Source organism: Sphingomonas sp. UYAg733 (assembly GCF_054057355.1).
The window spans coordinates 1-55,198 of the sequence record NZ_JBSRZE010000002.1; the positions used below are offsets into that span (position 1 = coordinate 1).

The following is a 55,198-nucleotide window of genomic DNA, read 5'->3' on the forward strand; positions in this document are numbered from 1 at the left end:
CAAGAACCACGACCGTTCGTCTGGAAGGCCGATCCCGATCACATTATCGCAGCTGTCAGGCGCGGGCACCAAACGTTGGAATCAATCCACTAGGGTGTCGCCTTCCAAGAATGGCTAAGCGATATTTCAACTGCGACCGCCTGCCCTTGTGCATTGACGGCGGGCTGAAAATAGGCACGGGCGCTTATTTGCTCGCAAGCTGTATCATCGAGGTACTTCACCCCGCTCGATTGTGTCGTCGTGCATCGATCGATCCGGCCGTGCGATCCCACCCGAATTTTCATCACGACAAGGCCTTTATACCCCTTGGATGCAGCGTAAGAATAATCGGTCTGGGTGATAAGGGGGGCTGAGGAGTTTTCGTTGAGCTTCGGCGGTATCGCGGGCGCAGGGTCCACCTTCTCCGGCTCGTCGGTGAGCGCGAGCAAAGGTTCGCTACATTTAAGACTGGACCGGCCGAGCCGAACGGAAGCGATGCCGTCATTCTGCGAGGGATGAACTGGCTCTGAGGACACTATCTGATCCGACCAATAGGCCATATGTTCGCCGGCGCGTTTATGGAACGTAACCGAGCAAGCGACGGTAGAGCGATGTTCATGGCCGAGAGTGAAGGTGCAGTCCTGGACTATTCCAGGGCGTGGCCCTGCGTCCTGGCATTTTACCGATCCTATCGGGATGGTCGGCGCTATGCCGCGCTGACTTTTCGACGCGAATTGCTGACAACGCAACTCACCATCGCCACCACAGGCAAGATAAACCGAGAGACGAAGGGAGCCCTCCGTTTCATCGCGTTTTCGCTCAGCGGCCCATTTTATCCATTCCTCACGGTCGGAGAGCGGCGCAGCGGGCTGTTGCATCGCTGCACTGCCGAGCAGCTCAGCGTCAGTCCGGTCGCGATAAGCTTCGGCTTGCTCAACATAACTGCCTGCCAATGAGATTGGAGCGTAATCCATCCTGTCACATTAAGCCGTCTTCCGGTCCAAGTCCTACGAACAGGTCGCATCCATGGTGAATGGTGCAAAGGCTCGGTCAGGGATAATCCGCCCGGAGAAAGAACAGCCCGTCCGGCGGCGCATTCAGCCCCAGCGCGACCCGATCTCTGGCCTCCAGCGCCGCGCCCATATCATCCGCCGACCATTTCCCCTGGCCGACCAGCGCCAGGCACCCGACCATCGATCGCACCTGATGATGCAGGAATGATCGTGCCGATGCGCGCACCAGGATCCGCTCGCCATCCCGCACGACATCGAGACGCTCGAGCGTGCGCACCGGGCTGTCCGCCTGGCAATGCGCGGAACGGAAGGTGGTGAAGTCATGGCGTCCCACCAGCCGTGCCGCCCCCTCGGCCATGGCCTCGGCATCGAGGTCGGTCGGCATGCGCCATGCCAGGCCGCGCTCGACGGTCAGCGGCGCGCGCCGCATGACGATGCGGTATTCGTAATGCCGCGCCAGGCAGGAAAAGCGTGCATGCCAGTCGTCCGGCACGATCTCGCACGCCAGGATCGCCACCGGATCGGGCCGCAGCTTGGCGTTGATCGCTTCCATCAGCCGGAATGGCGTGATCGCGCGCGTGACGTCGATATGCGCGCGCATGCCAAGCCCATGGACTCCGGCATCGGTGCGCCCCGCCGCGTGCACCGCCACCGCTGCACCGGTGATCGCCAATACCGCCGTCTCGATCGCGGCCTGCACGCTGGGGCCATGGTTCTGCCGCTGCCAGCCCATGAACGGGCGGCCGTCGAATTCCACCGTCAGTGCGAAGCGTGTCACGTCATCACCGTCCCGGCGGGGATGGCAAACCCGCGCAGCAGTTCGGCGGATGTCATGACGCCACGACCGGCGCGTTGCAGCAGGATGGGGCGGATGACGTCATCCCCGCATTGAACGGTCAGCAAATCGTCCAGAATTGTTCCCGGGGCCTGGGGCTTCTGCTCGCTGGGCGGTATTTCGGCGGCGAGGACGCGGACCCGTTCTCCACCGATCTCGAACCAGGCGCCGGGCGGGTTGAAGCCTCGCACTTGCCGTTCGACCGATGCGGCGGGTTGCGAAAAATCCAGCCGGCTCTCGGCCTTGTCGATCTTCGCCGCATAAGTGACGCCATCGTCCGGCTGAGCGGCCGGCGGATAGATTTCCAGATCGGCGAGCGTGGCCACCATCAACCGCGCGCCCATCGCACTCAACTCATCGGTCAGTTCGCCCGCCGTCTTGACGTCAATTGCCGTCGCCTCGCGCAGCAATACCGGGCCGGTATCGAGCCCGGCCTCCATCTGCATGATGCACACCCCGGTCTCGGCATCGCCGGCCAGGATCGCGCGTTGGATCGGCGCCGCTCCACGCCATCGCGGCAACAGCGAGGCATGCACGTTCAGGCATCCATGCCGGGGCGCATCGAGCACCGCACGCGGCAGGATCAGGCCATAGGCGGCGACCACGGCGATATCGGCCCCTAACGCAGCGAATTCGGCCTGCACCTCGGCATCGCGCAACGATATCGGCGTCCGCACGGCAACGCCCAGTGCCTCGGCAAGCGCCTGGACGGGGGAGGGGGTCAGCGCCTTGCCGCGCCCCGCCCGACGCGGCGGCTGGCTATAGGCTGCCGCCACATCGTGACCCGCATCGACCAGCGCCTGGAGTATCGGCACCGAGAATTCCGGAGTGCCCATGAAGATGATCCGCATGGATCATGCTCTGACCGCTTGCCGGAGGGCAGCGCAACCCCCTATCTGTTCCAAATGGCGTCTCCCGAGATCGAAGCCCTGACACAGGCATTGGCGCGGCTCCCCGGTCTGGGGCCGCGTTCGGCGCGCCGTGCTGTACTGCATCTGCTCAAGAAGCGCGAAACCGCACTCGGGCCGCTGCTCAATGCGCTTAATGCGGTTGAGGAAAACCTTTCAACCTGCTCGACTTGCGGCAATATCGATACGATCGATCCGTGCGGCATCTGCGCCGATCCGCGCCGCGATTCGCGCGCGCTGTGCGTGGTGGAGGAAGTCGCCGATCTGTGGGCGCTGGATCGCTCGCGGTTGTTCCCGGGTCGTTTCCATGTCCTTGGCGGGCGGTTGTCAGCGCTCGAAGGCGTCCGGCCAGAGGATTTGACGATCGATTCGCTGGTGCGCCGGATCGAGGCGGGCGGGATGGACGAGGTCGTGCTGGCGATGAATGCCACGCTCGAAGGACAGACCACGGCGCACTATATCGCCGAGCGGATCGAGCGTTTCCCGGTGCGTGTCACACAGCTTGCACATGGCCTGCCGGTGGGCGGTGAACTGGACTATCTCGACGAGGGCACGCTGGCCCAGGCACTGCGGGCAAGACGTCCCGTCGCTTGACGTCGCGCCCGACCTTTCCTAGCTCGCCGGAATGGCTGTTTTAGAAATCCTTGAAGTCCCGCATCCCGGCTTGCGCGCCGTCGCCAAGCCAGTCGATAAGGTTGACGATGCTGTCCGCGCGATCGTCGCCAATATGTTCGACACGATGTACGATGCGCGCGGCATCGGCCTGGCCGCGACTCAGGTTGCGATCGAGCAGCGCATCGTCGTCATCGATCTGCAGGAACCGGAGAGCGACGCGCCCGACGCCAAGGGGGTGCGCGCGCCACATGTCTTCATCAATCCCGAAATCGTCTCGGTCAGCGACGAATGGTCTTCCTATAATGAGGGCTGCCTTTCAATCCCCGAGCAATATGCCGAAGTCGAGCGTCCGACGCGCTGCCGCATCAAATGGCTCGATGGCGACGGCAAGGCGCATGAAGAGGATTTCGATGGGCTGATGTCCACCGCCATCCAGCATGAGATCGATCATCTCAACGGTGTGCTGTTCATCGACCATATCTCGCGGTTGAAGCGCGACATGGTGCTCAAGAAGCTGGCCAAGGCACGCAAGGCGGCCTGACCGGCCCGCGTTACGCCGGCACATCCTTGCGGCGTCGTACTAGCCACAGAATGCCGCATTCGAATATGATAAGCACGCAGACTGCGACCAGGGTGGCGATCCATGGGTTCCAGCCCAGCACGTGCAGGCCGTAACCAAGGCTGGTGAAGGCGCCGACCCACAAGGCGCTGCCCGACAGCACGGCGAGCGCGAAGGTGAGCAGCGGCAAAGCGAGGATACCGGCGGGGAGCGAGAGATAGACGCGCACCACGGGAATTGTCTGGCCGATAAAGGTCGCGATGAACGCGTTGCGGCTATAACGGTCGGATAGCGACAGATAGACGGGCTCGCGCAGCCAGACATAACGGCCGAAGCGCTTGACCAGTTGGTGCGTACGCTCTTCACCCAACCAATGGCCGAGGCCGTACCAGCACACCGCGCCCAAGGTCGAAGCGGCGGTCGTGGCCATGATCAATGGAACCAGGTCGACCGGATGGGCGACCATCGAACTGCCGAGGAAGATGAACAGGCCGTATGACGGCACGACCGGGATCAGCCGCTCCGCCAGTGCGAGCAAGGCCGCGCCGAGCAAGCCATAAGCGGCAATGCTGGCAATAGGGATGACGCCGCCTATCGCCCCGGTCATGTCGCGTACCCTGGCGTTTTTCTCGATCGGCCCGGCATTCTCTGTCCTCGCGTCCATTGCTATGCGTTGCGCAAAGCACGGGTTGTGCCACGCCCCTGTAAGCGGCGGAATTGCGTTGGCCAATCGCAGATTGTCGCAGGCATCGCGCCAAATACTGGGAAGGGTCGTGAATGACTCGGTGCGCCGATCTGCCTATGCCGTAATCCGACGACCTTGTGATGGAGCGGCGACCATGATGACTTCGACCTTCGCATTGGCCGCGATCGTGCTGATCGCGCCGGCCGTCACTTCGCCCGAACTGGAAGCCCAGGCGGCGGTGATGGCGGCAATGGCAGAAAGCAGCGAGGGCTGGAACCAGGGCGATCTGGTGCGCTTCACGTCGATCTATGACGATCAGGCGAGCTTCGTGGCGAGCGACGGTCTGGTGCGCGGGCGCAAGGCGATCATGGCGCGTTACGCGCCGCGCTTCGTGCCCGGCGCTAAACGGGGAAAACTGACTTTCGAGCAACTCGACTTTCGCTTGCTCGACCCGGACCATGCGCTGTTGATTGCGCGGTATCGGCTATCGTTCGACGGCGCGAAGGAACAAGCCGGGCCAACCTCGCTGGTGTTCGAGCGGACGGCGGGGAAGGGATGGCTGATCGTGGCGGATCATAGTTCCTAGGGTTTATGTAGGGCATCCGCGCGCTTGCGAAGCGCGGGCGCTGGCCCATGACTTTAACGCGCTCGCGGAATCGCTCGAATTCCCGGTCCAGGCCAATGACGTCGCGGATCTGCTGCCAACATCATGGTCGGCACCCAGCTCGATAAATTACAGGCCGAGCGAACCCTTTTCCATCCGAGGCTGAGGGTGTTCACATCGCTGGATGAGGCGGAGGCATGGCTCGCCGAGAAGAGCCGAGTCTGATTGCTTCCCCTTGCCCTTCCGGGAGAGGGAATCAGCCTGCCGCTTTGGCCAGGCCCTTAGACAATTGCAGCGCGCCGTTCAGTCGCGCCTTGGGATCGCTCCATACGCGGTTGACCACCAGCTTGCTGTCCGGGCGCAGCTTCGCCACGCCGTCCAGCCGTGCGACCCAGGCCAGCAATCCATCCACATTGGGCGGCTTGTTGTCGTGGAAGGTGACCAGCGCGCCACGCGGGCCGATGTCGATCTTGGCGACACAGGCTTTTTTGGCATTGAGCTTGATCTCGATGACACGAATCAAATTCTCGGTCGGATCGGGCAGCGGGCCGAAGCGATCGATCAATTCGGCCGCGAATGCCTCGATGCCGTCCAGTTCCTCGATATCGTTAAGGCGGCGATACAGCCCCATACGCAGGTCGAGGTCGGGCACGTAATCCTCGGGGATAAGGATCGGCGCGTCGACAGTGATCTGCGGCGAGAAATCGCGCGGGCGGGCGAGGGCGCCGCCCGCCTTGGCTTCCATGATCGCCTCTTCGAGCATCGATTGGTAGAGTTCGTAGCCAACCTCCTTGATATGTCCCGATTGTTCGTCGCCAAGCAGATTGCCCGCGCCACGAATGTCGAGATCATGGCTGGCAAGCTGGAACCCTGCGCCAAGACTGTCGAGATCGCTCAACACTTTGAGCCGTTTCTCCGCCGCTTCGGTCAGGATGCGACCATCCGGCGTGGTGAGATAGGCGTAGGCGCGCGTCTTCGCCCGGCCGACGCGGCCGCGCAGCTGATAGAGCTGAGCGAGGCCGAAACGGTCGGCGCGGTGGATGATCATCGTGTTGGCGCTGGGGATGTCGAGGCCGCTTTCGACGATGGTGGTCGACACCAGCACCTCGAACTTCTTGTCGTAGAATGCCGATATGCGCTCCTCGACCTCGGTCGGCGACATCTGGCCGTGCGCGGTGACATAGCGGACCTCTGGCACATGCTCGCGCAGGAATTGCTCGATATCGGGCACATCGGCGACGCGCGGCGTCACGAAGAAGCTCTGCCCGCCGCGATAATGTTCGCGCAACAGTGCTTCGCGCAGCACCACCGGATCCCACGGCATGATATAGGTACGCACAGCGAGGCGATCGACCGGCGGGGTCTGGATCACCGACAGTTCGCGTAGGCCCGACATCGCCATTTGCAGCGTGCGCGGGATCGGTGTGGCGGTCAGCGTCAGGACATGTACATCGGTCTTGAGCGCCTTCAGGCGTTCCTTGTGCGTCACGCCGAAACGCTGTTCCTCATCGACCACGACCAGGCCGAGCCGTTTGAATTCGACCGACTTGGCGAGGATCGCATGGGTGCCAACCACGACATCGATCGTGCCGTCGGCAATTCCCTCGCGCGTCGTCCTGGCTTCGCCCGCCGTGACGAGGCGCGACAGGCGGCCGATCTTCAGCGGGAAGCCTTCGAAACGCGCGGTGAAATTGTTGAAATGCTGGCGTGCGAGCAAGGTGGTCGGGCAGACGATCGCGACCTGTAGCCCCGACATTGCAGAGGCAAAGGCGGCGCGGAGTGCGATCTCGGTCTTGCCGAAGCCGACATCGCCGACCACCAGCCGGTCCATCGGCGTGCCCTTGGCCAGATCGCCGAGTACGTCGTTGATCGCGCGGTCCTGATCGTCGGTTTCCTCATAAGGGAAACGATCGACGAAGCTGGCATAACCGCCGCCATCGGGCTCGATTACATCGGCGGGACGCAGCGCACGTTCGGCCGCGGTCGCGATCAGATCGCCCGCGATCTCGCGGATGCGCTCCTTCATTCGCGACTTGCGGCGCTGCCATGCCTCGCCACCGAGCCGGTCGAGGCTCGCGCCTTCGCTGTCCGAGCCGTAGCGCGACAGCACATCGATATTCTCGACCGGTACGAATAGTTTGTCGCCGCCGGCATAGCTCAGCGCGACGCAGTCATGCGGGCTCTGGCCGACCGGGATCGAGGTCAAGCCCTCGTAACGGCCGATGCCGTGATCGACATGGACGACCAGGTCGCCCGGCGTGAGCATCGCCAGCTCGGCAAGGAACGCATCGGCGGATTTCTTGCGCTTGGCGCGGCGCACCAGCCGGTCGCCGAGCATATCCTGTTCGGTCAGGAGTGCGACATTTGGTGCGGTGAAACCATGGTCGAGCGGCAGGATGATCAGCGCGACGCCGCTTGCACCCAATGCCTCCTGCCAGGTATCGACCAGCTTGAGCTGAGTCGCGCCATGGTCCTTGAGCAAGCCGGCAAAGCGTTCGCGGGACCCGTGCGAATAGCTGGCGAGGATGGTCTTGCGGCCATCCTTGTGCAGCGTTTTCAGATGGTGAACCACCGCTTCGTAGATATTGACGCCGCTGTTGCGATCGGGTCCGAAATCGCGCGGCCCGTCGACCGCGAAGTCGAGCACGGTGGCGCTTTCCGGTTCGTGGAACGGTGTGGTGAGGTGAGTGGGCGCCTCCGCCAGCCGATCCGCGAAATCCTTGGCGGTCAGGTAGAGCGCATCGGGCGGCAGCGGGCGATAGCTGCCCGCGTCGCTTGACTGCGCGCGGACGCGATTGGCGTGATAATCGGTGATCGCTTCGAAGCGCTGCTCGGCAGCGCCGATCACACCGGCATCACGGACCATGACGGCTTCGTCACCGAGATGGTCGAACAGCGTCGCCATCCTCTCTTCGAACAAGGGCAGCCAATGTTCCATGCCGGCCAGGCGGCGGCCGTCGGAAATTGCCTGATAAAGCGGATCTCCGGTCGCTGTGGCGCCGAAGCGCTCGCGGTAACGGCTACGGAAGCGCTTGATGCTGTCTTCGTCGAGCAGTGTTTCTGATGCTGGGAGGAGTGTGAAGCCCTCGACCCGCCCGGTTGTGCGCTGATCGGCCGGGTCGAAGGTGCGGACGCTTTCGATCTCGTCGCCGAAGAAATCGAGCCGTAGCGCCTGTTCCTCGCCGCTCGGAAATAGGTCGACCAGGCCACCACGTACGGCGAATTCGCCCGAATCGGCGACCGTCTCGACCCGGACATAACCGTTGGCCTGGAGCATCGTCGCGAGCTTGTCGCGATCGATCCGCGCCTTGGGGGCGAGCGTAGTGACAAGCTGACGGATGCGGAATGGGGTCAAAACGCGCTGCGCGGCGGCGTTGGCAGTGGTGATGAGGAGCTGCGGCGCCTTGGTCGGCTGTTGCAGGCGATAGAGCGTCGCCATGCGTTCGGCCATGGTGCGTAAGGTCGGCGAGGCGCGATCATAGGGCAGGCAATCCCAGGCGGGGAATGTCAGCACCTCAAGTTCGGGGGCGAACATCGTCGCGGTTGCCGCGATCGCGCGCATCGCGGCCTCGTCGGGGGCGATGAACACCGCACGGCTTTTCGCGGCGCGGGCGAGGTCGGCGAGCAGCCATGGCTCGAACCCAGTCTGTACGCCGGCGAGGGTGAGGGGCTTTTGGGCCGAGAGGATCGTTTTCAGGTCGGGCATATTCTACTTCTGAAAGCCCTCTCTAGGGGAGAGGGAGATTAGGTCACTCCGCGATCGGCACGTAGTTCAATACCTTCATCGCCTCGATCAGCGGCCCCGCATATTTGGCTGGCACAAGATCCGTACCGATCGCCCAGGCCATGATATCGACATCCTGTTCCTCGAGCAGTTCCTCGAACAGATCGATCTCGGCATCGTCCCAGCCGGCCGACTTCGCATCGAAGAACCCGCCGATCAGCAAGTCCGCCTCACGCGTACCGCGATGCGTGGCGCGGAAGCCGAGACGTTTGAGGCGAATATCGCGGTCCATCACTTTCCCATGCACAATTGCCCGGCGGGCGCTGGCGGCGACCGTCGGGTGAGGTTATCAGTCGCAGATAGTCATGCGGCCCGATATCCTCAATCCACTGTTTGCCGAAGTCACGGTGCTGAAAGGCATCGGCCCCGGCCTGGCAAAGCCGCTCGAGCGGCTCGGGCTGCGCCGGGTCGTGGATGTGTTGTTCCATTTGCCGACCGGCTGGATCGATCGCGTGGCGCGCGACGAACTCGACATGGCGGATGCCGGTCGCACTATCGTCATCACGCTGACCGCGCAGCATTACCGGTCGAGCGCCGGGCGTGGGCCGACTCGGGTCCATGCTGCTGATGCGCGCGGCAATATCGTCAGCCTGGTCTATTTTGGAGGTCATTCCGGCTGGGCGAAGAAGCTTGCGCCAATCGGTGAACCGCGACGCGTGTCGGGCCGGCTCGAGACATACGGGCAGGAACTGCAGATCGTGCATCCGGACTATGTCCTGCCGCTCGACGAGGCGGGCGACCAGCCCGAGCGCGAGGCGATCTATCCGTTGTCGGAGGGGCTGACCTCGCGACGGCTGGGCCAGATGGCGGCGCATGCGCTGGAACGCGTGCCCGACCTGCCGGAATGGATCGAACCCGGGCTGCTGGCGAAACGCGGCTGGCCGGGATGGCGCGAGGCGCTGGCGCGGATCCATGCCGATCCTTCGGACATGATCGCCCGGGAACGCCTCGCTTATGACGAGGTTTTCGCTAACCAGCTTGCTCTGACGCTGGTGCGGCAATCGTCGCGGGCGCGGCGGGGCAGGGCGCTGACCGGTGACCGTCGGCTGCGCGATGCGTTGCAGCTGCCCTATAGCCTGACCGGGGCACAAACCCGCACGGTAGGCGAGATCGAAGGCGATCTGGCGCAGGCGCAGCCGATGTTGCGGTTGCTGCAAGGCGATGTCGGGTCGGGCAAGACCCTGGTCGCGACGATGGCGCTGCTGCTCGCGGTCGAGGCGGGCGCGCAGGGGGCGTTGCTCGCGCCGACAGAAATACTGGCGCGGCAGCATTACGAGACGCTGCGGCGGATGCTGGCGGGCTTGCCGGTCGAGATCGCGATCCTCACTGGGCGCGACAAGGGCAAGGTGCGCGAGGCGACCTTGATCGGGCTGGCGTCGGGCGCGATCGACATATTGATCGGCACGCATGCGATCTTCCAGGAAGCGGTGACGTACAAGGATCTTGCCTTTGTCGTCGTCGACGAGCAGCATCGCTTCGGCGTCGCGCAGCGCATGATGCTGCAGGCCAAGGCGAAGGCCGCGCCGCATCTGCTGGCAATGACCGCGACACCGATCCCACGTACGCTGACGCTGGCCAATTATGGCGAGATGGATGTCAGCCAGATCGACGAGATGCCGCCGGGCCGCCAGCCGATCGAGACGCGGGTGATTTCCGAAGACCGACTGAGCGAAATGGTCGATGCGCTGGCGCGGCACTTGTCCGACGGCGGTCAGGCCTATTGGGTTTGCCCGCTGGTCGAGGAAAGCGAGAAAAGCGACCTCGCCGCTGCTGAAGACCGGGCCGAGACTCTGCGCGCACGCTTTGGCGACCGGGTCGGGCTGGTCCATGGACGGATGAAGGGGCCGGAAAAGGACGCGGTGATGGAGGCGTTCGCCAGCGGCCGGACTGGCGTGCTGGTCGCGACCACGGTGATCGAAGTCGGGGTCGATGTGCCCAACGCAACCCTGATCGTGATCGAGGCGGCGGATCGCTTCGGGCTGGCGCAATTGCACCAGTTACGCGGGCGCGTCGGGCGGGGGAGTGGGCGGTCAACCTGCGTGCTGATTCGCGGCAATGCACTGAGCGAGACGTCGCGTGCGCGCCTCGCGCTGATGCGCGAGACCAATGACGGTTTCAGGATCGCCGAGGAGGATTTGCGGCTGCGTGGATCAGGCGAATTGCTCGGCACGAAGCAGTCGGGCGAGGCCGCGTTCCGGATCGCCACGCCCGAGATGCTCAACGACCTGCTGCCGGTGGCGACGGACGATGCGCGGCTGCTGATCGATCGCGACGGGGGATTGAGCGCGGACCGGGGGCAAGCGGCGCGCACTGCGCTATACTTGTTCGAGCGCGATGCCGGGGTAGCGCTGCTGCGGTCGGGTTAGGTCCTCCGCCGTATGGGGAAGATCGAAAAGTTCACCGCCCCTTGATCAGTGCCGCGAGCAATTCATAATAATCGGCCAGATCGATCGGATGGTCGAGCTCACAACCCATTCGTCCACCGAGGCACCAACGGACCTCGGCCGCGATCACGCCGACGACCGGCAAGGTGACGCGTAACCGCGACCCCTCGGCGATATCCATATCGCACCGCGCCATCAGGCCGAGCGCGGACATGTTGACGATCAGCAGCGAAAGAGGCCGAGCATCGGGGCCATAGGCGCGGGCACGGTAGTGCACCTCGTCGCGCGATATCTCGCGATTGTCGGCGATAGCCGCATTGCCGAAACTCATGACCCATCCCCTGTGGTCCCGCGCCGATGCTAAGGCAAGCGGTGTAAACCGGGTCGCAACGAAGCTGTTTAACAAATCATTGCAGGTCGATTTTCAGGGAATTTTATCCAGCGATCAGAAGGCCATGATGCTTTTTTCCGGCAGCGATCTGCACCGGATCGGCACTGACCGCGATTACCATTGCCTCGTCACTGACCTTTTCTGTGCCCACGCGCGCGCCGCCGCCCTTGATCAGGCGACGAGCCTCGCCCTTGGAGGCGCAAAAACCGAGCCCGACCAGCGCATCGACGATCGAAATCTCGCCCGACACGGTGAGGGTCGGCAACGAGCCACCGGCCGTTCCTTCCTCGAAGGTACGACGTGCGGTCTCTGCGGCTTCCACCGCGGCCGCTTCGCCACGGCACATTGCGGTCGCGGCATTGGCGAGGATCTTCTTCGCTTCGTTGATCTCCGCGCCCGGCAGCGCCTCGAGCCGGGCGATCTCGTCGAGTGGCAGATCGGTGAACAGGCGCAGGAAGCGGCCGACATCGCGGTCGTCGGTGTTGCGCCAGAATTGCCAATAATCGAAATGCGGCAGTTGATCCTCGTGCAGCCACACGGCGCCCGACATGGTCTTGCCCATCTTGCCGCCGTCCGCCGTCGTGATCAGCGGGGTGGTGATGCCGTAGACCTCGGTCCCGTCCATGCGGCGCGAGAGTTCGATGCCGTTGACGATATTGCCCCATTGATCCGACCCGCCCATCTGCAAGCGGCAACCGGCGCGGCGCGACAATTCCAGGAAATCATAGGCCTGGAGGATCATGTAGTTGAACTCGAGGAAGCTCAGCGATTGTTCGCGGTCGAGGCGCAGCTTGACCGAATCGAAGCTGAGCATGCGGTTGACCGAGAAATGCTGGCCGACATCGCGCAGGAACGGGATATATTCGAGCTTGTCGAGCCAGTCGGCATTGTCGACCATCATCGCATCGGTCGGACCATCCCCGAAAGTCAGGAAACGTTCGAAGATGCGCCGGATCGACTCCACGTTTGCGTTGATGCCGTCATGGTCGAGCAGCTTGCGCGATTCTTCCTTGAAACTCGGGTCGCCGATCTTGCCGGTTCCGCCACCCATCAGCACGATCGGCTTGTGACCCGCCTGTTGCAGGCGGCGCAGCAGCATGATCTGCACCAGGCTGCCGACGTGCAGCGATGGCGCGGTCGGGTCGAAGCCGATATAACCGGGCACGATCTGCTTGTTGGCGAGCGCATCGAGCGCCGCAGCGTCGGTGGTCTGGTGAATATAGCCGCGCGATGAAAGCAGGCGGAGAAGATCGGAGCTGTGGTCGGTCATGGTGAAACCCGCTTAACAAGCTCAGTTCATCCTGAGTAGCCCCACTGACGGGCTATTGCATCGGGCCCTGGTAACGCGCCAGGCTTTGCGCTCGCTGTCCTGCGACAATGTGTTCAGACAATAAGAAAGAGCGGGTCGGTGCAAGTCAGGCGAGAGATGACAACCATGCCCTGCGCTATGGTTGAATCGTCGTTCGGCGAAACGACTGTGGGGAGCAGCGGGGTGAGATATGTCACACCGGTATGTGTCATATTCAGTTCGGCGCCACACTAGCGCCGATCCATATAATATCATTATATATTAGATGTTTGATATGGGTTTTTGGCGTTTGGAGCGATCTTCCGGAGATATGGCGCGTCGATCAAAGCCCGGGCAATTGCCCCATGGGATCGACTGGCGTTCGCCCTTTGCGCATTTCGAAATGCACTTCGGGCCGGTCGGCAAAGCCCGAATTGCCCGACATGGCGACGGTCTGGCCCTTCTTGACCGATTGGCCGCGCTGGACGAGCAACTGGCTGGCATGGCCGTAAACCGTGGTCCAGCCATCGCCATGCTTGAGGATCACCAGGCCGCCGAGCGCGGCGATCTCGTCGCCGGCATAAGCGACGACGCCGTCCGCCGCGGCGAGGATTGGCGTATCGACCGGCACCGCGATCTTGATGCCGTTATTCCTCTCGCCGCTCGCGCCGGGGCCGAAGCGGCCGATCACCCGTCCATGAACCGGCCAGGAAAAAGCACCGCGTAGCCGGCCGGGCTGTGCGAGCGCCGCGGTCGAGGGCAGAACTCTGGTCGAGGACGCGGTCGGACGCGCAGGGCGCTGGTTGGTTGCGAGCGCAGGTTCGCCGCCAGTGAGAATGTCGTCGACATCAAGGCGAAACGCGGCCGCGCGTTCCTCTATCGTCGTCTTGCCCCGGGCGATGCCCGGGATCAGCACGCGCATACCGACGCGCAGCACATAAGGTTCGATCAGGTTGTTCGCGGTGACGATTCGCGACCAGTCGATGCCATAAGCACGCGCGATGGCGATGCCGGTCTCGCCGGCGCGAACGAGATGGTAGCGGCCGGCGGGGATGATCATCTGCTGACCCGGGCGAATCACGAACGGCGGTTGCAGATTGTTGGCGCGGGCAATCGCTTCCGACCCTGCGCCGGTGAGGTCGGCGATCGCGCGCAGCGTGTCCCCCGGCCGAACGAGATAGGTGTCGCCGACGACCGATCGTGCATCGGCGGTTACGGGTCGCGCCCGCCAGGCGGGTGGCGCGCTGGGCAATTGCTGCACGCCATCGTCGAGACGCTGGCGTTCATAGGTATCGCGAGGCTGACGATATTCCTCGCCGGGATAGCGTTGCGGCTCGGGACGTTCATTCCCTGGAATGCACGCGCCGAGCAGTGTCAGCGCCGCCAGCGGCGCGATGCCGTATATGATACTTGCCCCCATGACCTTACCCCTAAGCCAGCCCCCCGGCTGGTTATCCCTAGGTAAACGCCGCGTTCAGCATGTCGAGTGATTCATGATGGGTAAGGTCAAGATGGAGAGGGGTGACGGCGATAAAACCTTCGGCCACGGCCTCAAGATCGGTCGAATGCGCCGGTGTCTCGATCGTCGGGCCGAGCCCGAACCAGTGATATTCGTAACCGCGCGGATCGCGATTGGTGACGATCTGCAGCCGTCCATAATCGCGCAGCCCCTGATTGACGACGCGGATGCCCTTGACCTCGGCCGCTGCGCCGACCGGGAAGTTGATATTGACCAGCGTGCGCGGGGCAAGCGGCGCATCGATCAGCGGGCGCAGTACGCGCTCGCCCCAGGCGGCGGCGGCCTCGAACGGCACGGTGTCGCCCATGCCGTCACGACTATAGACTTGGCTGAGTGCGATCGAGCGCACGCCGGCCAATGCCCCTTCCATCGCGGCGGAAACGGTGCCTGAATAGGTCACATCCTCGGCGAGGTTGGCACCGCGATTGACCCCGGACAGGATCAGGTCAGGTGGGCTGTCCTTCATGATTCGGGCGATCGCCATCATCACCGCATCGGTGGGCGTGCCGGCGACAGCGAAACGCTTGTCGCCATGGCGGTGAATGCGAATCGGGCGGCTCAGGGTCAGCGAATGGCCGGCGCCCGATTGCTCCTCGGACGGCGCGACAATCCAGATATCATCGGAAAATTTCGCCGCGATCTCTTCCAGCACCTTGAGGCCGGGCGCGTGGTAGCCATCATCATTGGTCAGCAGGATGCGCATCAGGCGGCTACCTCTACCGTTCGCCCTGAGCCTGTCGAAGGGCACGTGCCCCAAGACCACCGCTCATTCGTGGCCAGGAGGGATTCGACAGGCTCAGCCCGAACGGGGAACAGGGCACCGAGCATCAGGCTGGTTCCAGCCGGTTGATACCCTTGAGATAGGGCTGCAACACGTCGGGAATCGCGACCGATCCGTCCTCCTGCTGATAATTCTCCAGCACCGCGACGAGTGTGCGGCCCACCGCCAGTCCCGAACCATTAAGCGTGTGGACGAAGCGGGTGCCTTTCTCGCCTTCGGGCCGATACCGCGCGTTCATGCGCCGCGCCTGGAAATCGGTGCAGGTCGAACAGCTCGAAATCTCGCGATACTGGTTCTGCCCTGGCAGCCAGACCTCCAGATCATAGGTCCGTGCAGCGGTGAATCCCATGTCACCCGTGCACAGCTTCATACGACGAAAGGGCAAGCCGAGCGCGTCGAGCAGTCCCTCTGCGCAAGCGGTCATGCGCTCATGCTCCGCCTCGGAGGCATCGGGCGCGACGATCGAGACCATCTCGACCTTTTCGAACTGGTGCTGGCGGATGAACCCGCGCGTATCTCGCCCAGCGGAGCCCGCCTCGGAGCGGAAGCAGGGGGTAAGAGCGGTGAAGCGTAGCGGCAGTTCCTCCTCGCTGAGGATTTTGCCAGCAACGATATTGGTCAGGCTGACCTCTGCTGTCGGAATCAACCAGCGACCGTCGGTCGTGCGGAACAGGTCTTCGGCGAATTTCGGGAGCTGCCCCGTGCCGAAAACCGCCTCATCGCGCACCAACAAAGGGGGGATGACCTGTTCATAACCATGCTGGCCGGCGAGCGTGTCGAGCATGAATTGCCCGAGCGCGCGATGCAGCTTTGCCGCCGAGCCACGGACCAGGGTGAAACGTGCGCCGGACATCGCCGCGCCGGTTTCGAAATCCAGGCCGAGCGCAGGGCCGATCGTGTCATGTTCCTTCGCAGCGAAAGCGAAACTCGGCGGCGTGCCGCGCAGATGGACGATCGCATTGTCGGCTTCGTCCGATCCTTGCGGGACGTCGGCGAGCGGCAGATTGGGGATCGCCGCGAGTTGACCGCTCAGCGCTTCGCCAAGTTCCTTTTCCTCATTCTCGATTGCCGGCAACCGTTCCTTCAGCACCGCGACTTCCGCCATCAGTACAGCGGCCGTTGCCTCGTCCTTCGACGCTTTTGCCGCGCCGATCGCCTTGGAAGCTTCGTTGCGGCGCGCCTGGCCCGCCTGTGCTTCGGTGATCAGGGCGCGGCGGCGTTCGTCCAGGGCGACGAGTTCGGCAGCATGCGGTGGCAGGCCGCGGCGGGCCAATGCGGCGTCGAAGCTTGCGGGATTTTCGCGGATCAGGCGGATGTCGTGCATGGCGCAGGCTATGGCGGCGAGGCGCGCGGCGCGCAACCCGCAGGGCCGCCGGGGCGTTACCCATAACGATATCAACAACCGGAAAGGCCATTCCATGCAGATTTCGCACAACGCCGTCGTGCTCGTCGCCGACGGGCGGAAGATGCTGTTCCTGCGCAATCAGGGCGATGCAGCCTATCCGAATCTGGTGGTCGAAAACGCGGTCGAACATGTTAATCCGTCCGATGGCGACCAAAAGACCGATCTTGCCGGGCGTTCCTCGTCGAGCGTCGGTGGCGGGCAGAATTCGATGCAGGAAGTCGATTTCCACCAGCAGGAAGAGGACCGCTTCGCGGCCGAGACCGCTGGCCTGCTCCAACGCCGCGCACTCGCCAATGATTTCGAATCACTCATCATCGTCGCGCCGCCGCGCACCCTGGGTGAGCTTCGCAAACATTATCATAAGGAAGTCAGCTCAAGGCTCATCGCAGAGGTCGACAAGGACCTCACCGGCCACCCGATCGATCAGATCGAAAAGGTCCTTGCCACGATCTGAGGTGGTCGCCCGACCCAAAAAGGGCTCCCGCACAAGGCGCGGGAGCCCTTTTTCATATCGGCTGCTTGACGCGACTCAGGCCGCGACGGCGGCCTTTTTCGCGAAGCGCTTGCGCGCCACGAGTGCGGCTGCCGCTGCACCAAACAACAGGATCATCGGCGGGGCGGGCACGGGCGACGGCGTACCACTGGATCCGCTGCTGCCGCTCGACCCGGTGCTGCCATGGCCGCCATTGCTGCTCCAGCCGCCATTGCTGCTCCAGCCATGGCTCGACGATCCATAGGACGAACTCGAGGTCGACGTGCTCGATCCGTTGGATGAGCTGGACGTGGAGGTCGATACGTTGCCGCTCGAACTGCTTGAGGTCGATGAGGATACATCGCCGCTGGAACTGCTCGACGTTGAGGAGGATGTAGAGGACGAGACATCGCCGCTCGACGATGATGACACGTCCCCGCTGGACGAAGACGACACATCGCCGCTCGAACCGCCCGATGCGGACGAGGTGCTGCTGCCGCCGGTCGACGAGGTGCTGGTGCTCGAAAGGCCACCCGTGCTGGTCGACGACCCACCGCTGCCGCCCGACGATGTGCTGGTGGAACCGCCGCTGGTGCTGGTAGAGCCGCCACTGCTGCTGGTCGAACCGCCGCTGGAGGTCGACGAGACGACGATCCCGCCGCTGCCACCGCTAGAACCGCCACCGAAAAAGCCGCCGGCAAAGAAGCCGCCGCCGCCACCGAATCCGCCGCCACCCACGACAGCCGCGCCGCCGCCACCGCCGCCGCCCGACACCGGCATTTCGCCACCCGAAGCGGCAAAGATCGGGGGAAGGGGAATGGGGGCGCCCTGACTGGTAACGGTGACGATCGCAGGCCGGCAGGTCGCACGCGTCTGCGTCACGACTCGACGGACCTTGGTCAATTTGCGCGGGGCCGCAGCACGCTTCACAACGCGCTTGACCATCTTGGTCTGATATACCTGTCGCGTTTTCGCGCCTTCGGCGACGTGCACAGCACCACCACCGATCAGCGCCCCACCGCATGTGCAGGCACACAATTTTGCCAAAGCCATCCGCACCGACATGTTGTCACTCTTTCGTTGCTGGTACCAACCGCACCAGATCCGGACCCGTAGCAGCTGGATCGCCGCTATTGCCCAAAGTGACCAACAAACTATTAAGTTCAAGCTCATTAACCAATGTTCCGGCGCCTGGATGACGAATTCGCCATAATGGTGCGTCATTAGCCTGGTTAACGTGCCAAGACGGTACAGTTCAGCTATTAATACTAACCAGCCATTATTTTTTATAGTTAACAGAGCGGGACACTGCTTTCGTTCGTTACCCGATATGAGTCTCGAAAGTGAAATGCGGTGATGCTTATGCGCACGAAAGAACCGATTTGAACGTTCATGTGAGTCGGTTGCTTGTGGTGCGAAGACGGCGTGTCTATAGGCGCGGTCATCACGGGGGCAGGACAGGGGCGGTACAGAGGTGCGCAAAGCATCGCGAGACCGACTGGAGAGTGGGATGGCGACGGTCTTGAATCGATTGGACGAATCCGAACCTGGTGCGATTGCGGCGAACGACGCGGCTGGAGGCTATCGCCCCAGCCCGGACGAGCCGTTTATGAATCAGCGCCAGCAGGAATATTTTCGCGACAAGCTGCATCAGTGGAAAGATGCGATCCTGCGCGAAGCGGCGGGTACGCTGAGTCAATTGCAGGTCGATTCGCTGCGTGAGGCCGATCTTACCGATCGCGCATCCAGTGAGACCGACTGGTCGATCGAGCTGCGCACCAGGGATCGCCAACGCAAACTGATCGCCAAGATCGATGCGGCGTTGCGGCGCATCGAAGAGGGCGAATATGGCTATTGCGAAGTGACCGGCGAGCCGATTTCGCTCGCGCGGCTCGAAGCGCGCCCGATCGCGACCATGACTGTCGAGGCGCAGGAACGTCACGAACGCCATGAAAAGGTCTCCCGCGAAGATTGATCGCGGATTCTTTAAGCGATTCGATACGAATTTCTGGTCTATCGGTGGCGAACGGAGGTTTGCTCGAGCACCCTGATGGACCAGTTGCCCCAAGATCCTTTTGGCGATCTCGCCGCTGACGACCTTGCGCGTAATCGCAACCAGTCGCGCGACAGCCTGTTCCTGATGGCGGATTTCCGCTTCACGGGCAGCAACGACATTCATCATGTCCGTGTTCGCAACCTATCCGCCGGTGGGCTGATGGCGGAGCTTCCCAATGGCTTGCCGCAGGGCCTAGATGTCGAATTCGACGTTCGCGGCATCGGCTGGGTGTCGGGTAAGGTCGCCTGGTCCGCAGCGGGGCGGGTTGGAATCGCGTTTTCGCACGCGATCGATCCGATGCTGGCGCGCAAGCCAGTCGGTATGGGAACCAAAACGCCTGTTTTCGTCAAACCGATTCTTCCGCGGCGCTAAGGCTCGCGGTGCTTTAACCCCGCGCGGGCGCACCCGGGCGGGGTGAGCGCGCGGGGTGAGCAAGCCTATTGCGTGGTCATTTCCTCTTTGAGGCGAAGTTTCCGCTTTTTGAGCGCTGCCAGCGCCGCAGTGTCAGGGAGTGGGCGTTGCGACTCGGCAGCGATCTTTTGATCGAGCACAGCGTGCTTGGCCTCAAGTGCCGAGAAATGCGCAGTTTGCATGGAAGAAAGCCTCCTTCTTTGCTTGGCGGGAAATGATTGAAACACGCCAATGATAAATTGTCTTCCTACATTTTACCGGCAATCGACATGCCGAGGCGATTTACGCGCCAGGCCGATTCCACTGCGAACCCGACAGGATTTTTTGCTGCTCGCGATGCGCGCGCAGTTTGCTAAAGGTGGCGGACGGGAAATGGGGAGCCGATGGAAGAAACGCAGATCGCCAAGCGCCTGGAAATCCTGCGCATCGAACATCGTGACCTCGATTCGGCGATCGGCGCGCTGTTCGAGACCGGATCGACCGACCAGCTCCAGCTGGCGCGCCTGAAAAAGCGCAAGTTACGGCTTCGCGACGAGATTGGCATGCTCGAGGATCAGCTCATCCCCGACATCATCGCTTGACCTTGCTCCGCTTTGGGACGCCCGCGCGATAAAAGCCTCGCACGATCCCTATGTTGTTGATCCTCCGTTTATGTCACCCCCGTTGAGATGAGGGGCTTTGCAGATGACTCGCGGATCCACCGCCGGCTGATCGACACACTGTATGTCGACGCGATGGTGCTTGCCGACGAAGCGCGGAGCTATTTCGATGAAGGAGGGCGCGAGGAGCGCGAGATGCTCGACCCGCTGGCACGCGTTTCCTTTTCCTGCGAATCGCTGAAGGTTACGACACGGCTGATGCACATCATCGCGTGGCTGCTGACGCAGCGCGCGATCGATGCCGGCGAATTGCAGCCGCGCGACGCGCTCGATCCGTCACGACGCCTCGGCCCCGCGCCGGTCAGCGACGCCCCCGCGATCCTCGCCATGCCGCCCCAGGCGCAGGCGCTGATCGCGTCGAGCACCGAACTCTATCGCCGCGTTGCATTGCTTGATGGCGCCCAGGCCGATGACGCTGTGATGATAAGCCCGGCACGGTCGATGTACGACCGGCTGGCAAGGGCGTTTTAGAAACCCACGCTTCCTCTTCAGCGGTGGTGCCTAGGGTATCAATCGCGCCCTGGCCGCGAGGTATTCACGCTCCAGCCGATCGACGCGCGTTGCGACCGGCTCGATTGCCGAGACCGCTCCGACACCCTGGCCGGAGCCCCAGATGTCCTTCCACGCCTTGGCCTTGCTGCCATTGCCGCCGCCAAAGTTCATCGTCGACAAATCGCCCTCCAGCAGATTGTCCGGGTCCATGCCCGCCGCGACGATCGAACTGCGCAGATAATTGCCGTGCACACCAGTGAACAGGTTTGAATAGACGATATCGGCGGCCTTCGACGCGACGATCGAGTCCTTGTAGGACTGGTCGGCATTGGCCTCGTCAGTGGCGATGAAGGGTGAGCCGATATAGGCGAGGTCAGCCCCCATCGCGAGTGCGGCAAGCACCGCATCGCCGGTCGCGATCGACCCCGACAGAGCGAGCGGACCTTCAAACCATTGGCGGATTTCCTGGATCAGCGCGAAAGGCGAGAGCCGGCCGGCATGGCCGCCGGCGCCGGCGGCGACCGCGATCAGGCCGTCAGCGCCCTTTTCCACCGCCTTGCGCGCGAAACGATCGTCGATGATGTCGTGCAGCGTGATGCCGCCCCAGCCGTGCACCGCAGTATTGAGGTCTTCACGCGCGCCGAGCGAGGTGATGACGATCGGCACCTGCCATTTGGCGCAGGTCGCGAGATCTGCCTCAAGCCGTTCGTTGGAGCGATGGACGATCTGGTTGACCGCATAAGGCGCGGCGGGTCGGTCGGGATTGTCGCGATTCCAGGTCGCGAGCTCCTCCGTGATCCGATGCAGCCATTCGTCGAGCTGCGCCTGGGGCCGCGCGTTGAGCGCAGGGAAAGCGCCGACGATGCCTGCCTTGCACTGGGCGATGACCAGATCCGGGCCAGAGATGATGAACAATGGCGACCCGATGACGGGCAGGCGCAGGCGTTGCAGGATTGGCGGTAAGCTCATGCCAAGTTTCATAGCGCAACTTAAATGCCTGTCCAGCCATTGGCCGGCCCTAAGTTGGCGTTGCGCTTGCCAAGCTATCTGAACGTATTACTGGGGCAATACACGAGATAATATATCCAGAGGTTGCCATGAAGCTCGCTCCTGTTGCTCACGCTACGGCGTTGTTGTTGCTGTCCGTTTCCACCTCCGCGCTTGCTGCGGGACGATTGCCGACCAACGTCGTGCCGACCGCCTATGACATCACCGTCAGGCCCGATGCCAAGGCCATGACCTTCACCGGCATGGAGACGATCAAGGTCGAGGTGAACGAACCGACGACGACAGTCATCCTCAACGCCGTCGATCTGGTTGTCGATTCAGCGACCTTCGACGGTGTCGCCGTGACGGTGAGGCAGGACGAGGAAGCACAATTGCTGACCGTGACGCTGCCCAAGATCGCGAGTAAAGGCGCGCATACGCTGAAATTCACCTGGAGCGGCAAGATCAACGAATCGCCGCTCGGCATGTTCGCGATCGACTATAAGAACCCCGATGGCAGCGCCGCCCGGATGCTTGCCACGCAGTTCGAGGCACCCGATGCGCGTCGTTTCGCGCCGATGTGGGACGAGCCGTCGTTCAAGGCGACCTTCACGCTGTCGGCCGAAGCGCCGGCCGACCAGCTCGCCTTTTCCAACATGCCGGCGACCACGGTCGGCAAACCGGTTGGGGGCAAGAAGCTCTATCGTTTCGCGACCACGCCGAAAATGTCGAGCTATCTGCTGTTCCTCGGCATGGGCGACATGGAACGACGCACGGTGATGGCCGGCAAGACCGAGATCGGCATCATTACGCGGCGCGGCGTGGGCGAGCAGGGCCAATATTCGCTCGACGCCGCCAAGCGGTTGCTGACCTACTATAACGATTATTTCGGCCAGCCTTATCCTCTGCCCAAGCTCGACATGATCGCCGGACCCGGCGGCAGCCAGACCTTCGGCGCGATGGAAAATTGGGGCGCGATCTTCTATTTCGAACAGGAATTGCTGTTCGACCCGAAGCGCGCGACCGAGAGCAACCGCCAGCGCATCTATACCGTCGTGGCGCATGAGATGGCGCATCAATGGTTCGGCGACCTCGTCACCATGGCGTGGTGGGACGACCTTTGGCTCAATGAGGGCTTCGCGTCATGGATGGAGGGCAAGGCCAGCGCCGACCTTAATCCAAGCTGGAATGCCATGACCGCGCTGGTCGGCAGCGAGCGCGAGTTCGCTCTGGGCGCCGATGCGACCGCCGCGACCCACCCGATCATCCGCAAGATCGAAACGGTCGACCAGATCAGCCAGGCGTTCGACGGCATCACCTACCAGAAGGGACAGGCGGTGATCGGCATGGTCGAATCGACGCTGGGGCCGGATGTCTTCCGCGACGGCATCCGCCGCTACATGGCGAAGTACAAATACGGCAACACCGTCACCGATCAGCTCTGGGCTGAACTCGCTGTCGCCGCGGGCAAGCCGGTGGCGGATATCGCGCATGACTTCACCCTGCAGGGCGGCGTGCCGCTCATCACGTTGACCGGGGCAAGTTGCCGCAACGGCACGACCATAGCGACATTGACCCAGGGGCGCTTCGGTCTCGATGCCGCGTCGAAAAAGCCGCAGACCTGGCGCGTGCCGTTGAAAATCGGCGTGGTCGGTCAAGACGCGACGAGCACGATCATACAAGGCGCCGCTCCCGCGACCGTGAGCGTCAAGGGTTGCGGCACGCGGATCCTCAATCAGGGCAAGGGCAGCTATCTGCGCGGCAAATATGACGCGACCAGCCATGCCGCGATCGTGCGCGATTTCCGTAATGTGGCGCTGGCCGACCGCCTCGGTACGCTGGGCGACGATTATGCGCTGGCGATGAGCGGCGACCAGGACCTCTCGCTTTATCTCGCGTTGACCGGTGCGGTTCCGGTCGATGCCGATCCGCTCGAATGGGATATGGTGTCGGGCCAGCTGCTGCGTCTTGCCAACCGGTTCGAGGATACACCGCTGGAGGCGTCGCTTAACGCCCGCAACATGGCGACGCTCGCCCCGGTGATGAAGCGCATCGGCTATGAAGCAAAGCCGGGAGAATTGGCGTTGGTGACCAATATGCGCGAGAATTTGATTGGCGGCCTGGGCGGCATCGGTGATCCCGGCATCGCGGCAATGGCACGGCGTTACATCGCGGCGCTCGCCACCGATGCGAACGCGATCCCGCCGGCAATTCGCGCGCCGATCCTGCGTACCTATGCGATCAATGCGACGGCACCCGAATGGGAAGCGCTGCTGGCGATCACGCGCGCCGAAAAGAACCCGGTCGCGCGCAACAGCTATATCCGGTTGCTCGGCGGCACGCGCGATGTCGCACTGGCGCAGCGTGCGCTCGACCTGATCAAGACCGACGAGTTCAGCGCACCGCAAAAGGCCAGCCTGTTGCGCAGTGTATCGACCCGGCATCCCGATCTTGCGGTCGATTTCGCGCTCGCCAATCTCGTGTTGGTCGATGGTTTCACCGAAACGAGCAATCGTTCGACCTATATTCCCGGGCTCGGTGCGGGGTCCGACGATCCGGCGATGCCGGCGAAGCTGACCGCATTTGCCGAGAAAAACCTGCCCGAAGCGGCGCGCGAAGGTGCCGCGCGGGTGGTTGCCGGCATGGCGGCGCGACATGCCGTGACCGATCGGTTGCGCCCGGCGGTCGAGGCCTGGGCAGCGGGCAAGTAAAACCGCTTACCACGCCGCGTCGAACAGCGTTTTTGCGCCGGCGCGGCTGCGAGCCGAAGATATTGTTTCGCGCGCCGACCCGCGCGCCGAGTTCGGCAGCGGTGTGCCATGGCCAGCACGGATCGTCGATCAAACCATATCGTCAGGTCTGTACGCCGCCGTCGGTCGCGATCAATCGATGGACATACTCTCTGACCTCTTCGGAGGCCTGGGAGAGCAGGCGTTGGATTTTCGCATCATACACGTCAGCAGGTTCTCCGGCCCGCCGTTGCATCATGCCCCAGCCACCGAATTCCCGCATGTCGATCGGCACATCGACAAGGATCCTGATATCGCGATGCCTTGTATCCCGCAGGATGCGATCAAAAGTCGCCTCGACGCTCGCCTTTGGGCCTTCGATCACTTGCATGAAATGCGTGCCGTCCGACCATAAAAGGCCAGTGATGCCGTCGATGGCATTATTGTGGCGCGATTGCTCCAGGATGACGGTGAGGTCGGCCTTCCCGCCGGGCGCGGTGCAGACGCTGACATAGAGTATTTGCCGCACGGTTCCTGCCCTCCTGCCGATGCTCAGTGTATTCGATCGGGCCTCGTTCGTAATTGCGGCAGATCAAAGGGAAGTCGAGCCTTCTCGGTTCAATCGACGCGCTTCAGCCCCGTCGCGCAGCCATGTGCCTTGTCGATATAATGCTTGGCCGAGATCAGCAGCATGGCCTGTGCATTATCGTCGAGTTCCCGAATCGCGCGCGCCGGGCTGCCGACGATCAGGCTACCGGCGGGGAAGGTCTTGCCTTCGGTCACCAGCGCGCCCGCGCCGACGATGCAACCATCGGCGATGACCGCGTGGTTTAGGACGATCGCCCCCATGCCGATCAGCACGCGGTCGCCGATGGTGCAGCCATGCAGGATCGCCCGATGCCCGACCGTGCAGTCGGCACCGATGGTCAGCGGCGCCCCCGCATCCGAATGGCACACCGCGCCTTCCTGAATGTTGCTGCGCGGGCCGACGATCATTGGCGTGTTGTCGCCGCGGATAACAGCACCGAACCAGACGCTTGCATCCTCGCCGAGCAGTACCTCACCGATCAGGTCGGCGCTTGGCGCGACCCAGGCGCCGGGGGCGAGGTGCGGACGTTTTCCGTCGATTTCATAGAGCGGCATCGTCGATCTCCCTGTCCACGTTGCTTAAGAGCTACGAGACGGCCGCGCAAACTGACCGTTGGAGGGGCGAAGAGCCCGTGATGACAGTTCAGGCCACCGCCGACATCGACCCGCGCAGCATGTCCATCACGGCATTGGCTTCGATCGGGCGGCTGAACCAATAGCCCTGGATGCTCGAACAACCCTGGCCGCGCAGTTCGTCAAGCTGGTCACGGTCCTCCACGCCTTCGGCGGTGGTTTCCATTTTGAGCGCCTTGGCGAGATCGACGATCGCGTGGACGATTGCGGCCGAGCTCGCATCTTGCGCGACGCTGTCGACGAACGACTTGTCGATCTTGATCTTGTCGAACGGAAAGCTGCGCAGATAGCTGAGCGACGAATAACCGGTGCCAAAATCGTCGAGCGCGATGCGGATGCCCAGCGCACGGAGCTGATGGAGCAGCGTAAGTACCGATTCCTCACCTTCCAGGAAGATCGATTCGGTGATTTCGACCTCCAGCCGATTGGGTGCGATGCCGCTGCGGGTCAGCGCCTGAAAAACGATGTTGGAGAAACCCGAATTGCGGAACTGCAGCGGCGAGACATTGACCGCGATGCGGACATGTTCGGGCCATTCGCTGGCCTGACGACAAGCCTCATGCATTACCCATTCGCCGATCGCAACGATCAGGCCGGTATCTTCCGCGACCGGAATGAATTCGACCGGCGTGACGTTGCCGCGGGTCGGATGTTCCCAGCGCAGCAGCGATTCGAAACAGCCGATGCGATCCTGGGCAAGGTCGAAGATCGGCTGGTAATTGAGACGGAACTGGCCGCTGTGCAGCGCTTCACGCAAGTCCAGTTCGAGCTGGCGTCGCTTCCGCGCGGCAGCGTCGAGCGCCGGTTCAAAGAACCGGAACACGCCGCGCCCGTCTTGCTTGGCGCGATACAGTGCCAAGTCGGCACTTTTGAGCAGTATATCGGGATCGGCCCCGTTGCCCGGGCCAATCGCGATGCCGATACTGGCTCCGGTTGCGATCTGATGCCCGTCGACGCGGACTGGTTCGCGGAGGCGGTCTAGAATCGCCTGGGCGATCGCACGTGGACGATCATGATCGCCTCGATCAGCGAGGATAATGGCAAACTCGTCGCCACCGAGCCGTGAAACCGTACCGTCGGTGACGAGGTGGGTCAGCATCGTGCCGACCTGGCGCAGCAGAGAATCACCAATCGGATGTCCGAGTGTGTCGTTGACGCCCTTGAACCCGTCGAGATCGAGGCACAGCACCGCGACCTTTTCGGCCATGCGCGGCGCGCGCAGCAGAGCGGCATCGAGTTGCTGGCGAAAATAGGTGCGGTTGGGCAGGCCGGTCAGTGAATCGTGGAACGCGAGGTGAGTGATGCGGTGCTCACGCTCGACGATACCTGCCGACATCAGGTTGAAGCTTTCCGCCAGTCGCCCGATCTCGTCCGAACCCTCGACCTTCAATTCGGCTCGCGAACCCTCTTCGAGCGCCTTGGCGGCGGCGTCGAGGGCAGCGATCGGCCGGGCGATATCGTTGGCGAGACGGCGGCTGCCGACCAGCACCAGGATCAAACCGATCAAGCCCGCCAGCGCGATGCCCAACTGCAGCGAGGCGTAAGAGGCGAGCGCCTTTTCGAGTGGATAGCTGAGCAGCAATGCCGCTTCGGGCGCCGCGCCGCGTCCGGCGAGCGGCTTGGCCAGCGCGAAGGCCTGGCCCTGTGGCAAAGCGAGCGTGGTGGGGGCGTTGGTCGATACGCCGCCACCAACAAAGGAATCGATCGCCGCGTCGGGCTGGATCGTGCCGTCGCGCGATACCCAATGCCCGTCGCCGCGCCGTTGCAGCATCGTCGCGGTCAGCGGAATCGCCGAGAGCTTTTCCAACGCCCGCATTTCGGTCGCGTCGAGCGGTACCGCGAAGATCACCCAACCGATTTCGGTCGGCGCGAGGATCGGCGAAACGATCAGGCGATAGACGCCATCCCGCGATGCGATCACCGAATCCCTACGGTCGTCGGCCAGAGTGAATGGCAGTTTGGCGACGATCGCACGCAAATCTGCCGGGCCGCTGCCCAGCACATCCCCAGCCTGATCGACGACAAAGGCGTTGGCGACACCCGCACGCTCGCGCAAATTACCCACTGCGGATTCGATCGTCGGCCGGTCACCGCTTGCCACCGCTGCGCGAAAGCCGAAATCGCGCGCGAGTACATCGGCCGACCCCGCCAGGGATTTGGCGCGCAACGCCCAGATCCGATCATAGACCTGGCCGCTGGTCGCCAGTTCGGCACGCACGCTGCTTTGCGCGTGGCTACGGATCATCACTTGCCCGACGACGGCCACGACGAGCAGCGCAACGGCGAACAGCGCAGCGTAGAGCACCGCTAGACGATTGCGCAGATTGCGGAAGCGAAACAGCTTCCGGTTCGCAAAAATTGGCATATCGCGGTTCAACGACCGCGCATGGTATAGGTGGTCGTGAAGCCGCTCGCCGCAATCGTTACGCTTTGCGTCAAAATGTTGTCGGGCGCGCGAACCGAAGGATGCCAGATGCGGATGTTCGCGCCGCCGGCGGGGACATTGGCGATCGTCACATGACCGTTCGCATCGGTCTGCATCGCATAAGGCGTATCGACCACCACGACGAAGCCGTTCATCGCGTCATGGATATTGCAGCCGAGCGCGATCACCCCCGGCTTGTCGAACACGATGCTGCGGGACTCGTCCTTGCCGTAGAGTTTCAGATCGAACTTCTTCGCCCTGGAGAAAGAATAGACATGGTGGCGCACCTTGTCGCGGTTGGGGAAGGACACGCTCGACCCGACGGGCACGATCAGGATGTGCGGATCGAAGGCGATGTTGCGTTGCGCCATTGCCGTGCCCCAGGAAAAGTGAATCGGCCCCGCCGCTTTTTTGGGTGTGTCGATGAACACCACGGCGCCGGCGAGCGGTTTCCCATCGACACCGCGCACATCAATATTGGCGGTGGCGGCGAATGCCGGAACTGCGGCGAGGAACGGGGCTAGCGCAAGAAGTGCAACGGGAACAGGGTGGGGCATGGCTCGTGCATAGCGACGGTCTGATTGCGACCGGGTAAATATGTTGTTTACGTAAAAACAACCATAACGGCGATAACGGATCACGGTCTTGACCTGGTCGGAGCGCCTTGATGCCTGTAAATTGCGTAACTAGGGCCATCTTCGCCGCCCTATTTGCATACCTGGCAGTATCGCCCGCTATGGCGAGTGACCTGCGCCAGGGTGGAAAGCTACTGCTGACCGGCGGCGTATCGAGCATCGAAGGTGCGGCCGGTGGCGGCCTTGCCAACTGGGCGTTGATTGCCGGCAACGAAACCGACGCCGGCATCGGCGCGAGCGCCCATGTCACCTATGTCGCGCTGCCCGATTTCGACCTGACAAGCTTTGGCGGAGCGATCGGTTACAAGGATCGTGTCGAACTATCCTATGCGCATCAGAGTTTCGACACCCGCGATGCTGGTGCCGCGCTCGGCCTGGGCCGGGGGTTCAAGTTCAGTCAGGATGTATTCGGCGCCAAGGTCCGCGTCGTTGGGGACGCTGTGTACGATCAGGATAAATTGCTGCCCCAGATATCGATAGGCGTGCAGCACAAGCGTGCGTCGCAAGATGATATCATCCGCGCCGTGGGCGGCAAAAAAGCGAACGGCACCGATTTCTACGTCGCGGCGACCAAGGTGATCCTGTCGAAAAGCATGGTGGTCAACGCCACACTTCGCTTCACCAAGGCCAACCAGACCGGCTTGCTTGGCTTTGGCGGCGACCTGAACGATAAATATAAACCGCAGTTCGAGGGGTCGGCGGGGGTATTGTTGTCACGCAACCTGCTGGTCGGCGCGGAGTATCGCACCAAGCCAAGCAACCTCGGCTTTGCCAGGGAAAATGACGCCAAAGACCTGTTCGCCGCGTGGCAGGTGACGCGGAACGTCGCGATCACTGCGGCCTATGCCGATATGGGCGACATCGCGACCGTGAAGCGCCAGCGCGGCGCCTTCCTGTCACTCCAGACCAGTTTCTGAGGGATCATCATGTTCAGCCTGTTGCTCATCGCCGCCCTTTCGTTCCAGGCCGCTCCGCAAGAGGATCCGGTCGATCCCTATGTGCAGAGCAACGCCAATGCCGGCGCGACGCCATTCGCTGGCGACGATATGCTGAAGGCGTTTCACGGCAAGGCTGGGATCGACCGTCTGGTCGACGACTTTGTCGATCGCAATATCGCCGATCCGCGCATTGGCGATATCTTCAAGGGCCAGGACATCGTCCGCCTGCGCCGCACGCTGAAGGAGCAGTTCTGCTACATCCTCAACGGTGGTTGCGACTACACCGGACGTGACATGAAATCGTCGCACAAGGATCTGGGCATCCAGGCGGCGGACATGGGGGCGCTGGTAGAAAATCTGCAGGCTACGATGCGCAAGGAAGACATTCCGTTCTTTGCGCAGAACCGCTTTCTCGCCAAGCTTGCGTCGATGAAGCGCGATACCGTCGAGCGCTAGGTTTAGTTGGAGTTTTCGCCCAGCGTGACAGGCCCGCTCGCCTTGCGCGCGCGGCGCAACCGGGGCTCGCGCTCCAGGCTTGCCGCCGCCATGATCTCCTTGCGCAACTCGTCGCGCTTCTCGTGGATCGAGGCGATCACCGGGCCGATCGCAACGCCGAGGTCGACCAGTACGGCTTCCGATAATTGCAGCGAGCTTTCGAGCGTTTCGGGCACCGCATCGGTGGCGCCGGCGCGGTAGAGTTCGGCGGCATGCGCAGTGTCACGCGCGCGCGCGACAATGGTCAGCCCCGGCACCCAGCCGCGTACGCGCCGCGTAAGTCGGACAGATAGAACGGGATCGTCCATCGTCAGAATCAGCGCCTTGGCGCGGCCGAGATTGAGGCGATCGACCAGTTCAGCGCGCGACACATCGCCAAAGATCACCGGATAGCCCTCGGCGCGTGCCGCCGACACCGCATCGATGTCCGCCTCGACCGCAATGAACGGCTGATTATGCACCTTGAGCATGTCCGCGACCATGCGCCCAACGCGGCCGAAGCCGATCACCACCGTGCCCGGACCCTCGGCCGGAATCTCTGCCTCGCTGGTATCGCTCTTGTCGCGCTGTTCGATACCCTTGGCGACCTTCTTGCCCAACTGCGCGAGCAGCGGCGTGATGGTCAGGCCGATCGCGGTTACGGTTTGCCAGAAGTTTGCGGTCGACGCCTGGATCAGTTGCGCCTGACCCGCGGCCCCAAGCACGATCAGCGTTGTTTCCGACGGGCTCGCCATCAGCACACCGACTTCGGCCGCGACGCCATTGCGGATGCCGGCGACCTTGAGCAGTCCAAAGGTCACCGCCGTCTTGACCGCGACGACACCGGAAATGGCGAGCAACAGGCTCGGCCAGTTTTCCAGAATCAGCCTGATGTCGAGGCTCATGCCCACAGTGATCAGGAACACGCCGAGGGCGAGACCCTTGAACGGCGCGGTGATGACCTCGACCTCGCTATGATATTCCGTTTCCGCGATCAACAGACCGGCAAGCAGGGCGCCGACGATCGGCGACAGACCGGCTGCGGTGGTCGCCAGGCTGGCGACGATGACGACCAACAGCGATGCGGCCAGGAAAAGCTCCGGACTCTTGGTCCGTGCCGCCTGGGCGAACAGCCTGGGCAAGAGGATGCGCCCGGCGACGAAGATCACCGCTATGGTGAACAGTCCCCGCATGGCGACGCCGGCAATCCCGCTAAGCCGGTCGCCTGCCGCGCTCGGTGCCAGTGCGGCTAGCGCGAAGATGATCGGCACGAGCGCCAGATCTTCGAACAGGAGCATCGCGAAAGAGGTTTTGCCAACCGGGCTCGCCGTCCCGGCGATTGGTAGCACCAGCGCGGTTGAGGACAGTGCAAGCGCCAGACCCAGCGCACCCGCGCCGGCCCAGCTCTGACCGAGCAGGTGGAGCGCCATGCCGATGCAGATGGCGGAACCCAGCAACTGCGCGGCGCCGGTGCCGAACACCAGCTGCCGCATCGCCCAGAGCCGCTTGAGCGAGAGTTCCAGCCCGATCGAAAAGAGCAGCAGGATGATGCCGAATTCGGCGAACGGTTCGATCGAATGTGCGTCCGAGATCGTGATGTAATACAGCCACGGATGGTCGTGAACGAGCATGCCCAGGCCCGACGGACCAACCAGGAGGCCGACCAGAATGAAGCCGATGACCGGGCTGATCTTGAAACGCGCAAATGCCGGGATGACGATTCCCGCCGCGCCGAGGATAACGAGGGCGTCGCTGAAACCGGTGTTGCTGAGGGGTGAAGCCATGCGTGCATCTAGTCGTAACGCTGCCGATTTGTCAGCCGATGACTGAGGAAAATTCCGATCTGGCGATTATCGACGGCGGTCCGGCGGGCATGATGGCCGGGCCGTTGTTCGCGCGCGCGGGGGTCAGCGCGGGGGTCAGGACGCTGGTGCTGGAGAAATATGGCGATTTCCTGCGCGATTTTCGCGGCGATACCGTCCATCCGCGGCACCGGCGTCCGCGCGAAAGATGACGCCGTGATTCGCATTTCCGCACCGGGCTGCCACTGACGACGGTCGGGGCGCCGATGGACCTGTTCTGGTTTCGCATTCCCAAGTTGGCGCAGCCCGACAATGACAGCATGGGCGTGTTCGACACGGGGCTGCTGTTCGTGCTGATCGACCGCGGCGATTATTGGCAGTGCGCCTTCGTCATCGCCAAGGGCGGGGCAGAGAAGATCAGGGCCGAAGGACTCGACGCTTTCCTGCGGCGCGTCCGCGCCGTCGGCCCGGAAACCGCGGCGGTGGAGCAAGGCATCAAGAGCTGGACGATGTGAAGCTGCTCACGGTAACGGTCGATCGGCTCGAAAGCTGGCATCGCCCCGGCTTGCTGGTGATCGGCGATGCGGCACACGTCATGTCGCCGATCGCCGGGGTCGGCATCAAGCTGGCGGGGCAGGATGCAGTTGCGGCGGCCAATGCGCTGGCTGGGCAGCTGGCGGACGGCATGGCGATCGATGCGCTGCTGCAGAAAGTGGAAGATCGCAGCATGTTCCCGAACAAGCTTGCTCAGGGTTTCCAGCGTGCGATCCAAGACCGCTTCATCCAGCCGCTGCTGGCGAGCACGACACCGATGACCAAACCACCGCTCGCCGCTCGATTGCTCGATGCGGTGCCGTTGCCACGGCGTAGTCCGGCGCGGGTCTGGGCGTCGGCGTCCGGCCGGAATCTGTCCGGTCGCCGGACGCCGGGAAAGCGGGTTAGTTAAAGCCGCCCATCTGATTGTCAGCGAACAGCCGGACGATTCCGCGCGGCGAAGAAATTGGCACCCGCAGCAACCCTCCCGCCATATCGCCACGGCGTCCGACGCCGTTCTGCGCATGATTGGCCGCTATGATCGCCGCCGTGATCGCGGGAGCATTGGGGGTGAAGCGGGTATTCGCCTCGCTCAGTTCAGGCATGCTTCACCCCCCAATTTATGTTGATTACCGCGTGACGTTCAGCCCATCGCGGTTTCGAGATTGACGCGCACAGCTTCGAAAAACTGCTCGGTCGTCATCCAGGGCTGCTCCGGGCCGATCAGGATCGCGAGATCTTTGGTCATCTTGCCGCTTTCGACGGTGTCGATGCAGATTTTTTCGAGCAGTTCGGCGAACTCGGTCACTTCCGGCGTGCCGTCGAACTTGCCGCGATATTTCAGGCCGCCGGTCCACGCGAAGATCGACGCGATCGGGTTGGTCGAGGTCGCCTTGCCCTGTTCGTGCATGCGGAAGTGGCGCGTGACGGTGCCGTGCGCGGCTTCCGCCTCGACCGTCTTGCCATCGGGCGTGAGCAGCACCGAGGTCATCAGCCCGAGCGAGCCAAAACCCTGCGCGACCTGATCCGATTGCACGTCGCCATCGTAATTCTTGCAGGCCCAGACGAACTCGCCATGCCATTTGAGCGCCGATGCAACCATATCGTCGATCAAGCGATGCTCATAGACGATATTCGCTTCCTTGAACTTGTCCTTGAATTCACTTTCGAAAACTTCCGCAAAGAGGTCCTTGAAGCGGCCGTCATACGCCTTGAGAATGGTGTTCTTGGTCGAAAGATAGACCGGCCAGCCGAGGTTGAGGCCGTAGTGCATCGACGCACGCGCGAAATCGCGGATCGAATCGTCGAGATTATACATCGCCATCGCGACGCCCGACGAAGGAAACTGGAACACCTCCTCATCGATCACGGTGCCGTCATCGCCCTCGAACACAAGGCGCAGCTTGCCTGGACCGGGAATGCGATAATCCGTCGCGCGATACTGGTCGCCGAAAGCATGACGGCCGACCACGATCGGATGAGTCCAGCCTGGAATCAAGCGGGGCACGTTCTTCATTACGATCGGCTCGCGGAACACGACGCCGCCCAGAATGTTGCGGATCGTGCCGTTGGGCGACTTCCACATCTTCTTCAGGCCGAATTCCTTGACCCGGTCTTCGTCCGGCGTGATCGTCGCGCACTTCACGCCGACGCCGTATTTCTGGATCGCCTTGGCCGATTCGACCGTGATCTTGTCATCGGTCTCGTCGCGCTTGCCGATCCCAAGGTCGTAATATTCCAGATCGATATCGAGATAGGGGAGGATGAGCCGCTCGCGAATCCACTGCCAGATGATCCGCGTCATCTCGTCGCCGTCGATCTCCACGACAGGCGTCTTCACCTTGATCTTCGCCATCGATACTCTTTCCGTAAGGGGAGGTTTGGTCCTAGCTCTAGATTGGGCGTCTAGGAGCAAGGATGGCCGCGATCAACCTCGGCACGCCAGAGAAATGGTCATGACAGCCATGAAGTGGCCGATCGCACGCTGGAGCGTTGTCACCTTGCACTGCGATGGGTAGAACAACGCCATGTCATCACTTGATAAGCCGCCGCTGGCGAACCCGACCGTCAAATGGCGTTTTCCCGATATGCACCCTGAGGGGCGCAAATATGTCCTGATCGCGTGCGTGTTTGTCGTGTTGTCGCTGATCTTCTGGGATTTCATCACCTGGCCGTTGATTGGCCTGACGATCTGGGTCGTATCCTTCTTCCGCGATCCCGTTCGCGTGACACCGACGGGGGAGGGGTTGATCATCGCCCCTGCCGATGGCTTGATCACTATGATCGAGCGCGTCCCCGTGCCGCGCGAACTGGCCGGGGAGAACGGTCTTGGCGATGTACCGCTCCTCCGCGTGTCGATTTTCATGTCGGTGTTCGACGTGCACATCAACCGCACCCCGATCGCAGGTACGATCCGCCAGGTCGTCTATATTTCGGGCAAATTCCTCAATGCTGATCTCGACAAGGCGAGCGAGGAGAATGAGCGCCAGCATATCGTGGTCGAAGGTCGCGATGGGCGGCGCGTCGGCATGACTCAGATCGCCGGTTTGGTCGCGCGGCGTATCCTGGGTTTCGTCAAACCCGGCGACATGGTCGCGACCGGCCAGCGCGTCGGCCTGATCCGATTCGGCAGCCGGGTCGATGTCTATCTGCCCGACGACGTTCCGTGTCAGGTGGCGCTGGGGCAGCGCAGTATTGCGGGTGAGACGGTCTTGGGCAGGGTCGGTGGTGTCGTGCCGACCGGCATTGCCCAATGACTTGTGCGACGCGGTCTTGAAGGGTCAGCATCGATGAGCCGTCCTGCACGGCAATTGTCGCGCGGTTTGCCGCTGCGTGCCGTCGCGCCCAACGCGGTCACCGCTCTGGCCTTATGCTGCGGCTTGACCGCCATCCGCTACGCGATTTCGCAGAATTGGGAGATTGCGGTCACGCTGATCCTGATCGCGGGCGTGCTCGACGGCATCGACGGACGCATAGCCCGGATGCTCCATGGCGAGAGCAGGTTCGGCGCCGAACTCGATTCGCTGGCCGATGCGATCTCGTTCGGCGTATCGCCGGCGCTGATCATCTATCTCTGGTCGCTCAACGCCTTGCCGCGCATCGGCTGGCTTTGCTCGCTGGTTCTGGCGGTCTTCTGCGCATTGCGCCTCGCCCGGTTTAACGCCAATATCGATGTTACGGAGCAACCTCACAAATCGGCGGGGTTCCTGACCGGCGTTCCGGCACCGGCCGCCGCGGCAATGGCTCTGTTGCCGCTATTCATGTGGTTCTGGACCGGCGAGCCGCTGTTCCAGTCGCCCTATCTCGTTGCGCCCTGGGTCGCGATGGTCGCGTTGTTGATGGTGTCGAGCGTGGCGACCTATTCGTGGAGCTCGCTCAAACTGCGCCGGAACATCCGCTTCGAAGCGCTGGCAGTCGTGGTGATCGTCGGAGCGGCGATGGTGTCGGCACCCTGGCACACGCTCTCATTCCTGTGCATCGCCTATATCGTCTCGCTGCCGTTCAGCATCACTTCCTACGCCCGGGTCAGGCGGCTGCGCGCATCGCAACCGGTGTCACCGGTCGCGACCGTGCCGCCAGCCGTCGATCCCTGACCGTCAGGCGATGGGTGGAGGCGAGGATCGGATCTTCGCGTCCCGACAGGATCGCGACGATCCGCGGCATCGCTGGCATCAGGGTGAATGCGAACACCGCGAGAGCAGCAGCAAAAGCGCCAGCGAAAACCAATAGTCCGACGAACGTCATCATTGCCCAGCTCCCTGAAATTTGGGCCACAGTTGGACTGCGCTAATCGTATCAGCGCCGTTCCGTTTCCGTGTCCGCCTTACGAACCCTTTATGTTCCACTCATGTTCCGCATGTCAACACTTGATTTGCGGATCGGTGTCGGATAGAGGGCGCGCCTTCACACCGCATGGGAAGCACACATCGCCGGTGTCCGCCAAGCTCGCCCATTGGGTTCGCTCGACGGATTACTCGCTTCCCAGAGGCTCAACCGGAAAGGAACTATCTTATGGCGGCACCTGTCGTCTCCATGCAGCAATTGCTCGAAACGGGCGCGCATTTCGGCCACCAGACGCATCGCTGGAACCCGAAGATGAAGCCATACATCTTTGGCGACCGTAACGGCGTCCACATCCTCGACCTGTCGCAGACCGTGCCGCTGTTCGCGCGCGCTCTCGAATTCGTTGCCGCCTCGACCGCTGCCGGTGGAAAGGTTCTGTTTGTCGGCACCAAGCGCCAGGCACAGGAGCCCGTCGCGGACGCAGCGCGCCGTTCGGGTCAGCATTTCGTCAACCATCGCTGGCTGGGCGGAATGCTCACCAACTGGAAGACTATTTCGGGCTCGATCAAGCGCCTCAAGACGCTCGAAGAGCAGCTGACCGGCGACACGCACGGCCTGACCAAGAAGGAAGTGCTGCAGCTCACCCGCGAGAAGGACAAGCTCGAGCTTTCGCTCGGCGGTATCCGCGACATGGGCGGCATCCCCGACGTGATGTTCGTGATCGACGCGAACAAGGAAGAGCTGGCGATCAAGGAAGCCAACACGCTGGGTATCCCGGTCGTCGCGATCCTCGATTCGAACGTCTCGCCCGACGGCATCGCATTCCCGGTTCCGGCGAATGACGACGCGAGCCGCGCGATTCGCCTGTACTGCGAAGCGATTGCGATCGCCGCGACTCGTGGTGGCCAAGAGCAGCAGCAGCGCCGTGGCGTCGATGTCGGCGCAATGGACGCGCCGCCGGTCGAGGAAGTACTGACCGTCGCACCGGCCGCAGAAGAAGCGCCGGTCGATACGTCGGTGACTGCCGAGACCTTCGCTGCGCCGGAAGCGCCTGCTGCCGACGCACCTGTTGCCGACGCACCAGCCCCCGAAGCGCCTGCTGTGGTCGAAGCGCCTGCAGCGGTTGAAGCTCCGGCAGCAGTCGAAGCACCGGTCGAGCCCGAGGCACCTGCCGCCGCGACCGAGCCGGAAACGGCTGCCGAGGGCGAGCGCCAGATCGACGCCTGAACCGTCGCCGGAATGACATGCGGGCGGGGTAGGGCGTTTCAGCCTTTTCCCGCCCGCACCCATATTTAAAGCACAAGAGGAAAATTGACATGGCCGAGATCACGGCAGCAGCGGTGAAGGACCTGCGCGAGAAGAGCGGCGCGGGCATGATGGATTGCAAGAAGGCGCTGACCGAAGCCGGTGGCGACATGACTGCGGCGATCGACTGGCTGCGCGCCAAGGGTCTCGCCTCCGCCGCCAAGAAGTCCAGCCGCACCGCGGCCGAGGGTCTGGTCGGCATCGAAGTCTCGGGCACCAAGGGTGCCGTGGTCGAAGTCAATTCCGAGACCGATTTCGTTGCCAAGAACGTGCAGTTTCAGACCTTCGTACGCGACGTGACCTCGGTCGCGCTCGAGCTTGGCGATTCAATCGACACGATCAAGGCTGCATCGCTCGGCGACAAGACGGTCGAAGAAGTGCTGACCAACAACATCGCCACGATTGGGGAGAACCAGGCGATCCGCCGCGCCAGGCGCCTCGAAGTGACGCAGGGCGCGATCGTGCCTTATGTCCATAACGCGGCCGCCCCCGGCCTTGGCAAGATCGGCGTGCTCGTCGCGCTCGAAAGCGATGCGGGCGCGGATGTGCTCGAGCCGCTCGGCAAGCAGATCGCGATGCACATCGCGGCCGCTTTCCCGCTGGCGTTGAGCGAGGACGGCCTCGACCCCGAGATCGTCGCGCGTGAGCGTGCAATCGCGACCGAAAAGGCCGCCGAGAGCGGCAAGCCGGCCGACATCGTCGCCAAGATGGTCGATGGCGCGATCGCCAAGTATCGCAAGGAAAACGCCCTTGTCAGCCAGCTGCTGGTGATGGACGGCAAGACCAAGATCTCCGACGTCGTCGCCAACGCCGCCAAGGCTGCGGGCAAGTCGATCGAGCTCACGGACTATGTCCGCTTCCAGCTCGGCGAAGGCATCGAGAAGGAAACGAGCGACTTCGCCGCCGAGGTCGCCGCTGCATCGGGCGTCAAGCAACCAGCCTGACCCGACATATCCTCTTCCCGACTGTGGGAGAGGGCACCAGAAGGCCAGGGCCGACATGCAGTCGATCCTGGCCTTCTTGGTAAATGGGGTCGACCCTGCGAGCTTCGCGCTCGCCGCCGCCTTCTCGCTTCCCATCGACGGTCCTGCCGACTAAGGTCCGCGCCGCCCCGTCCGCCAGCATGTTGGAACCTTGTGACAGCACTTCGCTTCAAACGTATTCTGCTGAAATTATCCGGCGAAGTCCTGATGGGCGAGAATGGTCTCGCTATCGATCCCGCCGTGACCGCGCGCGTCGCGGGTGAGATCGCGGATGTGAAGGCGCAGGGCTATGAGCTGTGCGTCGTCGTTGGCGGCGGCAACATCTTTCGCGGGCTGGCAGCGGCGGCCAAGGGTTTCGAGCGCGCGACCGCCGACCATATGGGCATGCTGGCAACAGTCATGAATGCCCTCGCGGTGCAGAATGCGCTCGAGCAGATCGGCGTCTCCACCCGCGTGCAATCGGCCATTTCGATGGACAAGATATGCGAGCCGGTGATTCGCCGTCGCGCCGAACGCCACTTGGAAAAGGGTCGCGTGGTGATCTTCGCCGCGGGCGTCGGTGAGCCTTATTTCACGACCGACAGCGGGGCCGCGTTGCGCGCCGCCGAGATGAAGTGCGATGCCTTGTTCAAAGGCACCTCGGTCGATGGCGTTTATGATGCCGACCCGAAAGTCGTGCCCGGCGCGACGCGCTACGACACGGTCAGCTACGATACTGTGCTGGCCAAGAATCTGAAGGTAATGGACGCCAGCGCCATTGCGCTTTGTCGCGACAACAATATTCCGATCGTCGTTTTCAACATTCGCGAACATGGCAATTTTGCCGCTGTTCTGGCGGGTGAGGGCGTATCGACGACCGTTCAGAAGGAGCAATAATCATGGCAGCCTATGACAAGGCGGATCTCGAGCGCCGCATGGCCGGAAGCGTCGAGGCATTGAAGCACGACCTGCAGGGTCTGCGCACCGGGCGTGCGTCGACTTCGTTGCTCGATCCAGTCACGGTCGAGGTTTATGGCGCGCATATGCCGCTCAATCAGATCGCCACGGTTTCCGCGCCCGAGCCGCGCATGCTGTCGGTGCAGGTATGGGACAAGGGCAATGTCGGCCCGGCCGATAAGGCGATCCGTTCTGCCGGCCTCGGCCTCAACCCGATCGTCGACGGCACGACATTGCGGCTGCCGATTCCCGACCTGACCGAGGAACGCCGCAAGGAACTGGCCAAGCTCGCGGGCAAATATGCCGAGGACGCCCGCATTGCGGCGCGCAACGTACGCCGCGACGGCATGGACAGCCTGAAGGCCGACGAAAAGAAGGGGCTGTTCGGCGAGGACGATCGCAAGAAGCTCGAGACCGACGTGCAGAAGCTCACCGACAAGACGATCGGCGATATCGATGCCGCCGCGTCTGCGAAGGAAAAGGAAATCCTCGGCAAGTGATGCCTGTGCCCGCCACGGCCGCGCATCCCGCTGCCGGGACGGCGCCATTGCCACGTCATGTCGCGATCATCATGGACGGCAATGGCCGCTGGGCGAAAAAGCGCTTTCTGCCGCGCTTCGCCGGGCACAAGGCCGGTGTCGAAGCGGTCCGCTCGGTCACCCGCGCTGCCCGGGCGATGGGGATCGAAGCACTGACCCTTTATGCCTTTTCATCGGAAAACTGGCGTCGGCCCGAAGAAGAAGTGAGCGACCTGATGGGGTTGCTGCGCTTGTTCATTCGCTCCGATATCGATGAACTGGTGCGCGAGAATGTTCGGTTGCGGGTCATTGGCGATTACCGGCGTTTCTCCGCCGACCTCGTCCAGCAGGTGAATGACGCGATCGCGCGGACGGCCGGAAATACCGGGCCGATCCTGGTCATTGCACTTAATTATGGTGCGCAAGCCGAAATTGCCGCGGCGGCGCGGCGGCTCGCGGCAAAAGTCCGTGAGGGTGTGCTCGATATCGCCGCGATCAACGAGGCAGCGATCGAGGCGGAACTCGACACCAACGACTTGCCGCCACTCGACCTGCTCATTCGCACCTCGGGCGAGATCAGGCTGTCCAACTTCCTGCTGTGGCAAGCGGCCTATGCCGAATTGCTTTTCGTCGATACCCTCTGGCCTGATTTCGACGCAGCCGCGCTGGACAAGGCGGTCGCCGAATTCGGCCAGCGTCAGCGGCGCTTCGGCGGCCTTTGACCATGCAAACCTCGGACCTCGGGCTGCGTGCGGCGGTCGGCATATTGCTTATCGCCGTAGCGGCACTGGCATTGTGGGGCGGCGGGATCGGTTTCTGGCTTCTTTGCGTCGTGCTGGCGCTGTTGATGATGGCGGAATGGGCCGATCTCGACGGGGTCGATCGCAAGACCCGTCGCATGGCGCAGTTCGCACTGTCGATTCCGCTGGCGCTGATGGCACCGGCGTCGCTGATCATCGAAGTCCATTACTTCTTTACACTCGGGTTGCTTGCCGGTGCGGCGTTCTTCATCGCCATCGTGACCAGGCGGCCGACTTTGGCGGCAGGGGTGGTCTATTGCGGGTTACCAGTGCTCGCTTTGGTGTTCATCCGCCGCCAGGATGAAGGCATCGTCTATGCGCTCTGGGCGCTGGCGCTGGTCTGGGCATGTGACATCGGCGCCTATTTCACTGGCCGCGCGATTGGCGGGCCCAAGCTATGGCCCGCGATCAGCCCGAACAAGACCTGGGCCGGCCTGATCGGCGGTGTGGTGCTGGCGAGCCTGTTCGCGCTGTTCATGCATGTTCAGTATGGACTGCCGTGGCGCATGACGCTGGCAACGCCGGTCCTCGCGGTGCTGGCGCAGGGCGGCGACCTGTTCGAAAGCTGGTTGAAACGCCGGGCAGGGGTCAAGGATAGCGGCAATATCCTGCCCGGGCATGGCGGCGTGCTCGACCGGCTCGACGGGCTTGTCCCGGTCGCACCGCTCGCCGCGTTGCTCGTCATCCTGCCGCGATTCTATACGTGAAGACGGTTACGATCCTTGGCGCGACCGGATCGGTCGGGAGTTCGACACTCGACCTGATCGAACGTGAACCCGAACGATTTCAGGTGCTCGCGCTGACCGCCAATTGCGATGTTGAAAAGCTGGCCAAGGCGGCGATCCGCACCAACGCCCGTCGCGCCGTGGTCGCGGACGAAAGCTGCCTTCCGGCGCTGCGCGACGCACTCGTCGGAACCGGCATCGAAACAGCGGGCGGTGCCGGGGCACTGCTGGAGACCGCAGCGATGGGCGCGGACTGGACGATGGCGGCGATCGTCGGCTGTGCCGGGCTCGAACCGGTTATGGCCGCGGTCGAGCAGGGCGGCACGGTGGTGCTCGCCAACAAGGAGCCGCTGGTATCGGCGGGCGACGTGATCCTCGCCGCCGCCAAGCGCCATGGCGCGACGCTGCTGCCGGCGGATTCCGAACACAATGCCATCTTTCAGTGCTTCGATTTCGAACGACCGGAGGCGATCCGCCGAATCATCCTGACCGCGAGCGGGGGGCCGTTTCGCGACTGGTCGATCGAGCAGATGCGCGGCGTGACGCCCGAACAGGCGGTCGCCCATCCCAATTGGTCGATGGGCGCGAAGATCTCGATCGATTCGGCGACCTTGATGAACAAGGGACTCGAACTGATCGAAGCGGCGCGACTGTTCCCGCTGCCGCACGACCGGATCGAGATCATCCTGCACCGTCAGTCGGTGATCCATTCGCTGGTCGATTATGTCGATGGATCGGTGCTCGCGCAGCTCGGCCCGCCCGATATGCGCACGCCGATCGCACATTGCCTCGCCTGGCCCGACCGCATGGCGACGCCGATGGCGCCGCTCGATCTGGTCGCGATCGGTCGACTCGACTTCGAAGCACCCGACCCGGTGCGCTTTCCGGCGCTGCGGTTGGCGCGAGAAGCACTCGACGCAGGTGGTGCCCGACCGGCAATCCTCAATGCCGCCAATGAGATTGCCGTGGCATCGTTCCTGGATCGCCGCATCGGCTTCCTCGAAATTGCCGCAATCGTCGCTGATACGCTTGATCGTTACGGCCCGCCCGCTCCGGAGACGCTCGATGCCGTGTTGGCAATCGACGCTGAAGCGCGGAGGATCGCGGGTGCCAGAATAGCGGGTGGGCGTGTGAAGGATTGCGTGATTTGATCCAGACCCCAGGCCTTTGGCTGACTATCCTGGCCTTCATGCTGGTGATCGGACCGCTCGTGTTCGTTCACGAGATGGGCCATTATCTTGCCGGCCGCTGGTTCGGTGTGAAGGCCGATGCCTTTTCGATCGGTTTCGGCCGCGAGATATTCGGCGTGACCGACAAACGCGGCACTCGGTGGAAGTTCGGCTGGCTGCCGCTTGGCGGCTATGTGAAATTCGCCGGCGACATGAACCCGGCGAGCCAGCCCGACGCGGCCTGGCTGGCATTGCCGGCAGTCGAGCGTGCGCAAACGTTCCAGGCGAAACCGGTCTGGCAGCGCGCGATCATCGTAGCGGCCGGGCCGGTAGTGAACTTCGTTGCCGCTATCGTGATCCTGAGCGGATTTGCGATGGCATATGGCGAAAACCGCACGCCGCCCGTGATCGCGATGGTAGCGCCGGACAGCGCGGCGGCCCATGCCGGTTTGACAGCCGGAGATCGCATTACGTCGCTCGGCAGCCGTTCGATGGAGACCTTCAACGACATCAGTCAGTACACCGTCTTGCGCCCGCAGGAGCGCGTCGCGATCGAATATCAGCGTAACGGCGTCAAGCGGAGCACCGAAATCACGATCGGCGCGGTGGTTGAGCGCGATCGATTCGGCAATAAATTCCGCAAGGGTCAGCTTGGCGTAGCCGGGGGCAATGGCGTTTATCAGCCGGTTGGCTTGCTTGAGGCACCAGTTGTCGGCGTACGCATGACCGGCGAAATCCTGCGCACTACCCTCGACGGCTTGGGTCAGATCATCAGCGGAAGGCGCTCGGTCAGCGAGTTGGGCGGTCCGCTAAGTATCGCAAAAGTGTCCGGGGAGCAGCTTTCCCTAGGCTTGCCGATGTTCATTTTTCTGATGGCTTTTGTGTCGATTAACTTGGGGTTCATCAACCTCTTGCCAGTTCCTATGCTCGATGGCGGCCATTTGTTTTTCTATGCGATCGAAGCGGTCCGGCGGCGTCCCGTCAAACCAGAGGTCCAGGAATGGGCCTTTCGTGGCGGATTGATGGCCTTGCTTGCACTTATGGTGCTCGTGACGTTCAATGATTTGGGCGCATTAGGGCTGTGGAAGAATTTGGCCGGGTTGATCGGTTGACGCGGTTGAGGCAGGGCAGGCGAATTAAGCGGCCCGCGTAATTTTCTCCGGTTGGGGTGGACAGTGACAGCGATCAAGGTTTCGAAATTCGGCGTACGCGCCACGACAGCGCTGCTTGCGGGCACGATGCTGTCTGGGCTGCCGATTGCGGCCAGTGCGCAGACCGCACCGGCTGCGCCGCCGCAACAGGCTGCGCCAGCTCCAGCCCCCCAGGCCGCCGCGCCCCAGGCGCCGGCACCAGTCGTCGCCCCGGTCACGCGTACGATCAAGTCGCTGCGCGTCGAAGGCTCGCAGCGTATCGAGCCCGACACCGTGCTGTCCTACACCAAGCTGCGCGTCGGCCAGGCCTATACCAACGAAACGCTCGATCAGGGTCTGCGCGACCTGCTGGCCAGCGACTTCTTCGCCGATGTGTCGATCGCCGGCGTCGAGAGCGGCGACATCGTCATTCGCATCCGTGAAAATCCGGTGATCAACCGTATCGTGCTGGAGGGCAACAAGCGCCTCAAGTCCGACAAGATCACCAAGGAAATCAAGCTCGCACCGCGCCAGATCTTCACACGCACGGCCGTCCGCCAGGACATTGCGCGGATCGTTGAACTTTATCGCCGCCAGGGCCGGTTTGGCGCTTCGATCGAACCGAAGATGGTCATGCTCGACCAGAATCGCGTCGATGTCGTGTTCGAGATCAGCGAAGGACCGAAATCCAAGGTCCGTCAGATCAACATCATCGGCAATGAGGTGTTCGACGACGACAAGCTGCGCGAACAGATGGCGACCAAGCAGGCACGCCTGTTCCGTCTGCTCAGCTCGAACACGAGCTACGACCAGGACCGCATGGCGTATGACCAGCAGAAGATGCGCCAGTTCTACCTGACCGAAGGCTATGCCGATTTCAAGGTGACCTCGGCGGTTGCCGAACTGACCCCGGACAAGTCCGATTTCATCATCACCTATGTCGTCGAAGAAGGGCCGCGCTACAAATTCGGCGATGTCAGCGTCGACAGCTCAATCCGCGATTTCAACAATGACGCTTTGGCCAAGAGCCTGGCGATCAAGAAGGGCGATTGGTACAACGCAAAGCTGGTCGAGAATTCGGTCGACAGCCTGAGCGAAGCGGCCGGTCTGTATGGCTATGCCTTTACCGAGGTGAACCCGGAATTCCAGCGCGACCGTGAGAACCTCACCATGTCGCTGAATTTCAACATCGCCGAAGCGAAGCGCTCCTATGTCGAGCGGGTCGACATCAATGGCAACACCAACACCCAGGACAAGGTGATCCGGCGCGAGATCCGCCTGTCGGAAGGCGATGCGTTCAACAGCTTCCAGGTCAAGCGCTCGCAAGACCGGATCAACTCGCTCGGGTTCTTCCAGGACAAGTTCGAGATCAAGCAGACCCCCGGATCGGCACCCGACCGCGTCGTCCTGACCGCCGATGTCGAGGAAAAATCGACCGGTGAGTTGCAGCTGTCGGCGGGCTTTTCGAGCCTTGAGAGCTTCATCGTCCAGGCATCGATCCGCCAGCGCAATTTCCGCGGCAAGGGTCAGGAATTGCGTGCCAGCGTCAATTATTCGAGCTATTCCAAGTCGGTCGAACTCGGTTTCACCGAGCCCTATCTGTTCGACAAGAATATCGCGATCGGCGGCGATATCTTCCGCCGCGACTATAATTCGTTCAACTATGTCGGCGACCAGCGGAAGACGACCTATACCCAGGTGTCGACCGGCTTTCAGATCCGTGCGGGCATTCCGCTCACCGAATATTGGTCATTGTCGGCGCGTTATGGCCTTTCCTTCGACAAGGTCGGCTTGGATAGCCAGTATTTTACGGGAAACACCTGCGATCCCGTGAAGGCCGGGCGTTATCTGTGCGATGCGATCGGCAATCGCGCGACATCGTCGATCGGCTACTCGCTGATCTTCGACAGCTTGAACAGTCGGTTGCGGCCGAGTGCGGGGCAGCGTCTTGTGTTTAGCCAAGACTTCGCCGGTCTTGGCGGCGATGTCCGTTATGTCCGCACGCGCTTCGATGCCGATAAATATTGGGGCATCGGCGGCGGCTTCATTCTGTCGGCGAGCTTGGAAGGCGGCTATATCCACTCGCTCGAGGGGAAGCGTGGTCCGGGCATCGACAAGGTGCGCATCACCGATCGTTTCTATCTCGGCGAGCCTGAGTTCCGCGGCTTCGATATCCGCGGCGTCGGGCCGCGCGTCCGGCGGACCAATTACACGACCGTGGACGGAAAACAGGTCCTGGTGACCGACAAGAACTCGATCATCGACGATGCGCTCGGCGGACGGGCTTATTATTCCGGGCGTATCGAACTTGAAATCCCGCTCAGCGCCGGGGCGCGCGAACTCGGTTTGCGCCCGTCAATCTATATACAAACCGGCGCGTTGTTCGGCATCACAAAGCCATTGGATACGATTACCTTTCCGACAGATCCCGACACCGGCTTTTTGGTTTCGCCGCTGCTGCTCAATGATGCTGGCCAGCAACTTTTCGGCATAACCCAGGCTGATGGTGGTACGATCCTGACAACTTGTCAGTTCGGTATTCCGGATGCTTCGGGGGTCTGCAACGGCGGTTCCGCAAACGCTGTTCTTCGAACCGGGGTACAGCCGTTCAAGGAGGAATTCCTCGGCAATTCGGCCAAGCCGCGCCTGTCGATCGGCGCAGGCGTCAACTGGACTTCACCGTTCGGCCCGCTGCGTATCGACGTTGCTTACGCTCTGCTCAAGGATAAGGGCGACGACACGAAACTCATCACTTTCAACGTAGGGACAGCTTTCTGATGAATACGTACAAGAAGTTTTTGCTGGCAAGCGCGATGATCGCGTCGCCGCTCGTCGTCGCAAGTTCGGCTCAGGCGCAAGTTTCCGGTATTGCCGTCGCCGATCCTGAAGGCGCCATTCTCGGCGCCAAGTCGCTCGAAGCAGCCAATGCAACGATCGGCACCACCTACAAGGCGCAGATCGATCAGGTGCGGACGCGGCAGCAGGCGCTCCAGACCGAATTGACGGCGCTCGCCGCGCCGCTCGACACCAACAAGGACAAGCAGGTTTCCGAACAGGAACTCGCCGCTGCCGAAACCGCGAAGAACCCGATTCTGCAGAAGATCAAGACCGCGCAGGCCAGTGGCCAGGCGGAAATCTCGCGGCTTAACGCGCCAGCGCTCCGTGCACAGGCGTATGTGATCGAACAGATCACCCAGAAATATAACCCGGCGCTGGAAACGGTCGTCGCGGCGAAGAAGATCAGCTTGGTGCTCTCGGCCAACAGCGCACAGTTCGCTCAGCCGGCCGTCGACATCACCGAAGCGATCCGCGCGGAAATCGACCGGGTGCTGCCGACCGCTAACATCACGCCACCGGCCAATTGGCAGCCTGGCCAGCAGACCGTTCAGCTGCTGCAACAATATCAGCAGGCCGTATATGCACAGGCGGTGCGCCAGGCTCAGTCGCAAGCGGCACCGGCGGCTCCTGGTGCAACCAAGCCCCCTGCAAAGCCGCAACCGCAGGGCCGGTGAGCGAGATGAGCGAAACGGGAGTGCCCAGCCCGCTTGATATCGGCCCGCTCGATATTGGACGGGTCATGGCGGCGCTTCCGCACCGCTATCCGATGCTGCTGGTCGACCGTGTCGAGGAATTGATCCTCGACCGGTCGATCGCGGCAATCAAGGCGGTGACGATCAACGAAAGCTTTTTTCAGGGCCATTTCCCTGGGCGCCCGATCATGCCCGGCGTCCTGATCGTCGAGGCGATGGCGCAGGCGGCGGGCATTCTCGCGGTCGAATCGCTCGGGCTCGCGGGCTCGGGCAAGCTCGTTTATTTCATGGCGATCGACGGCGCGAAATTCAGGAAGCCAGTCGAACCAGGCGTTCTGCTGCGGCTCGATGTGGAATTCGTGCAAAAACGGTCGAGCGTGTGCAAATTCGCTGGCCGTGCGACGATCGACGGGCAGTTGGCGGCCGAAGCCAATTTCACCGCGATGATCGCGGAACCGCCCAAGGCCTGAACAAGACACCGGCTCTTGCCGTATCGTGGCGCCTCGTGTAGGGCCCGCGCCTTCGCTGCTGGTCGGAAACCAGCGGTTTTTCCCGGAGATTTGACGTGAAGAAAGACATCCATCCCGATTATCACACCATCAAGGTGCAGATGACCGATGGCACCGTGTACGAAACCCGCTCCACCTGGGGCAAGGAAGGGGACACGATGACGCTCGAAATCGATCCGCTGGCGCATCCGGCATGGACCGGCGGCCGTGGCACGATGCTCGACACCGGCGGCCAGGTCGCACGCTTCAACAAGCGTTTCGGCGGTCTGACCCTCAAGAAATAACGGCTGCCGCGCGCCGTCGTTAACGGCGCGTTAGCCAAGCGGGCATAGGCTCTCCCCAGTTGTCGACGATTCATCGTTCAGACGAAAGGGGAGCCATGTTCGCCGCTGAATACGAACCAGCAGTCGTCAGCAACCGATGCCGGCGCGCCCCGCGCGCGCCGGTTTCGCTCGATGCGCGGATCGGACGGGGCGGACTGGACCGCACCTTGTGCAAGGTGGCGGATTTGTCGATCCATGGCGCCCGAATCCATAGCTATTCGGGATTGCGCAGAGGCGCGGTTATCTGGCTGACTCTGCCACTGCTTGGCCAGGTCGCCGCCACGGTGATGTGGGCCGATGATTTTGAGGCCGGCTGCCAGTTCCATCATGCACTCGACGATGCCGCGTTCGAAACGCTGGCCGCGCTCGGCCCAAGCTAGTTGAAGAGCGCGGCTAGGGCGGTTATGCGCACCCAAGCCGATGTAGGGCCGATTTTCCTCACACGATCGACTGGTGCTGGACGGAAACACGGCGATGAATCTGCTCTGTTCAATCCTGAACCATCGGCGCGACGCGGCGCGGGTGTGGGACGATGGCCATAATTACCGGGCGCCATGCCGGCGTTGCGGCTTCCCGCTGATCAAGGCCACCCTTGGCGACTGGCGCGCGTTCGACGCGGCTCGTAATCATCAAACCGATGGCGCACCGCGCAAGTCACGGCCCAGCAGCCGCTAGAGTTTTGCGATGGCCGGCGAGTATATTCGCCGGCCGTGGCGATTTCTTCGTCGTTACTCACTCGCCGTGGCGAACGCGGCAGTCATGTCCATCCAAACGGCTTCAAAGACATGGCCGTCCGGGTCGGCAAAGGCTCGATTGTACATCCAGCCCATGTCCATGCGGTCGCGGACGTCGGCCTTGCCGCCGGCTGCCGCAGCGGCCTCCGAGATGCTATCCACTTCGTCGCGGCTGTCGCGCGTGAGGGCGATCAGCGTGCCGACGGTTTCCCGCGCATTGGCAATCGGCTTTGGCGCGAAGGTCGCGAAATATTCGTGTGTCAGCAGCTGGAACGTGATCGTGTCGGACCAGACCATGGATGAGGCCCGGTCATCGCTGAACTGTACATTCTTCTCGCACCCGATCGCCTCATAAAAGCGGGTCGCTGCGGCGAGATCTCGAACGGGCAGGCTTGTGAAGATCATCTTGGGCATCACTATTCTCCTTTTGCTACTCTCGGGGGTTGATGTTGCGTCAGAGGAATTCCTGCTCGATCGTGTCGCTGGCATGGATGCACGTGATTTCGAGCCGCCCCGTCCCGACATTCACGAAGCGATGCGGAATGCCGGCAGGCCCGACAAGGATGTCGCCCGGATAACCGCGGATATTCTCGTCACCCACGGTGAACTCGGCCTCGCCCTTTCTGACGATCCAGGTCTCGGTATAGGGATGCACATGCAGGCCCGGCCCTTGGCCCGGGTCATTGTCGACCAGGAAGAACGACACCCCGCTGCCATGATCGTGGCCCTCGAAGCGCACCGTGCGGGTCTGGCCCGGTTGTGGTTCCTTGTGACGAAGGACATCGAGCATATCCGGTCTCCTCTTCATGCAAGATTGCCGAAGAAAACTATCTTGATAAGAAGATATATCTCCATCAGAAATATCTTCCTGTCAAGATATCTTCTCGCGGCGGGATTGATGGTGTAAGTGCAGCGTTCGGCGCACCGGCGCCCCGGGATGAGAAATGACCGACGAAACTGAAGCGACTGACGGCCGTGTCGATGGCGACCATATCGATAGGCTGCGGCGGCAATGGGCATGCGAGTTGCCCGATCTCGATACCGCGCCGATGGCAATTCTCGGGCGGGCCTATCGGCTGTCGAATCTGGTACGCCCTAGCATCGAGGCGACGTTCGCTGATTTCAGGCTCGATCGCGGCGAGTTCGACGTCATCGCTACCTTGCGCCGATCAGGTCCGCCTTACCGGCTGACGCCGACCGAGTTATATACGTTGCTCATGGTCTCGTCGGGCGGCCTTACCCACCGGCTCGACCGGCTGGAAAAGGCGGGACTGATCCGGCGCGAAAAGGCACCGCGTGACGGACGCAGTCTGCTGGTGGCATTGACCGAAACCGGCGCAGCGCTCGCCGAACAAGCCTTTCGCACGGACATGGCGAACGAAGCCTTGTTCCTGGGTGCTCTGGATATGAAGGAGCGAGAGGCGCTTGCGGACTTGTTGCGCAAGCTGATCGTCGGAATCGAGCAGGACATGCGCGAAAGTTGAGTTGCCGCAGTCTAGGCCGCTCACATCAGGTCTTACGGCCCACGACGGAAGGGAGCTGTCGTTACCCTTGGTCGAATTGTTTTCGGCGGTGATCGGTGGGCCATGCCCGATGAACCAAAATGATGCACTGACTTCTCTTGGAACGGCAGACGATTGCGTCGAAACCGATTGACTCGTTCGATCGAACGAATTAAGCTAGCACTTATGGATCAATCTTCAACCGACTCGCGGCTTCTCGATGTTGCGATCGATCATTTCGGCCGGAAGGGCCGTGAGGGCGCCAGCACCCGCGCCATCGCACGCGACGCTGGCACCCCAATGTCCTCCATCACCTATCATTTCGGCGGAAAAGAAGGGCTCTACCTCGCGGCTGCCGACCACATCGCGGCTCGGATGACCGAGTATCTCCAGCCGGCGCTGATCCAGGTGCAGACGCTATGCGCCGACGGTATCGACGTCCGCGCCGCTCGCGCATCGCAGCACGCGATTTTCGGTCGTTTGGTCGAAGTGATGGTCCAGGATGAGACCGCCTCCTTCGCGCGCTTCATCGTGCGCGAGCAGGCCGATCCGACCGCAGCGTTCGACCGCATCTATGTCGGCGTGATGGGCCACATGCTGGAACGTATCTCGGAGATGCTGCGCGTGATCGCTCATGGTCGTCTGACCGATCATGATTCTCGGGTCCGCGCGATGACACTGGTCGGGCAGGTCGTTTTCTTTCGCGTGGCGCGCGAAACAGTGCTCGCTGGCACCGGCTGGTTCGATGTGGGCGCCACTGAAACAACGCAGATCAAACGCGCGATCGCCGCCAATCTGGACGCCATTTTCGATCAGCTGGAAGCCGGGGACCGCTCATGAACCGCCGCCGCATCATCGCGATCATTGCCGTGGTTGCGCTCGTCATCGCTGCGCTCGTGACGCGTGGTTTCGGGCTGGTGGGACGCGACCGCGATGAGGCGCTCGTTCTCAATGGCAATGTCGATATTCGTCAGGTCGATCTTGGCTTCCGGGTCGCCGGCCGGATTGCCGGGATACCTTTCGAGGAAGGCGTGCGCGTGCCGGCTGGCGCTGCACTTGCGCGCCTCGACGCGCGACCGCTCAAGGATACGCTCGCCGCCACAGAGGCGCAGATCGGCGTGACGCAGGCAGAACTCGACAAGCAGCGCAACGGCAACCTCCCTCAGGACATCGCGCAGGCGCAGGCCAAGCTCGCCGAAACGCAGGCGTCGCTCACCAAGGCTCGGAAGGATTATGATCGCCGTGCCGAACTGGTGAAGACCGGCGCGGTCAGCCAGGCGGTGTTTGACGCCACCAGGCAGCAATATGAAGCCGCGCGCGCGCAAGTGGCGGCGGCCCAGCAGGCATTGTCATTGCAGCGTTCGGGCGCTCGGCGCGAAGACATCGAGGGTGCTGCGGCGCAGCGCGCGCAAGCGGTCGCTCAGCGGGATAGGGCGCAGACCGATCTGACCGACGCGGTGCTGCGCGCGCCTAATGCAGGTGTGATCCTTACACGTGCACGCGAGCCGGGCGCGATCGTCCAGCCCGGCGAGACCGTGCTTACGCTCACGATCGACCGGCCGATGCGTGTGCGCGCCTATATCGCCGAGCCCGATCTCAGCCGCATCTCGCCGGGGATGAAGGTGCTGGTCACGGCCGACGGCAATCCGAAAACCTATCACGGCACGATCGGCTATATCGCGCCCACCGCCGAATTCACGCCCAAGACCGTCCAGACCGAGGATTTGCGCGCCGATCTCGTCTATCGGCTCCGCGTCATTGTCACCGATCCTGACGACGCGCTGCGCCAGGGTGCGCCGGTCTCCATAACCGTGCCTGACGCCCGCCTCGCGGCCAGGCAATAGTTATGACCGATGCGGTCGCCATCGCCGACGGCATCGTCAAGGCGTTCGTCAAGGGAGGTACGCCGGCGCTCGACGGCGTGAGCATGACGATAGAGCCGGGCAAGATGACCGGGCTGGTCGGACCGGACGGCGCGGGCAAAACCACGTTGATCCGCATCCTCGCCGGCCTGATCGTTCCCGACCGGGGCGAGGCGCGGGTGTTCGGTAAGCCGGCGACCGCGGCCGACCGTTCGATGATTGGTTACATGCCGCAGCGCTTTGGGCTCTACGAAGACCTCACGGTGATCGAGAACCTGCGGCTGTACGCCGATTTGCGCGCGCTGCCCGCCGATGAACGTGAGGCGAGCTTCAATCGGTTGCTCGATTTCACCGACCTAAAACGCTTCACCGGCCGCCTCGCCGGCAAGCTCTCGGGCGGAATGAAGCAGAAGCTCGGCCTGGCCTGTGCGATGGTGCGCACGCCAAAGCTGCTGCTGCTCGACGAACCCGGGGTCGGTGTCGATCCGATCTCGCGACGCGAGCTGTGGAGCATGGTAAAGGAGTTGGCTGGAGAAGGCATCGGCGTGCTCTGGTCGACCGCCTATCTCGATGAGGCCGAGAAGTGCGACACCGTCACGCTCCTGAGCGAGGGCAAGGGCCTGCATTCCGGCCCGCCCGGTGAACTGAAGGGCAGGCTTGAGGGGCGCATTATCCGCGTATTCGTCCCCGAGCAGGGCCGTCGCATTCTGCTGCGCCGCGCGCTCGATGTAGCGTCGGTAGAGGACGGAACAATCCAGGGCGCTTCGATCCGCCTGATGCTTTACGAAGGCGTACCGCGCCCGGAGCTGAGCGTGCTCGGTGCCCCGATCGATGCCGAGGTTCACGATACCCGACCGCGGTTCGAGGATGCTTTCATCGATCTCTTGGGCGGTGGCCCGCCTGGCACCTCGCAGCTCGCCGAAAGCTATCGGACCGTGCCCGATAGCGACAAGCCGGCGATCGAGGCCAGGGGGCTGACCAAACGGTTCGGCGACTTCACCGCCGCGAGCGACATCAGCTTCGACGTGCCGAGAGGCCAGATTTTTGGGCTCCTCGGCCCCAACGGGGCCGGCAAATCGACCACATTCAAGATGTTGTGCGGACTGCTGACGCCGTCGGACGGCACCGGCTCGGTCGCGGGTTTCGATTTGCACCGGGGCCGCGCGGCCGCGCGCCAGTCGCTCGGCTACATGGCGCAGAAATTCTCACTCTATGGCGAGCTGTCGGTCCGCCAGAACCTCGACTTCTTCGCTGGTGCCTATGGCCTGCGTGGTGGCGAGGCGCGCGAAGCGATCGAGCGTGCGGTCGAGACCTTCCACCTCGATCGCTATCTGAAGACCAATGCCGGGACGATGCCGCTTGGGTTCAAACAGCGCCTCGCGCTGGCCTGCGCGGTACTCCATCAGCCGCCGGTACTCTTTCTCGACGAGCCGACGTCCGGCGTCGATCCGATCGTGCGGCGTGAATTCTGGACGCACATCAATGGCCTGGTCGAAAAGGGCGTGACTGTGCTCGTCACCACGCACTTCATGGACGAAGCCGAATATTGCGACCGCGCGACGCTGATCTATCGCGCCCGGCAGATCGCGACCGGCACCCCCGAGGAGCTCAAGGAAAAAGCCGGCATGAAGGATGCGACGATGGAGGACGCCTTCATCGCGCTGATCGAAGCCTCCGACGACGATGAAAATAACCGGAAGGAAGCGGCATGAGCGCTTTCGCCCCGCGCCGCTTCAGCGCCATGCTAGTCAAGGAATCGCGCCAGATCCTGCGCGACCCATCGACCTTCCTGATCGCGTTCGTCCTGCCGATCCTGCTCATTTTCCTGTTCGGCTACGGCGTCAATCTCGACACCGCGACGACCCGGATCGGCCTTTCGGTCCAGGACGATGGCCAGGCTGCAAAGTCGCTCGCCGGCAGTTTTCAAAGTTCGCGCTGGTTCGAGATCAAGGCGACCGGCCCGGTCGGTCCGATGAAGGCCAGGCTCGTTGCCGGAGACATTCGCGGCATCGTCGTCATTCCTGATGGGTTCAGCCGGAAGGTGGCGAACGGCGGCGGCGACATTCAGGTGATAGCCGACGGATCGTCGCCCAATACCGCGAGCTTCATCTCGGCCTATGCCGAGGGCGTGCGCCAGGCCTGGGCGGCATCGCGCGCCGTCGAGACCGGCGTTCGCGCGGGTGGCCCGCCGGTAGCGGTAAACGCGCGTTTCTGGTTCAACCCCGAGCTCGCCAGCCGCTATTATCTCGTACCCGGCGCGATCGCGATCGTGATGACGATGGTCGGATCGCTGTTGACCGCGCTTGTCATCGCCCGCGAATGGGAACGCGGCACGATGGAGGCGCTGATGGCCACGCCGCTCGGTATGGGCGAGCTCATCGCGACCAAGGTCGTGCCCTATTTCGTGCTTGGCATCGGATCGATGGCGGTCTGCGCATTGCTCGCCGTCAGCGTCTTCGGTGTGCCCTTCCGGGGATCGCCGCTCGCGCTGCTGGCGATTGCTTCGGCATTCCTTGTACCAGCGCTGGGCCAGGGTCTCCTGATATCGGCGGCCACCAAGAACCAGTTCGTCGCGAGTCAGATCGCGCTCCTGACCGCCTTCCTGCCAGCGATGCTCCTGTCAGGGTTTCTCTTCGATATCGCGTCGATGCCGCGCTGGGTTCAGTTGATCACCTATGCCTTGCCGCCGCGCTATCTGATCCCTTGCCTTCAGACGGTTTTCGTCACGGGCGATAACTGGCGTCTGTTTCTACCCAATATCGCGATCCTGCTAGGCTTCGGGACGCTCTTCTTCGGCCTTACCG

59 protein-coding genes and 1 pseudogene (1 of these 60 cut by a window edge) are annotated in these 55,198 nt (G+C 62.6%); 38 read left to right on the forward strand and 22 right to left on the reverse strand.

The genetic code is table 11. The features are described 5' to 3' along the window. Positions 1-89: 89 nt before the first annotated feature. The 3 genes from ACVWZA_RS04970 to fmt form a co-directional block, all read right to left on the reverse strand. Complete coding sequence (locus ACVWZA_RS04970) at positions 90-953, reverse strand: TonB family protein (RefSeq protein ID WP_457310070.1); 864 nt, start codon at positions 951-953, stop codon at positions 90-92. A 76-nt stretch (positions 954-1,029) separates the two neighbouring features. After that, a complete protein-coding gene (gene truA, locus ACVWZA_RS04975; RefSeq protein ID WP_457310071.1) occupies positions 1,030-1,770 on the reverse strand; it encodes a tRNA pseudouridine(38-40) synthase TruA in 741 nt (246 codons plus the stop codon). Then, positions 1,767-2,678 carry a methionyl-tRNA formyltransferase gene (gene fmt, locus ACVWZA_RS04980; protein ID WP_457310072.1) on the reverse strand — a complete coding sequence of 304 codons (912 nt, stop codon included), beginning with the start codon at positions 2,676-2,678 and terminating at the stop codon, positions 1,767-1,769. The genes truA and fmt overlap by 4 nt, the downstream gene beginning before the upstream one ends. A 54-nt stretch (positions 2,679-2,732) precedes the next feature. Here fmt and recR point away from each other — a divergent pair, with 54 nt between their 5' ends. Continuing rightward, positions 2,733-3,329, forward strand: coding sequence for a recombination mediator RecR (gene recR / locus ACVWZA_RS04985; protein WP_457310073.1), 597 nt, complete (start codon positions 2,733-2,735; stop codon positions 3,327-3,329). A 31-nt stretch (positions 3,330-3,360) separates the two neighbouring features. Further along, positions 3,361-3,891, forward strand: coding sequence for a peptide deformylase (gene def, locus ACVWZA_RS04990; RefSeq protein WP_457310074.1), 531 nt, complete (start codon positions 3,361-3,363; stop codon positions 3,889-3,891). Between the two features lie 10 nt (positions 3,892-3,901). Here def and ACVWZA_RS04995 read toward each other — a convergent pair whose 3' ends face one another. Beyond that, positions 3,902-4,573, reverse strand: a complete 672-nt coding sequence (locus tag ACVWZA_RS04995) for a DedA family protein (protein ID WP_457310075.1) — start codon at positions 4,571-4,573, stop codon at positions 3,902-3,904. A 175-nt stretch (positions 4,574-4,748) separates the two neighbouring features. Here ACVWZA_RS04995 and ACVWZA_RS05000 point away from each other — a divergent pair, with 175 nt between their 5' ends. Next, complete coding sequence (locus ACVWZA_RS05000) at positions 4,749-5,180, forward strand: YybH family protein (RefSeq protein WP_457310076.1); 432 nt, start codon at positions 4,749-4,751, stop codon at positions 5,178-5,180. Positions 5,181-5,454: 274 nt separating this feature from the next. Here ACVWZA_RS05000 and mfd read toward each other — a convergent pair whose 3' ends face one another. Further along, positions 5,455-8,904 carry a transcription-repair coupling factor gene (mfd, locus tag ACVWZA_RS05005; protein WP_457310077.1) on the reverse strand — a complete coding sequence of 1,150 codons (3,450 nt, stop codon included), beginning with the start codon at positions 8,902-8,904 and terminating at the stop codon, positions 5,455-5,457. A gap of 43 nt (positions 8,905-8,947) precedes the next feature. Then, positions 8,948-9,214 carry an FAD assembly factor SdhE gene (locus ACVWZA_RS05010; RefSeq protein WP_457310078.1) on the reverse strand — a complete coding sequence of 89 codons (267 nt, stop codon included), beginning with the start codon at positions 9,212-9,214 and terminating at the stop codon, positions 8,948-8,950. A gap of 73 nt (positions 9,215-9,287) precedes the next feature. Here ACVWZA_RS05010 and recG point away from each other — a divergent pair, with 73 nt between their 5' ends. Further along, a complete protein-coding gene (gene recG / locus ACVWZA_RS05015) occupies positions 9,288-11,348 on the forward strand; it encodes an ATP-dependent DNA helicase RecG (RefSeq protein ID WP_457310079.1) in 2,061 nt (686 codons plus the stop codon). Between the two features lie 31 nt (positions 11,349-11,379). Here the strand turns inward: recG and ACVWZA_RS05020 are convergent, their stop codons facing one another. The 5 genes from ACVWZA_RS05020 to serS all read right to left on the reverse strand — a co-directional run bounded on the left by ACVWZA_RS05020 (position 11,380) and on the right by serS (position 16,669). Beyond that, positions 11,380-11,697, reverse strand: a complete 318-nt coding sequence (locus tag ACVWZA_RS05020) for a PilZ domain-containing protein (protein ID WP_457310080.1) — start codon at positions 11,695-11,697, stop codon at positions 11,380-11,382. A 103-nt stretch (positions 11,698-11,800) separates the two neighbouring features. Continuing rightward, a complete protein-coding gene (gene tyrS / locus ACVWZA_RS05025) occupies positions 11,801-13,027 on the reverse strand; it encodes a tyrosine--tRNA ligase (RefSeq protein WP_457310081.1) in 1,227 nt (408 codons plus the stop codon). Between the two features lie 361 nt (positions 13,028-13,388). Beyond that, positions 13,389-14,465 carry a peptidoglycan DD-metalloendopeptidase family protein gene (locus tag ACVWZA_RS05030; RefSeq protein ID WP_457310082.1) on the reverse strand — a complete coding sequence of 359 codons (1,077 nt, stop codon included), beginning with the start codon at positions 14,463-14,465 and terminating at the stop codon, positions 13,389-13,391. A 37-nt stretch (positions 14,466-14,502) separates the two neighbouring features. After that, entirely contained in the window at positions 14,503-15,267 is a 765-nt protein-coding gene (gene surE, locus ACVWZA_RS05035; RefSeq protein ID WP_457310083.1) for a 5'/3'-nucleotidase SurE, read from the reverse strand. Between the two features lie 124 nt (positions 15,268-15,391). Continuing rightward, entirely contained in the window at positions 15,392-16,669 is a 1,278-nt protein-coding gene (gene serS, locus ACVWZA_RS05040; RefSeq protein ID WP_457310084.1) for a serine--tRNA ligase, read from the reverse strand. A gap of 94 nt (positions 16,670-16,763) precedes the next feature. Here serS and ACVWZA_RS05045 point away from each other — a divergent pair, with 94 nt between their 5' ends. The 5 genes from ACVWZA_RS05045 (at position 16,764) to ACVWZA_RS05065 (ending at position 19,650) form a co-directional block, all read left to right on the forward strand. Continuing rightward, positions 16,764-17,204: a host attachment family protein gene (locus tag ACVWZA_RS05045; RefSeq protein WP_457310522.1), complete on the forward strand. Its 441-nt coding sequence runs from the start codon at positions 16,764-16,766 to the stop codon at positions 17,202-17,204. Between the two features lie 109 nt (positions 17,205-17,313). Next, complete coding sequence (locus ACVWZA_RS05050; RefSeq protein ID WP_457310085.1) at positions 17,314-17,487, forward strand: hypothetical protein; 174 nt, start codon at positions 17,314-17,316, stop codon at positions 17,485-17,487. An 18-nt stretch (positions 17,488-17,505) separates the two neighbouring features. Beyond that, positions 17,506-18,054, forward strand: coding sequence for a hypothetical protein (locus ACVWZA_RS05055; RefSeq protein WP_457310086.1), 549 nt, complete (start codon positions 17,506-17,508; stop codon positions 18,052-18,054). 678 nt (positions 18,055-18,732) lie between these two features. Further along, positions 18,733-19,197 carry an RNA polymerase-binding protein DksA gene (dksA, locus tag ACVWZA_RS05060; RefSeq protein WP_457310087.1) on the forward strand — a complete coding sequence of 155 codons (465 nt, stop codon included), beginning with the start codon at positions 18,733-18,735 and terminating at the stop codon, positions 19,195-19,197. Positions 19,198-19,272: 75 nt separating this feature from the next. Continuing rightward, entirely contained in the window at positions 19,273-19,650 is a 378-nt protein-coding gene (locus ACVWZA_RS05065) for a PilZ domain-containing protein (protein WP_457310088.1), read from the forward strand. Positions 19,651-19,715: 65 nt separating this feature from the next. On the opposite strand, the gene ACVWZA_RS05070 is transcribed toward ACVWZA_RS05065, so the two are convergent. Next, on the reverse strand, positions 19,716-19,871 hold the full coding sequence (locus tag ACVWZA_RS05070) for a YdcH family protein (RefSeq protein WP_457310089.1): 156 nt from the start codon (positions 19,869-19,871) through the stop codon (positions 19,716-19,718). 201 nt (positions 19,872-20,072) lie between these two features. Between ACVWZA_RS05070 and ACVWZA_RS05075 the strand changes: the two genes are divergently transcribed. Together ACVWZA_RS05075 and ACVWZA_RS05080 are read left to right on the forward strand one after the other, a co-directional pair. Beyond that, positions 20,073-20,270, forward strand: a complete 198-nt coding sequence (locus tag ACVWZA_RS05075; RefSeq protein WP_183112788.1) for a YdcH family protein — start codon at positions 20,073-20,075, stop codon at positions 20,268-20,270. Between the two features lie 87 nt (positions 20,271-20,357). After that, complete coding sequence (locus ACVWZA_RS05080) at positions 20,358-20,819, forward strand: DUF1465 family protein (protein ID WP_457310090.1); 462 nt, start codon at positions 20,358-20,360, stop codon at positions 20,817-20,819. Between the two features lie 30 nt (positions 20,820-20,849). Here ACVWZA_RS05080 and ACVWZA_RS05085 read toward each other — a convergent pair whose 3' ends face one another. Beyond that, on the reverse strand, positions 20,850-21,809 hold the full coding sequence (locus ACVWZA_RS05085) for an NAD(P)H-dependent flavin oxidoreductase (RefSeq protein WP_457310091.1): 960 nt from the start codon (positions 21,807-21,809) through the stop codon (positions 20,850-20,852). A 128-nt stretch (positions 21,810-21,937) separates the two neighbouring features. Here ACVWZA_RS05085 and ACVWZA_RS05090 point away from each other — a divergent pair, with 128 nt between their 5' ends. Further along, positions 21,938-24,538 carry a M1 family metallopeptidase gene (locus ACVWZA_RS05090; protein ID WP_457310092.1) on the forward strand — a complete coding sequence of 867 codons (2,601 nt, stop codon included), beginning with the start codon at positions 21,938-21,940 and terminating at the stop codon, positions 24,536-24,538. A 142-nt stretch (positions 24,539-24,680) separates the two neighbouring features. On the opposite strand, the gene ACVWZA_RS05095 is transcribed toward ACVWZA_RS05090, so the two are convergent. From ACVWZA_RS05095 to ACVWZA_RS05110, 4 genes are all read right to left on the reverse strand, one after another. After that, positions 24,681-25,085 carry a BLUF domain-containing protein gene (locus tag ACVWZA_RS05095; RefSeq protein WP_457310093.1) on the reverse strand — a complete coding sequence of 135 codons (405 nt, stop codon included), beginning with the start codon at positions 25,083-25,085 and terminating at the stop codon, positions 24,681-24,683. 89 nt (positions 25,086-25,174) lie between these two features. Then, positions 25,175-25,699 carry a gamma carbonic anhydrase family protein gene (locus tag ACVWZA_RS05100; RefSeq protein WP_457310094.1) on the reverse strand — a complete coding sequence of 175 codons (525 nt, stop codon included), beginning with the start codon at positions 25,697-25,699 and terminating at the stop codon, positions 25,175-25,177. 88 nt (positions 25,700-25,787) lie between these two features. Next, the gene (locus ACVWZA_RS05105; RefSeq protein WP_457310095.1) at positions 25,788-28,142 is read right to left on the reverse strand and encodes a putative bifunctional diguanylate cyclase/phosphodiesterase; all 2,355 of its coding nucleotides are present in this window, start codon (positions 28,140-28,142) and stop codon (positions 25,788-25,790) included. Positions 28,143-28,150: 8 nt separating this feature from the next. Then, entirely contained in the window at positions 28,151-28,759 is a 609-nt protein-coding gene (locus tag ACVWZA_RS05110; protein ID WP_457310096.1) for a methylamine utilization protein, read from the reverse strand. 179 nt (positions 28,760-28,938) lie between these two features. Here ACVWZA_RS05110 and ACVWZA_RS05115 point away from each other — a divergent pair, with 179 nt between their 5' ends. Both ACVWZA_RS05115 and ACVWZA_RS05120 read left to right on the forward strand, forming a co-directional pair. Next, a complete protein-coding gene (locus ACVWZA_RS05115; protein WP_457310097.1) occupies positions 28,939-29,754 on the forward strand; it encodes a DUF3034 family protein in 816 nt (271 codons plus the stop codon). 9 nt (positions 29,755-29,763) lie between these two features. Next, positions 29,764-30,231 carry a group I truncated hemoglobin gene (locus tag ACVWZA_RS05120; RefSeq protein WP_457310098.1) on the forward strand — a complete coding sequence of 156 codons (468 nt, stop codon included), beginning with the start codon at positions 29,764-29,766 and terminating at the stop codon, positions 30,229-30,231. 2 nt (positions 30,232-30,233) lie between these two features. Here the strand turns inward: ACVWZA_RS05120 and ACVWZA_RS05125 are convergent, their stop codons facing one another. Further along, positions 30,234-32,033, reverse strand: a complete 1,800-nt coding sequence (locus ACVWZA_RS05125; RefSeq protein ID WP_457310100.1) for a cation:proton antiporter domain-containing protein — start codon at positions 32,031-32,033, stop codon at positions 30,234-30,236. A gap of 38 nt (positions 32,034-32,071) precedes the next feature. Between ACVWZA_RS05125 and ACVWZA_RS05130 the strand changes: the two genes are divergently transcribed. The 3 genes from ACVWZA_RS05130 to ACVWZA_RS05140 are packed head-to-tail and all read left to right on the forward strand — an operon-like array spanning position 32,072 to position 32,997. After that, positions 32,072-32,263: an FAD-dependent monooxygenase gene (locus ACVWZA_RS05130; RefSeq protein WP_457310101.1), complete on the forward strand. Its 192-nt coding sequence runs from the start codon at positions 32,072-32,074 to the stop codon at positions 32,261-32,263. A gap of 54 nt (positions 32,264-32,317) precedes the next feature. Beyond that, complete coding sequence (locus ACVWZA_RS05135) at positions 32,318-32,566, forward strand: hypothetical protein (RefSeq protein ID WP_457310102.1); 249 nt, start codon at positions 32,318-32,320, stop codon at positions 32,564-32,566. Continuing rightward, on the forward strand, positions 32,563-32,997 hold the full coding sequence (locus tag ACVWZA_RS05140) for an FAD-dependent monooxygenase (protein WP_457310103.1): 435 nt from the start codon (positions 32,563-32,565) through the stop codon (positions 32,995-32,997). The genes ACVWZA_RS05135 and ACVWZA_RS05140 overlap by 4 nt, the downstream gene beginning before the upstream one ends. On the opposite strand, the gene ACVWZA_RS05145 is transcribed toward ACVWZA_RS05140, so the two are convergent. Together ACVWZA_RS05145 and ACVWZA_RS05150 are read right to left on the reverse strand one after the other, a co-directional pair. Continuing rightward, entirely contained in the window at positions 32,990-33,190 is a 201-nt protein-coding gene (locus ACVWZA_RS05145; protein WP_457310104.1) for a hypothetical protein, read from the reverse strand. The genes ACVWZA_RS05140 and ACVWZA_RS05145 overlap by 8 nt on opposite strands. A 38-nt stretch (positions 33,191-33,228) precedes the next feature. Next, on the reverse strand, positions 33,229-34,440 hold the full coding sequence (locus ACVWZA_RS05150) for an NADP-dependent isocitrate dehydrogenase (RefSeq protein ID WP_457310105.1): 1,212 nt from the start codon (positions 34,438-34,440) through the stop codon (positions 33,229-33,231). Positions 34,441-34,612: 172 nt separating this feature from the next. Between ACVWZA_RS05150 and ACVWZA_RS05155 the strand changes: the two genes are divergently transcribed. The 16 genes and pseudogenes from ACVWZA_RS05155 to ACVWZA_RS05230 all read left to right on the forward strand — a co-directional run bounded on the left by ACVWZA_RS05155 (position 34,613) and on the right by ACVWZA_RS05230 (position 48,971). Further along, complete coding sequence (locus tag ACVWZA_RS05155; protein WP_457310106.1) at positions 34,613-35,341, forward strand: phosphatidylserine decarboxylase; 729 nt, start codon at positions 34,613-34,615, stop codon at positions 35,339-35,341. Between the two features lie 33 nt (positions 35,342-35,374). Beyond that, the gene (gene pssA / locus ACVWZA_RS05160; protein ID WP_457310107.1) at positions 35,375-36,178 is read left to right on the forward strand and encodes a CDP-diacylglycerol--serine O-phosphatidyltransferase; all 804 of its coding nucleotides are present in this window, start codon (positions 35,375-35,377) and stop codon (positions 36,176-36,178) included. Positions 36,179-36,596: 418 nt separating this feature from the next. After that, positions 36,597-37,352, forward strand: a pseudogene (rpsB, locus tag ACVWZA_RS05165) (30S ribosomal protein S2); the annotation flags it as partial. A 332-nt stretch (positions 37,353-37,684) separates the two neighbouring features. Continuing rightward, the gene (tsf, locus tag ACVWZA_RS05170) at positions 37,685-38,617 is read left to right on the forward strand and encodes a translation elongation factor Ts (RefSeq protein WP_457310108.1); all 933 of its coding nucleotides are present in this window, start codon (positions 37,685-37,687) and stop codon (positions 38,615-38,617) included. Positions 38,618-38,809: 192 nt separating this feature from the next. Next, positions 38,810-39,532: a UMP kinase gene (pyrH, locus tag ACVWZA_RS05175; protein WP_183112805.1), complete on the forward strand. Its 723-nt coding sequence runs from the start codon at positions 38,810-38,812 to the stop codon at positions 39,530-39,532. 2 nt (positions 39,533-39,534) lie between these two features. Next, positions 39,535-40,092: a ribosome recycling factor gene (frr, locus tag ACVWZA_RS05180; protein ID WP_457310109.1), complete on the forward strand. Its 558-nt coding sequence runs from the start codon at positions 39,535-39,537 to the stop codon at positions 40,090-40,092. Then, positions 40,092-40,832: an isoprenyl transferase gene (locus ACVWZA_RS05185; protein ID WP_457310523.1), complete on the forward strand. Its 741-nt coding sequence runs from the start codon at positions 40,092-40,094 to the stop codon at positions 40,830-40,832. The genes frr and ACVWZA_RS05185 overlap by 1 nt, the downstream gene beginning before the upstream one ends. A 2-nt stretch (positions 40,833-40,834) precedes the next feature. Beyond that, positions 40,835-41,617 (forward strand): phosphatidate cytidylyltransferase, encoded by a 783-nt coding sequence (locus tag ACVWZA_RS05190; protein ID WP_457310110.1) that lies wholly within the window; start codon positions 40,835-40,837, stop codon positions 41,615-41,617. Beyond that, complete coding sequence (locus ACVWZA_RS05195; protein WP_457310111.1) at positions 41,614-42,786, forward strand: 1-deoxy-D-xylulose-5-phosphate reductoisomerase; 1,173 nt, start codon at positions 41,614-41,616, stop codon at positions 42,784-42,786. The genes ACVWZA_RS05190 and ACVWZA_RS05195 overlap by 4 nt, the downstream gene beginning before the upstream one ends. Continuing rightward, positions 42,783-43,916 (forward strand): RIP metalloprotease RseP, encoded by a 1,134-nt coding sequence (rseP, locus tag ACVWZA_RS05200; protein WP_457310112.1) that lies wholly within the window; start codon positions 42,783-42,785, stop codon positions 43,914-43,916. Before ACVWZA_RS05195 ends, rseP begins: the two co-directional genes overlap by 4 nt. A 63-nt stretch (positions 43,917-43,979) precedes the next feature. Continuing rightward, positions 43,980-46,712: an outer membrane protein assembly factor BamA gene (bamA, locus tag ACVWZA_RS05205; RefSeq protein WP_457310113.1), complete on the forward strand. Its 2,733-nt coding sequence runs from the start codon at positions 43,980-43,982 to the stop codon at positions 46,710-46,712. Next, positions 46,712-47,446 carry an OmpH family outer membrane protein gene (locus tag ACVWZA_RS05210; RefSeq protein WP_457310114.1) on the forward strand — a complete coding sequence of 245 codons (735 nt, stop codon included), beginning with the start codon at positions 46,712-46,714 and terminating at the stop codon, positions 47,444-47,446. Before bamA ends, ACVWZA_RS05210 begins: the two co-directional genes overlap by 1 nt. A 5-nt stretch (positions 47,447-47,451) precedes the next feature. Next, complete coding sequence (fabZ, locus tag ACVWZA_RS05215) at positions 47,452-47,934, forward strand: 3-hydroxyacyl-ACP dehydratase FabZ (RefSeq protein WP_457310115.1); 483 nt, start codon at positions 47,452-47,454, stop codon at positions 47,932-47,934. Between the two features lie 95 nt (positions 47,935-48,029). Beyond that, positions 48,030-48,257, forward strand: a complete 228-nt coding sequence (gene rpmE, locus ACVWZA_RS05220) for a 50S ribosomal protein L31 (protein WP_034159539.1) — start codon at positions 48,030-48,032, stop codon at positions 48,255-48,257. A gap of 95 nt (positions 48,258-48,352) precedes the next feature. Continuing rightward, complete coding sequence (locus tag ACVWZA_RS05225; RefSeq protein WP_457310116.1) at positions 48,353-48,676, forward strand: PilZ domain-containing protein; 324 nt, start codon at positions 48,353-48,355, stop codon at positions 48,674-48,676. A 73-nt stretch (positions 48,677-48,749) separates the two neighbouring features. Then, the gene (locus ACVWZA_RS05230; RefSeq protein WP_457310117.1) at positions 48,750-48,971 is read left to right on the forward strand and encodes a hypothetical protein; all 222 of its coding nucleotides are present in this window, start codon (positions 48,750-48,752) and stop codon (positions 48,969-48,971) included. Between the two features lie 53 nt (positions 48,972-49,024). Here ACVWZA_RS05230 and ACVWZA_RS05235 read toward each other — a convergent pair whose 3' ends face one another. Both ACVWZA_RS05235 and ACVWZA_RS05240 read right to left on the reverse strand, forming a co-directional pair. Beyond that, a complete protein-coding gene (locus ACVWZA_RS05235; RefSeq protein WP_457310118.1) occupies positions 49,025-49,444 on the reverse strand; it encodes a VOC family protein in 420 nt (139 codons plus the stop codon). Between the two features lie 40 nt (positions 49,445-49,484). Beyond that, the gene (locus tag ACVWZA_RS05240; protein ID WP_457310119.1) at positions 49,485-49,820 is read right to left on the reverse strand and encodes a cupin domain-containing protein; all 336 of its coding nucleotides are present in this window, start codon (positions 49,818-49,820) and stop codon (positions 49,485-49,487) included. Between the two features lie 154 nt (positions 49,821-49,974). Between ACVWZA_RS05240 and ACVWZA_RS05245 the strand changes: the two genes are divergently transcribed. The 5 genes from ACVWZA_RS05245 to ACVWZA_RS05265 form a co-directional block, all read left to right on the forward strand. Beyond that, positions 49,975-50,514 (forward strand): MarR family winged helix-turn-helix transcriptional regulator, encoded by a 540-nt coding sequence (locus ACVWZA_RS05245; protein WP_457310120.1) that lies wholly within the window; start codon positions 49,975-49,977, stop codon positions 50,512-50,514. Between the two features lie 168 nt (positions 50,515-50,682). Continuing rightward, on the forward strand, positions 50,683-51,372 hold the full coding sequence (locus ACVWZA_RS05250; protein WP_457310121.1) for a CerR family C-terminal domain-containing protein: 690 nt from the start codon (positions 50,683-50,685) through the stop codon (positions 51,370-51,372). Continuing rightward, positions 51,369-52,376 (forward strand): HlyD family efflux transporter periplasmic adaptor subunit, encoded by a 1,008-nt coding sequence (locus ACVWZA_RS05255; protein WP_457310122.1) that lies wholly within the window; start codon positions 51,369-51,371, stop codon positions 52,374-52,376. Before ACVWZA_RS05250 ends, ACVWZA_RS05255 begins: the two co-directional genes overlap by 4 nt. 2 nt (positions 52,377-52,378) lie before the next feature. Further along, positions 52,379-54,106 carry an ATP-binding cassette domain-containing protein gene (locus tag ACVWZA_RS05260; RefSeq protein WP_457310123.1) on the forward strand — a complete coding sequence of 576 codons (1,728 nt, stop codon included), beginning with the start codon at positions 52,379-52,381 and terminating at the stop codon, positions 54,104-54,106. After that, a protein-coding gene (locus ACVWZA_RS05265) for an ABC transporter permease (RefSeq protein ID WP_457310124.1) crosses the window boundary here: on the forward strand, positions 54,103-55,198 show its 5' portion. 29 nt of this gene lie beyond the right edge of the window; 1,096 of the gene's 1,125 nt are visible here — the first part of the coding sequence; its start codon is at positions 54,103-54,105; its stop codon lies beyond the right edge, outside the window. Before ACVWZA_RS05260 ends, ACVWZA_RS05265 begins: the two co-directional genes overlap by 4 nt.

Excerpts from the sequence above, each read along its gene's own strand:
- ACVWZA_RS04970 (WP_457310070.1), bottom strand. The coding sequence starts at position 953 with ATGGATTACGCTCCAATCTCATTGGCAGGCAGTTATGTTGAGCAAGCC.
- fmt (WP_457310072.1), bottom strand. The coding sequence starts at position 2,678 with ATGCGGATCATCTTCATGGGCACTCCGGAATTCTCGGTGCCGATACTC.
- recR (WP_457310073.1), top strand. The coding sequence starts at position 2,733 with ATGGCGTCTCCCGAGATCGAAGCCCTGACACAGGCATTGGCGCGGCTC.
- def (WP_457310074.1), top strand. The coding sequence starts at position 3,361 with ATGGCTGTTTTAGAAATCCTTGAAGTCCCGCATCCCGGCTTGCGCGCC.
- ACVWZA_RS04995 (WP_457310075.1), bottom strand. The coding sequence starts at position 4,573 with ATGGACGCGAGGACAGAGAATGCCGGGCCGATCGAGAAAAACGCCAGG.
- ACVWZA_RS05000 (WP_457310076.1), top strand. The coding sequence starts at position 4,749 with ATGATGACTTCGACCTTCGCATTGGCCGCGATCGTGCTGATCGCGCCG.
- mfd (WP_457310077.1), bottom strand. The coding sequence starts at position 8,904 with ATGCCCGACCTGAAAACGATCCTCTCGGCCCAAAAGCCCCTCACCCTC.
- ACVWZA_RS05010 (WP_457310078.1), bottom strand. The coding sequence starts at position 9,214 with ATGGACCGCGATATTCGCCTCAAACGTCTCGGCTTCCGCGCCACGCAT.
- recG (WP_457310079.1), top strand. The coding sequence starts at position 9,288 with ATGCGGCCCGATATCCTCAATCCACTGTTTGCCGAAGTCACGGTGCTG.
- ACVWZA_RS05020 (WP_457310080.1), bottom strand. The coding sequence starts at position 11,697 with ATGAGTTTCGGCAATGCGGCTATCGCCGACAATCGCGAGATATCGCGC.
- tyrS (WP_457310081.1), bottom strand. The coding sequence starts at position 13,027 with ATGACCGACCACAGCTCCGATCTTCTCCGCCTGCTTTCATCGCGCGGC.
- ACVWZA_RS05030 (WP_457310082.1), bottom strand. The coding sequence starts at position 14,465 with ATGGGGGCAAGTATCATATACGGCATCGCGCCGCTGGCGGCGCTGACA.
- surE (WP_457310083.1), bottom strand. The coding sequence starts at position 15,267 with ATGCGCATCCTGCTGACCAATGATGATGGCTACCACGCGCCCGGCCTC.
- serS (WP_457310084.1), bottom strand. The coding sequence starts at position 16,669 with ATGCACGACATCCGCCTGATCCGCGAAAATCCCGCAAGCTTCGACGCC.
- ACVWZA_RS05045 (WP_457310522.1), top strand. The coding sequence starts at position 16,764 with ATGCAGATTTCGCACAACGCCGTCGTGCTCGTCGCCGACGGGCGGAAG.
- dksA (WP_457310087.1), top strand. The coding sequence starts at position 18,733 with ATGGCGACGGTCTTGAATCGATTGGACGAATCCGAACCTGGTGCGATT.
- ACVWZA_RS05065 (WP_457310088.1), top strand. The coding sequence starts at position 19,273 with ATGGACCAGTTGCCCCAAGATCCTTTTGGCGATCTCGCCGCTGACGAC.
- ACVWZA_RS05070 (WP_457310089.1), bottom strand. The coding sequence starts at position 19,871 with ATGCAAACTGCGCATTTCTCGGCACTTGAGGCCAAGCACGCTGTGCTC.
- ACVWZA_RS05075 (WP_183112788.1), top strand. The coding sequence starts at position 20,073 with ATGGAAGAAACGCAGATCGCCAAGCGCCTGGAAATCCTGCGCATCGAA.
- ACVWZA_RS05080 (WP_457310090.1), top strand. The coding sequence starts at position 20,358 with ATGAGGGGCTTTGCAGATGACTCGCGGATCCACCGCCGGCTGATCGAC.
- ACVWZA_RS05085 (WP_457310091.1), bottom strand. The coding sequence starts at position 21,809 with ATGAGCTTACCGCCAATCCTGCAACGCCTGCGCCTGCCCGTCATCGGG.
- ACVWZA_RS05090 (WP_457310092.1), top strand. The coding sequence starts at position 21,938 with ATGAAGCTCGCTCCTGTTGCTCACGCTACGGCGTTGTTGTTGCTGTCC.
- ACVWZA_RS05100 (WP_457310094.1), bottom strand. The coding sequence starts at position 25,699 with ATGCCGCTCTATGAAATCGACGGAAAACGTCCGCACCTCGCCCCCGGC.
- ACVWZA_RS05105 (WP_457310095.1), bottom strand. The coding sequence starts at position 28,142 with ATGCCAATTTTTGCGAACCGGAAGCTGTTTCGCTTCCGCAATCTGCGC.
- ACVWZA_RS05110 (WP_457310096.1), bottom strand. The coding sequence starts at position 28,759 with ATGCCCCACCCTGTTCCCGTTGCACTTCTTGCGCTAGCCCCGTTCCTC.
- ACVWZA_RS05115 (WP_457310097.1), top strand. The coding sequence starts at position 28,939 with ATGGCGAGTGACCTGCGCCAGGGTGGAAAGCTACTGCTGACCGGCGGC.
- ACVWZA_RS05120 (WP_457310098.1), top strand. The coding sequence starts at position 29,764 with ATGTTCAGCCTGTTGCTCATCGCCGCCCTTTCGTTCCAGGCCGCTCCG.
- ACVWZA_RS05125 (WP_457310100.1), bottom strand. The coding sequence starts at position 32,033 with ATGGCTTCACCCCTCAGCAACACCGGTTTCAGCGACGCCCTCGTTATC.
- ACVWZA_RS05130 (WP_457310101.1), top strand. The coding sequence starts at position 32,072 with ATGACTGAGGAAAATTCCGATCTGGCGATTATCGACGGCGGTCCGGCG.
- ACVWZA_RS05135 (WP_457310102.1), top strand. The coding sequence starts at position 32,318 with ATGGACCTGTTCTGGTTTCGCATTCCCAAGTTGGCGCAGCCCGACAAT.
- ACVWZA_RS05145 (WP_457310104.1), bottom strand. The coding sequence starts at position 33,190 with ATGCCTGAACTGAGCGAGGCGAATACCCGCTTCACCCCCAATGCTCCC.
- ACVWZA_RS05150 (WP_457310105.1), bottom strand. The coding sequence starts at position 34,440 with ATGGCGAAGATCAAGGTGAAGACGCCTGTCGTGGAGATCGACGGCGAC.
- ACVWZA_RS05155 (WP_457310106.1), top strand. The coding sequence starts at position 34,613 with ATGTCATCACTTGATAAGCCGCCGCTGGCGAACCCGACCGTCAAATGG.
- pssA (WP_457310107.1), top strand. The coding sequence starts at position 35,375 with ATGAGCCGTCCTGCACGGCAATTGTCGCGCGGTTTGCCGCTGCGTGCC.
- tsf (WP_457310108.1), top strand. The coding sequence starts at position 37,685 with ATGGCCGAGATCACGGCAGCAGCGGTGAAGGACCTGCGCGAGAAGAGC.
- frr (WP_457310109.1), top strand. The coding sequence starts at position 39,535 with ATGGCAGCCTATGACAAGGCGGATCTCGAGCGCCGCATGGCCGGAAGC.
- ACVWZA_RS05185 (WP_457310523.1), top strand. The coding sequence starts at position 40,092 with ATGCCTGTGCCCGCCACGGCCGCGCATCCCGCTGCCGGGACGGCGCCA.
- ACVWZA_RS05190 (WP_457310110.1), top strand. The coding sequence starts at position 40,835 with ATGCAAACCTCGGACCTCGGGCTGCGTGCGGCGGTCGGCATATTGCTT.
- ACVWZA_RS05210 (WP_457310114.1), top strand. The coding sequence starts at position 46,712 with ATGAATACGTACAAGAAGTTTTTGCTGGCAAGCGCGATGATCGCGTCG.
- fabZ (WP_457310115.1), top strand. The coding sequence starts at position 47,452 with ATGAGCGAAACGGGAGTGCCCAGCCCGCTTGATATCGGCCCGCTCGAT.
- ACVWZA_RS05225 (WP_457310116.1), top strand. The coding sequence starts at position 48,353 with ATGTTCGCCGCTGAATACGAACCAGCAGTCGTCAGCAACCGATGCCGG.
- ACVWZA_RS05235 (WP_457310118.1), bottom strand. The coding sequence starts at position 49,444 with ATGCCCAAGATGATCTTCACAAGCCTGCCCGTTCGAGATCTCGCCGCA.
- ACVWZA_RS05240 (WP_457310119.1), bottom strand. The coding sequence starts at position 49,820 with ATGCTCGATGTCCTTCGTCACAAGGAACCACAACCGGGCCAGACCCGC.
- ACVWZA_RS05245 (WP_457310120.1), top strand. The coding sequence starts at position 49,975 with ATGACCGACGAAACTGAAGCGACTGACGGCCGTGTCGATGGCGACCAT.
- ACVWZA_RS05255 (WP_457310122.1), top strand. The coding sequence starts at position 51,369 with ATGAACCGCCGCCGCATCATCGCGATCATTGCCGTGGTTGCGCTCGTC.
- ACVWZA_RS05260 (WP_457310123.1), top strand. The coding sequence starts at position 52,379 with ATGACCGATGCGGTCGCCATCGCCGACGGCATCGTCAAGGCGTTCGTC.